Source organism: Pseudomonas sp. BTN1 (assembly GCF_001907715.1).
Classification (GTDB): domain Bacteria; phylum Pseudomonadota; class Gammaproteobacteria; order Pseudomonadales; family Pseudomonadaceae; genus Aquipseudomonas; species Aquipseudomonas paracarnis.
The window spans coordinates 1-57,671 of sequence record NZ_MPBM01000008.1; the positions used below are offsets into that span (position 1 = coordinate 1).

Here is a 57,671-nt window from a genome sequence, read left to right on the forward strand (position 1 = left end):
GTGTCAGTCTCCTTATCGGGAGCTGATACACCGCTATCGCAGGCAAGCCAGCTCCCACAGTGGGTCTTCATTGGTTTTGAGATCTTTATTTATGACCACCACCTTCGACTTCTCGCACCAGCGCATCCTCGTCACTGGTGCCAGCAGCGGCATCGGTCGCGAAATTGCCCAGCAACTGATCGCCAGCGGCGCTGAAGTCTTCGCTCTCGGTCGCGATGCCCAGGCGTTGGCTGCATTGGGGTGCCACACCCTGTGCGTAGATATCGCTGACAGCGTCGCCCTCGACAAAACCCTGCAAGATTTGCCGCCTCTGCACGGTCTGGTCAACTGCGCCGGTATCTCACGCCTGGAGCCTGCCGCGGCCATCAGCGCCAGCGCCTTCGACCAGGTGATGAGCGTCAACGCCCGCGCCGCTGCGCAAGTGGCCAGCCGGGTCGCGGCAAAGATGATCGAAGCGAACATGGCGGGCAGCATCGTCAACGTCTCCAGTCAGGCGTCGTTGGTGGCGCTGGACGATCACCTGAGCTACTGCGCCTCCAAGGCTGCACTGGATGCGATCACCCGCGTGCAATGCGCCGAGTGGGGCCGTTTTCGCATACGCGTCAACAGCGTCAACCCCACCGTGACCTTGACGCCGATGGCGGCCATGGCCTGGTCCGACCCGGCCAAGCGCGACCCGGCGCTGGCAGCGATTCCTTTGGGGCGTTTTGCGCAACCGGCGGAAGTGGCGCTACCGGTGCTGTTTTTGCTTAGCGACGCGGCGAGCATGATCAGTGGCGTCAGCCTGCCGGTGGACGGCGGCTACACCAGCCGCTAGCCGTTTTCCAACTGCCCGGCGATGACCACTTTGTCCCGTGGCTTGTGCGGGTCTTGCAGGCGGTCAAGTAGCAGGCGCACGGCACTGCTGCCGGCCAGGGATGCATCATGGGCTACGCAAGCGATGGGCACGCCGAAGATATCGGCGAAGGGCAGGCGGTCGATGCCACAGATGGTCAGGCTGTCATGGGCGATGTTGTGCATGCGCAAGGCGCGCAGGGCGCCCAGGGTGATCAACTGGTTGAAGCCCATGATCGCATCCGGCGCCGAGTGTGCGGCCAGGTAGTCGAGAGTATGTAAATAAGCCGGCATCAGCGTGTAGTCGCCCGCCTGCACCTCGACCTGAATGTCGGGGTGCTCGGCCAGCACTTCGCGCAGGCCCTTGAGGCGCTCCACGCTGATGCGCGAGTGCTCGGGGCCGGTCAGCACCAGCAGGCGCTTGAGGTTCGGGGTTTGGCGTAACAGGTAGTGCGCGGCTTGCAGCCCGCTGTGGTAGTTGTCGAGCACCACGCGGCTGAACGGGCTGTCGTGGATCGTGCGATCGAGCAGTACCACCGGGGTCTTGCCGTTGCCCAGGCGTTCGAGGTAGTCGGGCTGGTAGCTGGGCTCGTCGGAGACCGGCGACAGGATGATCCCCGCCACGCGGTAGCCCAGGAGGGTATCGACTGCCTTGCTTTCGAGTTCTTCAAGTTCATCGGTGTCTACCAGCATGATGGTGTAGCCGTGCTTTTTCGCCTCGCGGGAAATGGCCTTGATCATCTCGCTGTAGAACGGGTTGTCTACAGACGCGGTGATGACCCCGATGATCAGGCTTTCACTGCGCTTGAGCCCACGGGCGAAGGCGTTGGGCACGTAGTCGAGCTCGCGAGCCACTTCAAGAATGCGCGCCAGGGTGGCGGGTTTGACCAGGTCGGGTTTGCTCAGGGCCCGGGACACCGTAATGGTGGTCATGCCGACCCGTTTGGCAATGTCGCTGATGGTGACGGACTTTTTCTTGTTCATCGGTAAGGCTGCGAGAGGAAACACCAGCAGGCTAGCATGTGCGCAGATGTAGAGTGATTCAAATCAGCGGATCCCAGCGTTGCGACCAGTCGCCTTCGGCCTTCACCACCGCGCGTAGCAGTTCCAGGGCTTGCTGCAACACCGCCGAATCCCGCGCCCGCGAGTACACCAGGTAGGTCGGAAAGCTGAATTCCGGCGCCTTGGGCACGCGCTGCATCACGCCGCTGTCCAGGTAGCTTTGCACCACCCGTGTGCGGAAGTAGCCGGCACCGCCGTTTTCCAGAATGTACTGCAACGCCAGCGGCCCCAGGTTGAAACTCAGCGCGGCACGCGCACGGTCGGGCAGGGCGGCGTCGTGTTGCTGGCGAAAACCCTGGCCCCAGTCGATATACACGTAGGGCGAGGGTTTGCTCGCCAGTTGCACCAGAATCAGTTTTTCTTCCAGCACCTGCTCCACCTGCAAGCCCGGCCAGTATTGCGGCTGGAACACCAAGGCGGCGTCGAGCACACCCAACTCCAGTTGGCGCAGCAGGTACTCGCCTTCACGCACCTCGGTGCGCAGCGCGTGCCCCGGAATGTGCTCGCGCAGCGCCTTGGCCCAGCCGAGCATCAATGGGTTGCACAGGCTGACCTCTCCGCCGATATGCAGCACATTGCGATAGCCATCGGGCAACGGCAGGTCGCGTCGCGCCGCTTCCCAGGTCTGCAGCAACTGGTTGGCGTACACCACGAAGGCCTCGCCGTCGGCGGTCAGCCGCGCACCGGCACGGTTGCGCACAAACAGCGTGCAGCCGAGCTGGTTCTCAAGGTTTTTGACACGAGCGGTGATAGCGGTCTGGGTGACGTGCAGTTTCTCGGCCGCTGCGGCCAGGCTGCCGCAGCGGGTGATTTCGAGGAAGGTGCGTGCCAGTTCGATGTCCATGAAGCCCCCGGGGATGAATAGGGGCATTGTAGAGCGATGCAGGATTGGAATGCGATCCATGTGGGAGCTGGCTTGCCTGCGAAATCGCTGGTTCAGTTAGCCCATTGGCCTCTGACACACCGCTATCGCAGCATAGGTATCTACATAACTTTGGTACGACGCTGTATCTGTGGCGAGGGAGCTTGCTCCCGTGGCGGCCTGACAGCGACGCTTATCCACCTGACGCGCCGCAGTCCTATGTGGGAGCTGGCTTGCCTGCGAAGACGGCCTGACAGTCAACTGGGATGTTGGATCAGAGCGCGTACATATCCGTTATTTAGGTAACGGCCACTTAGGGTTCCGCCCTGACGGCGGCTCACTTTGCAAAAGCGGCAAGGCACCTAAGATCAAGATCAAAAGCAGATCAAGAGCGGCTCGCTTCGCATCGTGGTTACCGTTGGCTGCTACAACCTACAAAATTGTGTAGAAGCTGCGACGGCGGTGTGTCAGAGGTCAATGTGCTGATTGAACCAGCGCTATCGCAGGCAAGCCAGCTCCCACAGTTGTAGGTATTTCAGGTCGGGATTTTCGGTGTGTGCAAGTGCGCTGTGGGGAATGCCTGTGCATACGCGTGACACACCCTAAGTACCTGCTCATCGGCAAACCGCGCGCCCACCACATGCAAGCCCACTGGCAAGCCATTTGCCGCCAACCCGCAGGGCACTGACGCCGCCGGTTGCTGGGTGAGGTTGAACGGGTAGGTGAACGGCGTCCATTCCATCCACTCAGTCATTCCCGAACCCGGCGGTACGTTGTGCCCGGCTTCGAACGCGGTGATCGGCATCATCGGTGACACCAGCACATCGTAATGCTCATGGAAAGCCGCCATCCGTGCGACCAGCGCCGCCCGGGCTTCCAGGGCTGCGTTGAAATCATCCAGGCTCAAGCGCTCGCCCCGTTGTGCAATGCGTAGCAGCCCTGGGTCCAGAAGTTGCCTTTGCGCCTCGCTCATCGTGCCGGTCAGGCGTGCTGCGCCGGCAGCCCATAGGGTGCTGAACACCTCCAGTGGGTCGCTGAAACCGGGGTCGATCTGCTCGACATGGGCGCCCAGTTGCACCAGGCCCTGCACAGCCCGATCCACTACCTGGGCAACTTGCGGGTCGACTTTCACATAGCCGAACGTGGGGCTATAGGCGACACGCAACCCTTTCAAGTCCGTTCCTGGAATGAGCCAGGGCGTGGTTCGCGGCGCACCGATCAAGCCGTCCCGTGCATCCGGTCGCGCCACGGCTTGCAGCATCAGCACGCTGTCTTGCACGGTGCGCGTCATCGGCCCGAGGTGCGACAGAATCGTCATGGAACTGGCCGGCCATTGCGGTACATAGCCGAAAGTCGGCTTGATCCCGAAGGTGCCGGTAAACGCACAGGGAATGCGGATCGAGCCACCGGCGTCGCTGCCCTGGTGCAGCACGCCCAGGTTCAATGCCGCCGCCGCAGCGGCGCCCCCGGACGAACCACCGGCGGTGGTGCGCGTGTCCCACGGGTTGCGGGTGATGCCATACAGCGGGTTATCGGTGACGCCTTTCCAGCCGAATTCCGGGGTGGTGGTCTTGCCCAGCAGCACCGCGCCGGCCTTGCGCATGAAGGCCGAGAAGGGCGCGTCCACGTCCCACGGGCCCTCGGCACTGGAGGTGCGCGAGCCTTTGCGCGTGGGCATACCGACCGTCAGCGTTAGGTCTTTGATCGACGCCGGCACGCCATCCAGCGCCCCGCAGGGTTCGCCCTTGAGCCAGCGTTGTTCCGACGCCCGCGCAGCGTCCAAGGCGCCTTGCGGGTCGACATGGCAGTAGGCATTCACCACCGGGTTATAGCGCTCGATGCGCAGCAACGCGTCTTCGGTGACCTCCACGGGCGACAAGGTCTTGTCGCGAAAGTGCTGCAACAGTTGCACCGCTGTCAGTTGGCCAATCTCACTCATGCCACATCCCCCTGTGCCGCCTTGACCATGGCGCGCAGCAACACCGCGCAACCCGCCGCCAGGTCATCCGGCGCGGCGTTTTCGATTTCGTTATGGCTGATGCCGCCTTCGCACGGCACAAAGATCATCCCGGCCGGGCCCAGTTCAGCGACGAAGATCGCGTCATGCCCGGCACCGCTGACAATGTCCATATGGCTCAAGCCCAATGCCTGGGCAGCCTCGCGCACGGCATTGACACAGGTCGGGTGAAAGTCCAGCGGCGGGAAGTCGGCGGTGGGCGTCAGGTCAAACGTCAAGCCGTGGCGGGCGGCCGCGTCTTCGATCACTGCGCGCACTTCATCGACCATGGCTTGGAGCTTGTCGGCGTGCAGGTGACGCAGGTCGATGGTCATGTGCACCTGGCCGGGGATCACGTTGCGCGAGCCAGGGTGCAGGTTCAGGCAGCCGACGGTGCCGCAGGCGTGAGGCTGATGCTGATGGGCGATACGGTTGACCGCGCTGACCACCTCGGCAGCGCCCACCAGGGCATCCTTGCGCAGGTGCATGGGCGTAGGGCCCGCATGCGCCTCTACGCCGGTGAGAGTCAGGTCGAACCACTTCTGGCCCAGGCAGCCCATCACCACGCCCAGGGTAATGGCCTGGTCCTCCAGCACCGGGCCTTGCTCGATATGCGCTTCGAAATAAGCGCCCACCGGATGGCCCAGCACCGCACGCGAACCGGCATAGCCGATGCGCTGCAATTCGCTGCCTACCGACAGGCCTTGGTCGTCGCGCTTGTCGAGGGTGTCCTGCAGGTCGAACTTCCCGGCAAATACCCCGGAGCCCATCATGCACGGCGGGAAGCGCGAGCCTTCTTCGTTGGTCCACACCACCACTTCGATGGGCGCCTGGGTTTCGATCTGCAAGTCATTGAGCGTGCGGATCACTTCCAGCCCGGCCATTACCCCGTAGCAACCGTCGAACTTGCCGCCGGTGGGCTGGGTGTCGATATGGCTGCCGGTCATGACCGGGGGCAGGGTGGGGTTGCGGCCAGGACGGCGGGCGAAGATATTGCCGATGGCATCCACACTGATGCTGCACCCGGCGGCCTCGCACCACTGCACAAACAGGTCGCGGGCCTGGCGGTCCAGGTCGGTGAGGGCCAGGCGACACACGCCGCCCTTGGCCGTGGCGCCGAGCCGGGCCAGGTCCATCAGCGACTGCCACAAACGGTCGCGGTTGATCAGCGGGGCATTGCTCTGGAGCGGTTGCGCAAGACTATTCATCAGGAATCTCCACTCAGGCACTCAAGGCCAGGTAACGGTTTTTGATCGTCGGGTCGGCGCGGAAGTCAGCGGCGCTGCCTTCGTACACCACGCGGCCCTGTTCGAGCACGTAATGGCGGTCGGCGAGCTTGTCGCAGACCATCAGGTTCTGTTCCACCAGCAACACCGGCAGGCCCTCGTCCTTGACCTTGCGCAGGATCTTCACCAGCTCGTCAACGATCACCGGGGCCAGGCCTTCAGTGGGTTCGTCGAGGATCAGCAGCTTGGGGTCGTTCAGCAGGGCGCGGGCGATGGCGAGCATCTGCTGTTCGCCGCCGGACAATGCATGGCCGGCGTTTTTGCGCCGCTCCTTGAGGCGCGGGAACATGGCGTACACGTCTTCCAGTTGCCAGCGGCTGTGTTTGCGGGCGGCGATGCGCAGGTTTTCTTCCACCGTCAGCAGGCGGAAAATCCCGCGGTTTTCCGGCACCAGCGCCAAGCCCTGGCGCGCAATTTCGAAAATCTTCTGCCCCACCAACGCCTGGCCGTTGAAGTGGATCTGGCCCTGGCGCGGGCAGATGATGCCGAGGATGCTACGCAGGGTGGTGGTCTTGCCGGCACCGTTACGGCCCAGCAGGGTCACCAGTTCGCCAGGATTGACGCTCAGCGACACGCCCTCCAGCACATGGCTCTTGTCGTAGTAGGAATGGATATTCTCGACGATCAGCATCAGGCAGCCTCCCCAAGATAGGCAGTACGCACACGTTCATCGGCGCGCACGAACTCCGGCGTGCCTTCCACCAGAATCTGCCCATGGCTCATCACCGTGATGCGTTGGCTGATGGACATGACGATGCTCATGTTGTGTTCGATCAACAGCACCGTATGGTCGCGCCCAAGGTCGCTGATCAGTTGGGTCATGATCGGGATATCGTCGATGCCCATGCCCGAGGTGGGCTCGTCGAGCATCAACAGTTTGGGTTTGGAGCAGATCGACATGCCCACCTCCAGTACCCGTTGCTGGCCGTGGGACAACTCACCGGCCAGGGTGTCGGCGCGGGCCGTGAGTTGCAGGCGTTCCAGCACCTGGTCGGCCATCTCCAGGTGTTCGCGCTGGCTGTCCACCCGACGCCAGAAGTTCAAGGCACGCGAGCCATCGCGGCCCTGGGCGGCCAGGCGCAGGTTTTCGCGCACGCTGAGGTTCTGGAACAGGCTGGTGAGCTGGAACGAACGCGCCATGCCCAGGCCGACGCGGCCGTGGGCGGGCTTGCGCATCAGGTTCTTGCCGTCGAAATGGATCGCTCCGGCGGTGGCCTGGCGTTCGCCCGTCAGGCAATGAAACAGGCTAGTCTTGCCGGCGCCATTGGGGCCGATGATGGTGTGGATGGTGCCGGCTTCGACCTTGAGGTTGACGCCATTGACCGCATGGAACGCGCCGTAGGCCAGCTCCAGGTTCTGGGTTTCCAGCAAGATACTCATAGCCCGTCCTCCTTGGCGACGACTGCGGGTTTGCGCGTGCCGCGCAGCTTTTCGAACAGCGACGCCAAGCCGCCCCACAAACCGCCGCGCATGAAGATCACCACCAGGATCAGGATCACCCCCAGCAGCATCAGCCAGCGCGGCCACAGATCGGAGAGAAAGTCACCCAGCAGCACGATGGAACCGGCGCCCAGCAGTGAGCCGAACAGCGAGCCGGTGCCGCCGACGATGGTCATGATCAGGATGTTCTCGGACATCGCCAGGTCGATATTCGACAGCGGCACAAAGTGCAACAGCATGGCGTACAGCGCCCCGGCAATCCCGGTGACCGCGCCGGACAGCACGAACACCAGGATCTTGAAGTGGCGCGTGTCGTAGCCGATGGCCGAGGCGCGGGTTTCGTTCTCGCGGATCGCCATCAGCGTGCTGCCAAACGGCGAAGCGATCACCCGGCGTGCGCCGATGAAAATCAGCAGGAACAGCACCGCGACAAAACCGTAGAAGGCGCGGGCATCGGCCAGGGACAGCAGCACGGTGTCACCCACACGAATTTCCGGGCGTGGCACGCTGAGCAGGCCGTTGTCGCCGCCGGTCCAGTCGCTCAGGGTGTAGGCGACGAAGTAGGCCATCTGGCTGAACGCCAACGTGAGCATCACGAAGTAAATGCCCGTGCGCCGAATCGCCAGGGCACCCACCAGCAAAGCCAGCACGCCACCGGCCAGCGCCGCGCCCAGCAACGCCATGAACAGGCCCAGTTGCAGGTGGATCATCAACAGCGCCGCACAATAAGCTCCGGCACCAAAGAAGATGCCTTGGCCGAAGGACAGCAGCCCGGTATAGCCCAGCAGCAGGTTGCAGGCCAGGGCGGCCATGGCAAAGATCAGTATCTCGGTGGCCAGGGTCGCCGAGGGCAACACCAGCGGCAGGCCGATCAGCACGGCCAGCACCCACACCAACATGGCTCTGGATTGGGTCTTGGCAAACGGCAGGGGGTTTTTCTCGCTCATGTCAGGCTCTCCCGAACAGGCCGTAAGGGCGTACCAGAATCACCACGGCCATGGCGCCGTAGATCATCAGGCTCGCACCCTGGGGCCAGAGTGTGGTCATCAGGCTTTGCACCACGCCCACCAGCAAACCGCCGACCAGCGCACCGCTGAACGAGCCCATGCCGCCGATCACTACCACCACGAAGGCGATGCCGAGAATCTCCGGGCCGACGAAGGGCTGGGCGCCGCGCAAGGGCGCGAACAACACCCCGGCGACACCGGCCAGGGCGACGCCGAGGGCGAAGGTCATGGAGAACAGGCGGAAGATATTGGTGCCCAGTAGCGACACGGTTTCGGTGCTTTCACTGCCGGCGCGCACCAGGGCACCGAAGCGCGTGCGCTCCAGCAGCAGCCACAGGCCCAGGCCCACTAGCCCGGAAAACACGATGAGGAACAGGCGGTAGTAGGGATAGACAAAATCACCCACTACCAGCACGCCGCGCAACAGTTCCGGCACGGCGACGCTTTTGCCCACCGGGCCCCAGATCATTACGCTGGCTTCCTGGATGATCAGAGCGATCCCCAAGGTCACCAGAATCTGGAACATGTGCGGCAAGTGGTAGATACGCTGGATCAACAAGCGCTCAATCACCCAGGCCAACGCAGCCACCACCAACGGCGCGATCAGCAACGCCAGCCAGAAGCTGCCGGTGAGGCTTACCGCGGTGTAGCAGATGTAGGCGCCGAGCAGGAAGAACGCGCCGTGGGCGAAGTTGACGAAGTTGAGCAGGCCGAAAATGATCGTCAGCCCCACCGCGATCAGGAAGTAGATCATCCCTAACCCAAGGCCGTTGAGGATCTGGAACAGGTACAGATTAAGCATGCAGGCACCCTCCGCAGGTGGCCGCTTGCGCGGCCCTGCGCGACAAAAGTTAAGCGGTCAGCCGAGTGTGCAGCCCGTCGCCTCGACTGCGGGGAACGATTGGCCAGCGCTGAGCACTTTGGCCAGGTCGTCCTTGTCGGCCATGTCGCCGCTGGCCTTGCCGATCAGCAGGTAGTAATCCTTGATCACCTGGTGGTCGCCGGCGCGGATTGACTCCTTGCCGGTCGGGCCTTCGTAGCTCAAGCCTTGCAGGGCCTTGGCTACGGTCGGGCCGTCGAAACTGCCGGTGGCGATGATGGTGTCGAGCATGACTTTGGTGCTGATGTAGTCGGCGGCCAGCGGGTAGGTGGGGTTGATGCCGTAGGTGGCCTGGGTCAGCTTGACCAGCTCACGGTTGAGCGGGGTGTCGACCTGGTGCCAATACTGCGCGCCCAGGTACACGCCTTCGAGCACATCGCTGCCCAGTTCCTGGAACTGATCCAGGCCGGCAGACCACACCAGCAATACCTTCATGCGCTCCTTGATGCCGAAGTTCACGGCCTGGCGCAGGGTGTTGGACGATTGGCTGCCAAAGTTGAGCAGCACCAGCACATCGGGCTTGGTGGAAATGGCGTTGGTCAGGTAACCGGAAAACTCCTGTTCCTGCAGTGAGTGGTAGCTGTTGCCCACGTGTTCCAGGCTATGTTCCTTGAGCACGTTTTTGGCCCCTTCGAGCAAGGCTTCGCCGAACACGTATTGCGGGGTGATGGTGTACCAGCGCTTGGCGTCCGGCAGCAACTTGATCAGCGGCACCATGGTTTCGCGGATCGCACCGTAGGTGGGCACTGACCAGCGGAAGGTCGCCTTGTTGCAGTCCTTGCCTGTGACTTCATCGGCGCCCACCGGGGTCATGAACACGCCGCCGACCTTGTCCACTTCCTTGGCCACCGCCAGGGCGGAAGACGACAGCGTGCAGCCCTGGAAGAACCGTGCGCCGTCCTGCGCGATGGCCTCTTGCACCTTGCGCACCGCCTTGCCGGCGTTGCCTTCGGTATCGATGACCTTGTAGTTCAGCGGGCGGCCGAGCAAGTCGGGGTGTTGTTGCACCGCCAGGCGTGAACCCATATCGGCAAATTTGCCATAGCTGGCAAAGGCGCCAGACATGGACTTGAGGCCGTAAAAGGTAAAGGGCTCGGCGGCGAATGCCGAACGCACGCTCAGCGGAAGGCTGAGGGCGGCGGCGGCGGTGAGGCTGGCTTTCAATAACGTACGACGCTGCATGGGGTGACTCCCTGGTTTAGTTATTGGCAGGAGCGGCAAGGGCGATACGGTGGAGCAAGGGCCTGTGGGCAGGCTTGTTATTGGATAACTCGATTTCGCGGGGGAACGGGGTCAAATGTGGGAGCTGGCTTGCCTGCGATGGCATCTACTCGGTCCCTCTGTAACACCGAGGCGCCCGCATCGCAGGCAAGCCAGCTCCCACATTGAACGGGTTCCCACATTGAATGGTTGGTGTGTTTAAGAGTGGTCGAACTCCAAGAGGAAGTGCGGGCTCACCTGGCCTTCCAGCGCGGTCATGTGGTGTTCGGCATCGCACATGTGTTCATGCATCAAGCTGCGCACCGCGCTTTCATCCCTGGCGCGAAAGGCGATCAGCAGTTGCTTGTGATAGTCGAGGTTGGCCGCATCGAACTGCTTGCGCTTGGGCTTGTAGGCCTTTTTCAGCACCACCAGGTCGCGCAGCAAGTCATTGAGGAACTGCGCCATGAAACTCAGCAGCGGGTTGGGGCAGGCCCGGGCCAGCAGGTTGTGGAACTCCAGTTCCGCCAGGCGTTGTTCGCGCTGGCCGGCTTCGCTGTCTTCGGGGGCGCTGCAAAAATCCACGTTGGCTTGCAGGGCCAGGTAGTCGTCTTCGCTCAAACGCCCCAGCACCGACACCGCCAACTCCACTTCGATGACCTTGCGCAGTTGGTAGACCTGCTCGCCGTCCAGGTGCTGGAAATGCAGGTAATTGCGCAAGGCGCGGCTGGCCGGCTCGGTGCCGGCCTGGTTCAAGTACGCCCCGCCACTGGGGCCGGTGCGCGTGCTCACCAGGCCCTCCACTTCCAACGCCTTGAGCGCTTCGCGTGCCGAACCCTTGGAACACTGGAAGCTTTCCATCAGCTCGCGTTCGGTGGGCAGGCGATCGCCGGGCTTCAAGGCGTCGGTGACGATCGAGCGCTTGACCGACTCGACAATCACATCGGACAGCTTCTGGCGTTTGCGGCGTAACGGACGACTCAGCATGGCGGTGATTTATCGTATTAATGCGGATAAATAGCACTTAATAACGATTGGGCAGGTGCGTCAACGCAAGGGGTCGTTTTCGGTGAATAGGGGTCGTAAATGCGCAGGTTATTCCCAGGCGCCCAAATCCAGGCAGCGTGCGGTCGCCGGCGGCTGTTTGCCATAAGCGAGAAAATCCCCTAGCCAGCGGCTCACACAGCCGTCAGCGCCTGCGTGTGCCGACTCCTTGAGCAAGAGCTGCTCGACACCGGCGGCGAGCGCTTCGCCAGGCTCGGTATTGATCAGCACCATGCGCCCGACGCGCTCGGGAAAAAGCGTGCCATAGCGGCTGCCCAGGCGCGTGGCAGCGGCGTTGCCCAGGTAGTTGAGGCGCGCCTCGCCCAATTGCCCGCGCACGTACTCCATGTCCCGGGCGGCCTGTTCCACGGCATTGCCCTGGCGCAGGTCGCGGGTGCTCAGCTCGATCACGTCGTAGCGGTCGACCAGGGTGCGATAGGCGGTGGTGGCAAGCGATTCCCAGCGGCTGGCCAAGTGAAGGACGAAAGGTGCGCCTTTGACCCGCTGGGGGTCGCCGGCCTGGATGAACACCACGCCTTCACGGTTGAGCGGCTGCCGTGCGCCTACCCGTGTCACGCTCAGGCGAATGCGGCCGCGCTGGGGGGCGGCATGGTCGCGGGGCACGCTGACCAGGCCGCATTGGGTGCGGCCAACCACTTCGGGGTCCAGGCGCGCTGTTGCAGTGAGTGGGCAGTCCAGCAACCAGTCGATCGCGGTGGGGGCGATCAAGGGCTCGGCCAACGCCAGGTTTGGTATCAGCCAAAAGCCGATGCAGACCAGGCCGTTTACAAAAGCGCTGGGTTTCATCATGAGGTCCTGGGCATCCGTGTGATAACGGCTTTTTTACCAAGGACCTTGGGGTGGAAAATGTAAGGTGAAGAAACAACTCGTGTATGAAATATGAGTTTCGTTTATCAGATATCGGTGTTCCAGCCACCGCCCAATGCCTTGTACAGGGCGATGCTGGCTTGCAGGCGCGACAGGCGCAGTAGCACGTTCTGGTCTTGGGCGTCGTACAGGGTGCGCTGGGTTTGCAGTACCGTGAGCAGGTCTTCGGCGCCAGCTTCATAGCGGCTTTGGGCAATCTGGAAGGCGGCCTGCGCCTGTTGCAGCTCTTCGGTTTGCCACTGGCGTTGCTGGTCCAGGCGGGTGATGCTGCTGAGGGCTTTTTCCACATCGGCAAAGCCGTTGATGATCGCCCCACGGTAGGTTTGCAGCAGTTCATCCTGGCGTGCCCGAGCCTTGTCGCGCTCGGCGCTCAGCCGGCCATTATTGAAAATCGGCGCCATCAGGCCCGAAGTCAGGGTGTAGAAGGGGCTGCGCAGGATCTCTTCAGCCTTGGACGCGCCTGAGCCGAGCGTTGCGCCCAATGTCACCGTCGGCAGCATGGCCGCACGGGCCACCGTGACATCGGCGCTGGCCGCCGCCAACTGGGCCTCGGCCTGGGCGAGGTCGGGGCGCCGGCTCAATAACTGGCTGGGCACGCCAGGCCCGATACTTGGCCAGGTCAATGCCTGAAAGGGTTCTGTGCCTAGCTCCAGGGCCTGCACGGGCTGGCCGAGCAAGGCGGCGAGGGTGATCTGCGATTCTTCGGCCGATTGCTCGATCAGCGGCAGTTGCCGTTGCTGACCGGCCACCAGGCTTTTCTGTTGTGCCAGTTCCAGGGCCGTGGCGGAACCTGCGTCGTGGCGGGTCTGCACCAGGTTCAGCACATTGCGCGCATTCGCCAGGTTGAGCTCGGCAATCTGCAGGCGCTGGCGTGCGGCCAGGGTTTGCGCGTAGCGGTCGGCGACGTTGCTGAGCAGGGTCAGCTCCACGTTGGCCTGATCGAACTCACTGGCGTGCAAGCTGTGCACGGCGCTGTCGCGGGCAGCGGCGCGGCCACCCCAGAAGTCGATTTCGTAGCTGGCCGTGAGGTTGGCGTCATAGTTGTTGACAGTCCTGTTGCTCTCGGTGGCGTCCAGCTCCGAGTTGCCGCTGCCGCGCAACAGCCGTTGACGGCTGGCGCTGAGGTTGAACTTCAGTTCCGGCAACAATGGTGCACCGGCAATTACCGCCGTGGCCTGGGCCTGGCGGACACGCGCCATGGCCGCCGCCACGTCGAAGCTGTCACGGCGGGCCTGGTCGATCAGGCGGTTCAGCGCCGGGCTGCCAAACTGCGTCCACCAACGTTGGTTGATGGCTTGGGTCGCTTCGCGTTCGGCAAAATGCCAGGCGGCGGGCGCAGCAAGGCCGTTGTCGATGGCGGGCGGGTTAGTGCCGCAGGCCGTGAGCAACAGGCACACACTGAGCGCTGACAGTTGTGGAGTGAGAGATCGTTTATTCACTGGTCAACGCCTTAACCGGATCAAGCCGGGCAGCTTTACGGGCCGGCATGAAGCCGAATACGACGCCGGTGACCAGCGCACAGCCAAACGCGCCGAGCACCGCCACCAGGGAAAACTGTACCGCCACTTCAGCCAGCACCAGCACGCCGCCTACCAGCAATGCCAGGGCAATACCGAACAGGCCGCCGACCACCGAGAGCATCACCGCCTCGGTGAGAAACTGGCGCAGGATGTCGCGCTGGCGCGCCCCGGTGGCCATGCGGATGCCGATTTCACGGGTGCGTTCGCGCACGGTCATCAACATGATGTTCATCACGCCGATGCCGCCCACCAGCAGGGAAATCGCTGCAATCGAGCCGAGCATCAGCGACAGGGTGTTCTGGGTCCGTGCTTCGGCCTGGATCATCGCTGCGTCGTTGGTCAGGTGGAAGTCGCGTTTGCCGCCGTGCAGCTTTTGCATAAGCTGACTGATGGCTTGCTCGGCCTCTTGCACCTTGCGTGCATCGGCGGCGGCAATGACAACGTATTCGGGATTATAGGTGCCGAACAGGCGCACGCTGGCGGCGGTATAGGGAATGGCGACACGGTCGTCGCTGTCTTGCATCCCGGAGCTGGAGCCTTTTTCCGCCAACACGCCAATCACTTGGAAGGGCACGTTTTCGATCAGGATGTATTGGCCGATGGGGTCTAGCTGGCCTTTGAACAGCTTTTCGCGCACGCGATGGCCGATCACCGCCACCGTGGCCCCGGCGCGTTCGTCGGCTTCGGTAAAGTAGCTACCTTGGGCCACTGGCCAGTTGAAGATGTCCGGGAAGTTGGTGTCGTTGCCGCCCACATAGGCCATGTAGTCGACGTTGCCGAAGCGCACGCCGGCGTAGGTGCCGTTCACCGGCATGATGCGCTTGACCTGGGGCAATGTAGCCAATGCCGCCACATCATTGAGGGTCACGATACCTGCCGGTGTGCGCGGGTTAGGCGAAAAGCCGCTCAGATAGATGATGTTGGAGCCGAAGGCCGCCATCTGCGCCATGACCTGACGCTTGCTGCCTTCGCCCACCGCCAGCATCACTACCACCGACGCCACGCCGATGATGATCCCCAGCAGCGTCAGCGCGGTGCGGAAGCGGTTGATCCACATGACCCGCCAGGCTGCCTGCACCGCGTCCAGCAGCTCGGCTTTCCAGGCACCATTGTGTTCGGCACCGTCGGCCAGGCGCTGGCGCAGATCCACGGCTTGCAATGCGTCGCTGCCGGCCGTGACGGGCACGTGGGGGGTACTCAACGCCGAATCGCTGATGATCCGGCCGTCGCTGATCTCAATGATGCGGTTGGCATGCGCCGCGACTTCGCGGTCGTGGGTAATCAGGATAACCACATGGCCCTGGCTCGCCAATTCATCCAGCAGCACCATCACCTCGGCACCGCTGTGGCTGTCGAGGGCCCCGGTGGGTTCGTCGGCAAGGATTATATGCCCGCCGTTCATCAACGCCCGGGCAATCGAGACGCGCTGTTGCTGACCACCGGAGAGCTGGTGCGGGCGGTTGTTGGTGCGATCGGCCAGGCCCAGGCGGGTCAGCAGAGCCTTGGCACGGGCATGGCGTTCGGCAGCGCTGATACCCGCATAGATCGCCGGCATCTCAACGTTTTCCTGGGCCGAGCCGGACGGGATCAGGTGGTAGCCCTGGAACACGAAACCAAAGGCTTCGCGGCGCAGCCAGGCCAGTGCGTCGCTGTCCAGGTGCGCGACGTTTTCCCCTGCGAACAGGTAGTCGCCCACGGTGGGGCGGTCGAGGCAGCCGAGGATGTTCATCAGTGTGGATTTGCCGGAGCCGGAGGCGCCGACGATGGCAACGAACTCTCCTGCATGGATCGACAGGTCGATCCCACGCAATACGTCGACCTGCGGGCTGTCGCCGCCGCCGTAGGATTTGCGGATGTTCTTGAGTTCGATCAGTGGCGTGGTCACATCAACCCCCGCTGCCGCTGGCTGGGCCGATCAACAGGTGATCGCCTTCGTCCAGGCCATCCAACACTTCAACCCGCAGGCGGTCACTGATACCCAGCTGTACTTCTCGCTCCTTGATGGCGCCGTTTTTGGTCACGACCCGCGCGATCTGCTTGTCGGTGCCTTGGCTGCCGAGCAGCGCTGCGACCGGGATGGTGAGAGCGTCCCTGGCCTGGCTGGCGACGAAAAACACCTGGGTGGTCATTTCGGCCATTAACGCATTGTCAGCGTTGTCCACATCCAGCAGTACGGTGTATAGCACTACCCGGCCACTGCCGGTTTTGCTGTTACTGCTGGGGCTGCCACTGCCTTGGCTGGTTTCGTTCAGGGGCTTGGGCGGGATCGGCAGGATCTGGCGCACGGTGCTGGTCCAGCGCCGGGTGCCGCCGGCGAGGGTAGTGAAATAGGCGCTCATGCCCGGTTTGACGTGGCCGATATCGGCTTCGGACACTTCGGCCCATACGGTCATCGGCGACAGTTTGGCGATGCGCAGGATCAACGGCGTCTGTTGCTGGGCGTTGAGCGTCTGGCCGACTCGCGCATCTACCGCCACTACGGTGCCGCTCATCGGCGCGTAAATCCGCGTATAGCCCAGTTCGGCCTCGTCACTGCGCAGGCTGGCCTGGGCCTGGCGGATCTGGGCCTTGAACATGTCCACCCGCGCCTGGGTCGCACTCAGTTCGGCCTTGGCGGTTTGCACATCTTCTTCGCGGGTGGCATTCCCGGCGCTCAGGCGCTGCTGGCGCTGATACTTCTGGCGCGCCAGCTCGTGCTGGGCTTTTTGCTCCTGCAACTGGGCCTCGAGGTTTTCGATGGCGTAGCGGCTGGCGTCGAGTTTGGCCTGCTGCGTGGCAGGGTCGATCTCTACCAGTAGCTGGCCTTGCGTGACCTGGTCACCGGCCTCGACATGGATCTTGCGGATCTGTCCGGAGGCCTGGGCGCCGACGTCTACGTAGCGTCGCGGTTGCAGGGTGCCCAGGGCGGTGACACTGTTCTCAATGTCGCCGCGCACGACAGTGACCGTGGGCAAGCTATCTCGACCTGGCGGCAACAGCTGCCAGGCTGCCACTGCAAGGAGGGGGATCAGGCACACCACAGCAAGGAGGGCGAGGCGGGCGGGGCGAGGGCGTTTCATGCTTTGGTTCCAGCCAGGGAAAGGGGGCCGAGTGGCGAAGAGCTGACTGTTATACGAGAAAATTGCGCGAATATTTAGGCGTTTACATACGCAGTAACAGCTGCGTCGGCGAAAAAAACCATACGTGGGAGCAAGACTTCTTTAAAAGTAGATGAGAATTACTATAAATTGCACATACTCAAACTGCCATCATCGATGGCTGTCTGTTGGGAGCAAGTTCGCTCGCGAAAACGTCAACGATAACGCGTGCATCCAGATAAAACGATGTGCCCTCAGGTTCTTCGCGAGCAAGCACGCTCCTACAGGATCAACACCACCGGGAGGTGCTCAGGAGTCATGTTGGAAAACTACTATCGCGAGCTGGTGTGTTTCCTGAACGCCAAGCTGGGTAACCGCCAGGTGGCCGAAGATGTGGTGCATGACGCCTATGTGCGGGTGCTGGAGCGCGTAAGCGATACGCCAATCGAGCAGCCTCGCGCGTTTCTTTACCGCACGGCACTGAACCTGGTGATCGACGGCCATCGGCGTAATGCCTTGCGTCAGTCCGAGCCTCTTGAGGTGCTGGACAGCGAAGAGCGCTTCGCCGCCTGTTCCCCCCACACCAGCCACCACCAGGGCCAGCGCCTGGAGATGCTCGAGCGCGCCTTGGCCGAGTTGCCGGCGGCCTGTCGCGACAGTTTCCTGTTGCGCAAACTCGAAGGCCTGTCCCACGTGCAAATCGCCGAACGCCTGTGCATTTCCCGCAGCCTGGTGGAAAAACACATCGTCAATGCGATGAAGCACTGCCGGGTGCGCATGCGCGAGTGGGAAGCGCACTGATCGGCTGTTAGTTAAATTTTATTTCACTGTCCTCGTTTCCTATCAACACACGGCCTGTTGTTCAGGCCATGAAGGTATTCCCGCCCCACCGCCATGGGGCTTATCCAGAGGACACTGGAATGACACAGGCAATTGCTTCGCCCGCGGTTCATGACCTGATCGGGATCGGTTTCGGCCCTTCGAACCTGGCGCTGGCCATCGCCCTGCAGGAGCGTGAAAAGGCCCAGGGCAAGCTGGACGTGCTGTTTCTCGACAAACAAGCCGACTACCGCTGGCACGGCAATACCCTGGTGACCCAGAGCGAACTGCAGATTTCCTTCCTCAAGGACCTGGTGACCCTGCGCAACCCCACCAGCCCGTACTCCTTCGTCAACTACCTCAAGGCCCACGAACGCTTGGTGGACTTCATCAACCTGGGCACCTTCTATCCCTGCCGCATGGAGTACAACGATTACCTGCGCTGGGTGGCGGGGCAGTTCCAGGCCCAGGCCAACTACGGCGAGGAAGTGCTGGCCATCGAGCCGATCCTGCATCAGCAGCAGGTCGAGGCGTTGCGCGTGATCTCCCGTGATGCCCAGGGCGAGCAGCATGTGCGCACCACCCGTTCGGTGGTGGTCAGCGCCGGCGGCACACCGCGCATCCCCGAGGCATTCAAGGCGTTCAAGGGCGATAGCCGGGTGTTTCACCATTCCCAGTACCTGGAGCGCATGGCCAGCCAGCCGTGCGTAGATGGCAAGCCGATGCGCATCGCCGTGATCGGCGGTGGCCAGAGCGCGGCCGAAGCCTTTATCGACCTCAATGACAGCTTCCCGTCGGTGCAGGTCGACATGATCCTGCGCGGCTCGGCGCTCAAGCCGGCCGACGACAGCCCGTTCGTCAACGAAGTGTTCTCGCCGGCCTTTACTGACCTGGTGTTCCAGCAAGTCGGTGCCGAGCGTGAGCGTTTGGTCGCCGAGTACCAGAACACCAACTACTCGGTGGTGGACCTGGACCTGATCGAGCGCATCTACGGGATTTTCTACCGCCAGAAAGTCTCCGGCATCGCCCGCCAGGCGTTCCGCACCCTGACCATAGTGGAGAAGGCCACCGCCGGCCCGCTGGGCATCGAACTGGCCCTGCGCAATACCGCCACCGGCGAAACCAGCCTCAACCATTACGACGCGGTAATCCTGGCCACCGGCTACGAGCGCCAGATGCACCGTGAACTGCTGGCGCCGCTGCAAGCCTACATGGGCGACTTTGAAGTGGCCCGCGACTACCGCATCGTCACCGACGAGCGCTGCAAGGCTGGCATCTACATCCAGGGCTTCAGCCAGGCCAGCCATGGCTTGAGCGATACCTTGCTGTCGGTGTTGCCGATTCGGGCGGATGAGATTGCGGCGTCGTTGTATGAGCACGATCGAAACCGCGACAAGGGACGTTCGGTGCAGGACTTGCTCCTGGCTACTGCCAGCTGACCGATCCCCTGTAGGAGCGAGCTTGCTCGCGAAGAACGTCAACGATAACGCGCCTCATCTGAATGAACGTGGCGCTCTCGCCTTCTTCGCGAGCAAGCTCGCTCCTACAGACGGCACTTGTGACAAAGTGTGGCTATTGGTACTGTACAAAAAACCAGTATCGGTAGCCCTCCATGCAGTTGATCGAAAAACTCAGCATCCTCGCCGACGCCGCCAAGTACGACGCGTCCTGCGCCAGCAGTGGCGCGCCCAAGCGCAGTTCCGAGGGCAAGGCGGGGCTGGGTTCCACCAATGGCATGGGCATCTGCCACAGCTACACGCCCGATGGCCGTTGCGTGTCGTTGCTCAAGGTGTTGCTCACCAACTTCTGCCTCTACGACTGCCAATACTGCGTCAACCGCCGCTCCAGCGACGTGCCCCGTGCGCGCTTCAGCCCGGAGGAGGTGGTCACCCTGACCCTGGATTTCTACAAGCGCAATTGCGTCAGCGGGCTGTTCCTCAGCTCCGGCATCATCCGTTCGTCGGACTACACCATGGAGCAACTGGTGCGGGTCGCCAAACTGCTGCGCGAAGAGCATGACTTTCGCGGTTATATCCACCTCAAGACCATCCCCGATGCCGACCCGGCCCTGATCGCCGAGGCTGGCCGTTATGCCGATCGCCTCAGTGTGAATATCGAACTGCCCACCGACGCCAGCCTGCAGACCCTGGCGCCCGAGAAGCAGATCGGCTCGATCAAGCAGGCCATGCAGACCATCTACACCGGCGAACAGACGGTGCTCAACGAACCCCGCGCGCCACGTTTCGCCCCGGCCGGGCAGAGCACGCAGATGATCGTCGGCGCCGACGACACCGACGACAGCACCATCCTGCACGGTGCCGAGGCGTTGTACGGTAATTTCAAGCTGCGCCGCGTGTATTACTCGGCGTTCAGCCCCATCCCCAACAGCCCGAAAAGCGTACCCCTGGCCGCGCCGCCCTTGATGCGCGAGCACCGCTTGTACCAGGCTGATTTCCTGCTGCGCAGCTACGGTTTCAGCGCCAATGAGCTGTTCGCCGGCCCCGGTGACCTGGCACTGGATATCGACCCCAAGCTGGCGTGGGCCCTGGAGCATCGCGAGGTGTTCCCCCTGGACCTCAACCGCGCCGAGCCGACCCTGATCGCACGTATCCCCGGCATCGGCCTGCGCACCACCCAGCGCCTGGTCGACCTGCGCCGTGAGCGCAAGATCCGCTTCGAAGACCTGGCGCGCATGCGCTGCGTGCTGGCCAAGGCCAAGCCGTTTTTCATCACCAGCGACTACCACCCGCAACAGGCCGACAGCACCAGTGTGTTGTTGCGCGAACAATTGCGGGACCGCCCGCAGCCGCAACAGATGGGATTGTGGGGATGATCAGCCTGGAGTGCGACAACCTGTTCAGCACCTGGCGCGAACAGGCCCGCTGGTTGCTCAGCCATCAGGTCGACCCCAGCCAGGTCAGCTGGGGCGAGGTGCAGGCGGCGGACCTGTTCGCTACCGATGAACCTATCCCACCAGGGATGGGGCCGTTTCAGGCGCGCATCCCCAAGGCGCTGTTGCAATTGTTGGAGTCCGCTGCCTGTTATCAAGGTGATCAGCGCTGGAGCCTGTTGTATGAAGTGCTATGGCGGGTCAGCCACGGTGATCGCACGGCCATGCTGGCAGGTGACAAGCTTGGCAGCGAGTTGCAGCGGCGCATCAAGCAAGTCAGCCGGGAGGCCCACCACTTGCACGCGTTTGTGCGCTTCATCGCGCTGCCGGCCGAGGCAGGGCCGGAACTGCCGGAGTACGTGGCCTGGCATGAGCCGGCCCATGACATTCTCAAGAGCGCCAGCGAGCATTTTATCGGGCGCATGGGCCGCCATCGCTGGATGATCGCCACGCCCCTGGACGGGGTGTACTACGACGGCGAACAACTGATTCATCAGCGCCAGTGCCCCGAGGCCTGGCAGCAACTGGCACAGAATGTTGAAGATCCCCACAGCGCCATGTGGCTGACCTACTACAGCCACATCTTCAACCCGGCGCGGCTCAATCCCAAAGTGATGGAAGGGCATTTGCCCAGCCGCTTCTGGAAGAATTTGCCGGAGGGCAAGTTGATTCCGGGGCTGATCAGTGAAGCCCGCACGGGCAAGCAGAAAGATGGGCAGGCGAAGCTGGTGGGTGCCAAGCCAGGCAAAAGAATATTAAGTGGGCAGGGGTGAATGATCGTTCCCACGCTCTGCGTGGGAATGCCACCCTGGACGCTCCGCGTCTGCTCTTGAAGTTTTGTGACGCGGAGCGTCATTGGATGCATTCCCACGCAGAGCGTGGGAACGAGCTAGCTGGATCAGGCCAGGTCGGTTGATCGTTCCCACGCTCTGCGTGGGAATGCCACCCTGGACGCTCCGCGTCTGCTCTTGAAGTTGTGACGCGGAGCGTCATTGGATGCATTCCCACGCAGAGCGTGGGAACGAGCCAGCTGGATCAGGCCAGTTCGGTCGCGGTGTTCTTGACCACCGCCAACTCCGGATGCGCCACCAGCTTATCAATGTGCAACTCATCATTGTTCAACCAGGTCTCGGTCAGCACCCGGTAATGTTCCATATCCCGGCAGCGCATGCGCAGGCTGTAGTCGAATGGCCCGCTGATCAACTGGCATTCGAATACCTGCGGGCAGGCTTTTACGCAGGCTTCGAAGGCCTTTTGCGCCGAGCGCCCGCTTTGGTTGGACAAGGCCACCAGCACCAGCAGTGACAGCCCCGGTGAGACCATCTGCACATCGATGATCGCCCCATACCCACGGATCACCCCGCGTCGTTCCAGCTTGCGCACCCGTTCCAGGCAGGGCCTGGGGGTGAGGTGCACCAGCGACGAGAGCTTTTCGTAGGTAATACGCCCCTGATGCCTGAGTACGTCGATGATCGCTTCGTCGATGCGATCCAGCGTAGGGGAAGAATGGTGTCCGTGGGCCTTGGTATCCATGAGTTCACTTCAAACGGTTGGAAAGAAATTGCTGCAAGCGTTCGCTGGTGGGATGGTCGAGGATCTCGGCGCCGCCGTGTTCTTCGACTCGGCCCTGGTGCAGGAACAGCACTTGGCTGGACACCTGGCGGGCAAAGCCCATTTCGTGGGTGACCATCAGCATGGTACGACCTTCCTCGGCCAACGTCTGTATGACTTTGAGCACTTCTCCTACGAGTTCCGGGTCCAGGGCCGAGGTGGGTTCATCGAACAGGATAATCTCCGGTTCCATTGCCAGCGCGCGCGCAATGGCCACGCGCTGCTGCTGGCCACCGGACAGGAACGCCGGGTATTGGTCCGCCACGCGGCTCGGCAGGCCGACCTTGTCCAGGTACAACCGCGCACGTTTCTCGGCTTCGGCGGCGCTCACGTTCAGCACCCGGCGCGGGGCCATGGTGATGTTTTCCAGCACGGTCATGTGGCTCCACAGGTTGAAGTGCTGGAACACCATGGCCAGGCGCGTGCGCAGGTTTTGCAGTTGCGCCTGGTGCGGCGCACGGGTGCCGGCGCGGCCTGGTTGCATTTCGATGCTGATGCCGTCCAGGGTGATCACACCGGCGTCAGGCTGTTCCAGAAAGTTGATGCACCGCAGCATCGTGCTTTTGCCCGAGCCGCTGGCGCCGATCAGGCTGATCACATCGCCCTGGCGTGCGTTGAGGGACACGCCCTTGAGCACTTCGTGTTCGCCGTAGCGTTTATGGATACCTTCGACTTGCAGCTTGATGGCCGCCGTGGCGGTTTTGCCGACGGGTACATCCATTGGATAAGCGGCCAGGGCCTGCGCGGACTGATTCATGGGTTAGCCTCGGGTAGGAACAAGAAAGCGCATCCAGCGACGTTCGGCCAGCCTGAACAGGCCCACCAGTGCAAAGGACAGCAGCATGTAGAGCAGGGCGGCGATGCCGAAGGCCTGGAAGGTCAGGAACGTCTCGGCATTGGCATCGCGGGCGACCTTGAGGATGTCGGCGACGGTGGCGGTAAACGCCAGTGACGTGGCGTGCAGCATCAGGATCATTTCATTGCTGTAGGCCGGCAGGGCGCGACGCAATGCGGCGGGCACGATCACAAACAGGTTCAGCCGCCAGCCGTGCAGGCCATAGGCGCGTGCCGCTTCGATCTCGCCATGGGGAATGTTGCGGATTGCCCCGGCGAAGATTTCCACGGTGTAGGCGCAGGTGTTGAGCACAAACGCCAACAGTGTGCAGTTCAGCGCGTTGCGGAAAAACTGGTTGAGCAGGGCGTTGTCCTGCACCACTTCCAGGCTGTACAGCCCGGTGTAGCAAATCAGCAGTTGGATATACAGGGGCGTGCCACGGAACAGGTAGGTGTAAACCTCCACCGGCCAGCGCAGCCAGAAATGCTCTGAGACGCGTGCCAGCGCCAGGGGGATCGACAGGCCAAAGCCGAGCACCACCGAGATAATGAACAGCCACAAGGTCATGGCGACACCGGACAGGCCGCTGCCATCGCTGAACAGATAGGCCAGGCCGTATTGCTGGAACAGTTCGATCATCGCGCCATCCCCTTGATGCCCAGGTTATAGCGCCGTTCCAGGCGCTTGAAGATGCGGTTGGAGAGGGTGGTAATCACCAGGTACACCAGGCCCGCGAGGATCAGGAAGTACAGCGGCTCGCTGGTGGACTTGCCGGCGTTCTGCGCGGCCTTGACCAGGTCTGACAGGCCGATGATGGACACCAGCGCCGTGGACTTGAGCAGCACCAGCCAGTTATTGCCCAGGCCAGGCAGGGCAAAGCGCATCAGTTGCGGGAACAGCACCAGGTGAAAGCGCTGCCAGCGACTCAGGCCGTAGGCGGTGGCGGCTTCCAGTTGGCCCGCCGGCACACTGAGGATCGCACCCCGGAAGTTCTCGGTGAAATACGCACCGTAGATAAAGCCCAGGGTGATCACCCCGGCGGTAAACGGGTCGATTTCAACGTAGTCCCAGCCGAACGCTTCGGTCAGGTCGTTGAGCCACAGTTGCAGGCTGTAGAAGATCAGCAGGATCAGTACCAGGTCCGGCACGCTGCGGATCAACGTGGTGTAGAGCGTGGCCGGCACGCGCAGCCATTTGGCGCTGGAGAGTTTGGCGCCAGCGGCGACCAGGCCCAGGGTAAGGCTCAGGGCCAGGGCGAGGAACGCCAGCTTGAGCGTCATCCAGGCACCCTGGGCCAGCATGGGGCCGTAGCCTTGCAGGTTGAGGAGGTCGTTCATGGGGAAGATCTCGAAGGAGTGCACGGATTTACTGTGGGAGCTGGCTTGCCTGCGATAACGGTGGTGCAGTCACGGCGTGGGTGCCTGAAGCACCGCTATCGCGGGCAAGCCCGCTCCCACAGGGGCACGGGTTGCCGGTTACTCGTTGTAGATGTCCTGATCGCCAAAGTATTTCTTCTGGATCTGTGCGTAAGTGCCATCGGCCTGGACGGCGGCGATGCCCTTGTTGATCAGCTCACGCAATGCCTGGTCGTTCTTGCGCAGGCCCATGGCGATGTCCAGCGGCAGGGTCGGGTCCTTGAAGGCCGGGCCGGTCTTGAAGTCGGCGCCTTCGGGCTTGGACAGGAAGTTGAGCTGGGCTTCGAGCTTGTCCGTCAGGGTGGCGTCGAGGCGGCCGTTTTGCAGGTCGGCGTAGTTCTGTTCCTGGGACTGGTATGCCTTGATCTGTGCACCGAGCTTGGCCAGGTGTGCGCGGGCATAGGCTTCCTGCAACGAGCCTTGCAGCACGCCAACGTGCTTGCCGTTCAGCGACTCGGGGGTGTCACCGAAGGTGGCGTTTTTACGGGTGATCACCGAGGTGGGGCTGAGGAACAGGCGGTCGGTGAAGTCGATGACTTTCTCACGAGCCGGGGTCACGGCCATGGAGGACATGATCGCGTCGAACTTGCGCGCACGCAGGGCCGGGATCATGCCGTCGAATTCGTTGTGCACCCAGGTGCATTTCACTTCGAGCTTGGCGCAGATAGCGTTGCCCAGTTCGATATCGAACCCTTGCAGGCTGCCGTCGGCGGCGACAGATTCGAAGGGCGGGTATTCGGGGAACACGCCAAACCGGATTTCTTTCCAGTCCTGGGCGTGGGCAGCAGTGGCGCACAGTGGCAACAGCAACGCAGCGAAGAGTGATCGCAGAGGAGTCATGTGTCGGTCCCTATATTTTGTAATTGATGTCAGGGGCAGTGAATAACTGGGAGCAGAGAATGCTTCATGGTGGTGCGTTTTTTGTGTCGTTTACCCCCTGCGCAAAGCGCAAATTGCGCTGTTAAAACAAGCAATGCAGCGGAATCGGCTGTGGCACCGGCAAAATCGGCTTTTAACCCACTAGAATCTGGCCTGCCCTGGGCGCAAAGCGGCAGGCCAGAGCGGTTTCAGGCGCGCTTTTTATGCTGTACCACAGGTTGCTGGGCCAGGCGTGCGAACAGGTTTTTCGGGTCGGCCAGGTCCGGCACCAGCTCCAGCTCGCTGCCCACATCCAAGGCTTTGGCCACGTCCAATACATAGCGCAGGGCCGAGTAGTCTTCGATGGCAAAACCCACCGAGTCGAACAGGGTAATTTGGCGGTCATTTTCGCGGCCCGGCTGTTGGCCGTTGATCACTTGCCACAGCTCGGTGACCGGCGAATCTTCCGGCATATGCTGGATTTCACCTTCGATGCGGCTTTGCGGTTCGTACTCGACGATCACCCGGGCGCGCTCGACGATGCGGCGGTCCAGCTCGGTCTTGCCCGGGCAGTCACCGCCCACGGCATTGAGGTGCATGCCTGGCTCGATCATCTCGTCAGTCAGGATGGTGGCGTAGGCTTTGTCCGCAGTCACGGTGGTGACAATGTCCGCGCCTTTGACTGCCTCGGCGACGCTGGCGGCCAGGATCACCTTGATCGCCGGGAACGCCTTGAGGTTGGCGGCGAGCTTGGCGGTGGCCTGGGGGTCGATGTCGAACAGGCGGATTTCAGTAATACCGAGCATGGCGTGGAAGGCCAGGGCCTGGAATTCGCTTTGGCAGCCGTTGCCGATCAGCGCCATGCTGCGGCTGTTGGCGCGGGCCAGGTAGCGGGCGACCAGGGCCGAGGTGGCGGCGGTGCGGATCGCAGTGGTCAGGGTCATTTCCGCCAGCAGCACCGGTTTACCGGTGTCGACGTCGCCCAAGGCACCGAACGCCATCACGGTGAGCATGCCGGCCAGGGTGTTTTTCGGGTGGCCGTTAACGTACTTGAAGGCGTACAGCGAGGCGTCGGACACCGGCATCAGCTCGATCACCCCATCCGGTGAATGGTTGGCCAGGCGCGCGCATTTCTCGAAATCCTGCCAGCGCAGGTAGTCGGCGCGAATGTAGTCGGCCATTTCGGTGATGCAGGTTTGCAGGCCTTTTTGCGAAACCAGGTAGCTGAGGTCGTTGACGTCGATATAACGGGTCATGGCAAGACTCCTTATTGAAATGAGGGACGGGCCGGCAGATGCACTTCGGCCAGCATGCAGCGGGCACTGCCGCCGCCGATGCGTTCGATGTTGTCGATATTCACCACCACCGGCCGCGTATGGCGTTCCACATGCTGACGCTGCGCCGGATGCAGGGCGCCCCAGGCACTGGCGGACATCACCAGCAACGGCTGGCCGTCCCGGTCGTGGACCTCCAGCATGTTGCCGGCGAAGGCTTCCAGCTGGTCGAAGTCCAGGCTGAGGATGTCTTTGCCGGTATCACGCAGGGAGCGTTCCAGGGCCAGGCGTTCGCGGTCGTCGGGCAGGGCCTGCAGGCACACCACCGCGAGGTCGCGGCCAACGCTCATCATCACGTTGCTGTGGTAGATGGGTGCCTGGTGGCGGTCCAGGGCGTGGAACACGCAGAGTTGGTAGTCGAGGCGTTCGGCAAACTGGCGCAGGGCCGCGTGGTGGGTGCGCCCCGAATGGCAGGCGTAGCTGATGCGGTGCTGGCGGTCGAGTACCATGCTGCCGGTGCCTTCCAGGAAGATGTTCTGTTGTTCCAGGTGGCTGAGATCGATGGTGGTGTTGATCGCAAAGCGCTGCTCCAAAACTTGCAGCACGCCCTTGTTGCGCTCCAGTCGGCGGTTCTGGCCTTCCATGGGGTAGAGCACCAGGCTGCCGTCGGCATGGCTGCTCCACCAGTTGTTGGGGAAGATCGAGTCGGGCGTATGGGGCGCCGGCGTGTCCTGCACCACCAGCACCTCCACGCCGTGCTGGCGCAAGGTGTCGACATAACCGTCGAACTCCTCCAGCGCTTTGTGCTGTGCACTGAGCGGGTCCAGCGGCGGGCGTTGGAAACGGTTGTTGATCGCGGTATCCGGGTTGAAGGCAAAGCGCGCCGGGCGGATCATCAGGACGGTGTTGGTGGTTTGCATGGGGGCACGGGTCCGTTGGGGATCTTGTGCCGCTATTGTGTGCGTTGCGGGGAAAGGATCCCGGCTGAAACGGCGGGGTGGCTCAGCCAAGAAAGCTGAAAACGGGAGTGGCGCAGCCGAATCGGCTGCCAGATTGAAATACGATCAAACTGTGGGAGCTGGCTTGCCTGCGATAGCGGTGTGTCAGCCCCATTCATCTGGCTGGCCCACCGCTATCGCAGGCAAGCCAGCTCCCACATTGGTATTGTGGTGATTGTTATCGCTGTGTCAGCCAGGAGGAACCATGTCTACCGCTGTTCGCCTTGCCCAACCTTCCGATGCCGAAGGTATCAGCCACGTCATCCTGGCTGCGCTGCACAGCAGCAACGCACGTGATTACCCAGCAGATGTGATTGCGCGGGTTGCCAGCAACTTCACCCCCGACGCTGTGCTGGCATTGCTCCAGCGGCGGGTAGTGTTGGTGGCGACTCAGGCTCAACTGATCGTCGCTACGGCCGCACTGGATGGCAATGTGGTGCGCTCGGTGTTCGTCAACCCAGCACTGCAAGGGCAGGGCATTGGCCGATTGTTGATGATCGAGATCGAACTGCGCGCCCGTGAAGCCGGCGTGACGGTCTTGAGCGTGCCGTCCTCGCTGACGGCGCAAGCCTTCTACGCTAAGTTGGGTTTTCACAACGTGCGTGACGTGTACCACGGCAATGAGCGCACGTTGGTGATGGAAAAAACGCTGTTGTCCCGCCACCCCATAGGGCCTTATCGCGACCGTCAACACCGTGCCCAGGTGATTGAGCTATGGCAGCAGGCGTTTGGCTATGACACCGCGCATAACCTGCCGAGCCTGGCGATTGATAAGAAACTGGCGGTCAACGACGGGTTGTTCTTCGTTGCCACCGACAACAAAGCCGTGATCGGTACCATTCTCGCCGGCTATGACGGGCACCGTGGCTGGTTGTATTCGGTGGCGGTGCATACCGACTATCGGCGCCATGGCCTGGGATCGTCGCTGGTGCGCTATGCCGAACAGGCGTTGACGGCGCTGGGTTGCATGAAGATCAACCTGCAGATCACCGGCGGCAATGACGTGGTGGTGGGGTTTTATGAGGCGTTGGGGTACGGGGTGGAGCCGAGGATCAGTATGGGCAAGAAGATTGCCGAGAATATTGCGCCACGCTCTTGAAAGCGCAGAAACCAGTGTGGGAGCTGGCTTGCCTGCGATAGCGGTGGGCCCTTGATCGTTCCCACGCTCTGCGTGGGAATGCCGCCTGGGACGCTCCGCGTCCCGCCGGACAACAGGTGACGCGGAGCGTCAGGGGATGCATTGCATTCCCACGCGGAGCGTGGGAACGATCATATGCTGGCTGACAGATCGCTATCGCAGGCAAGCCAGCTCCCACAGGGGTTTTGTGGTGTCGCTGGCTTTCGTGGCTGTCAGACCTTGACGATCCAACCCGCCGGCGCTTCAACGTCACCGGTCTGCACACCGGTCAGCTCTTTGTAGAGCTTCTGGGTGATCGGGCCGACTTCGGTCTCGCTGTGGAACACGTGCAGCTTGCCGTTGTACTGGATGCCGCCGATAGGCGAGATCACCGCAGCGGTACCACAGGCGCCGGCTTCCTTGAATTGGTCCAGCTTGTCGATGAACACTTCGCCCTCGACCACTTCCAGGCCCAGGCGGGTCTGGGCCAGTTCGATCAGCGACAGGCGGGTGATGCCTGGCAATACCGAAGGCGACTTCGGCGTGATGAACTGGTTGTCGTGGGTGATCCCGAAGAAGTTGGCCGAGCCGACTTCTTCGATTTTCGAGTGGGTCATCGGGTCCAGGTAGATCGCGTCGGCGAAGCCGAATTTCTTCGCTTCCGAACCGGGCATCAGGCTGGCGGCGTAGTTGCCACCGACCTTGGCGGCACCGGTGCCTTGCGGCGCGGCGCGGTCGTAGCCGGAGATCTGGAAGTTGTGCGGCACCAGGCCGCCCTTGAAGTAGGCACCGACCGGGATGCAGAACACCGAGAAGATGAACTCCGGCGCGCTACGCACGCCAATGTTGTCTCCGGTGCCGATCACGAACGGGCGCAGGTACAGCGCGCCGCCACTGCCGTACGGCGGGATGAAGCGCTCGTTGGCCTTGACCACTTGTTTGCAGGCGTCGATGAACGCGTCGGTCGGCACTTGTGGCATCAGCAGGCGGCCACAGCTGCGCTGCATGCGGGCGGCGTTCTGGTCCGGGCGGAACAGGTTGATCGAACCGTCCTTGCAACGGTAGGCCTTCAGGCCCTCGAAGCATTGCTGGCCATAATGCAGGGCAGTGGAGCCCTCGCTGATGTGCAGCACATTGTCGTCGGTCAGGGTGCCAGCTTGCCATTCGCCGTTTTTCCAGACCTGGAGAAACCGCTTGTCGGTCTTGATGTAGTCAAAACCCAGCTTGTCCCAATTGATGCTCTCGTTACCCATGACACCCTCTATCTCTGGTCAAGTCGGATTTTTTTCTGGATGGCGCAACAATACTGCATTCTTGGCCGGTGTGGGAGCAGGGCGGCGGACCATTCAACCTCTGCATTGGCTGATCCACCGCTATCGCGGGCAAGCCCGGCTCCCACATTGGAATGCATTCCAAGTGTGGGAGCTGGCTTGCCTGCGATAGCCACGCCACGGTTTTACAGGTGCAACGCGTGCCCCAATGCCCGCAACGCCGCTTCCTGCACCGCTTCACCCAGAGTCGGGTGGGCATGGATGGTGCCGGCCACATCCTCCAGGCGCGCACCCATTTCCAGGCTCAGGCCAAACGCAGTGGACAGTTCCGAAACCCCAGCCCCCACCGCTTGCCAGCCAACAATCAAGTGATTGTCACGTCGCGCCACCACCCGCACGAAGCCGGCTTTGGACTCCAGCGTCATGGCCCGGCCATTGGCGGCGAAGGGGAAGCTCGACACAATGCAATCCAGGCCGGCAGCCTTGGCCTCGTCCGGGGTCTTGCCGACCACCACCAGTTCCGGGTCGGTAAAGCACACCGCCGGAATTGCCGCCGGGTTGAATTCGCGGGCCTTGCCGCTGATCAGTTCGGCAACCATTTCGCCCTGGGCCATGGCCCGGTGCGCCAGCATCGGCTCGCCACTGAGGTCGCCGATGGCATACACGTTGCGCATGCTGGTCTGGCAGCGGCTGTCGATCTTGATCGCCGCGCCGTTCATGTCCAGGTTCAGCGCTTCGAGGTTCCAACCCTGGGTGTTGGGTTTGCGCCCCACGGCGACCAGCACCTGGTCGGTGTCCAGCGCCAAGATGTCGCCGTTGGGGGCGCGCACCTGCAGTTTGCCGTCGGCAAAGCCGGTGACGCTGTGTTCCAGGTACAGCTTCACGCCAAGTTTCTTCAAGGATTCAGCCACCGGCAGGGTCAGCTCGGCGTCGTAGGCCGGCAGGATGTGCGCCTGGGCCTCGACCACACTGACGTCGGCACCCAGCTTGCGGTAGGCAATCCCCAGTTCCAGGCCGATATAACCACCGCCCACCACGATCAGGCGCCGGGGCACATGGGTCGGTGCCAGGGCTTCGGTGGAGGAGATAATCGGCCCGCCAATCGGCAGCATCGGCAGGTTGACGCTTGTCGAGCCGGTGGCCAGCAGCAGATGTTCGCACTGGATGCGCTGCTCGCCCACCTCGACAGTCTTGCCGTCGATGACTTTGGCCCAGCCATGGATCACCTGCACCTTGTGTTTTTTCAGCAGTGCGGCGACGCCGGTGGTCAGGCGGTCAACGATGCCGTCTTTCCATTCCACGCTCTTGCGGATGTCCAGGGTCGGTACATCCACTTCAATGCCCAGTTGCGAGCCCTGGCTATGGTGCACGGTTTGCTGGAACTGCTCGGCCACATGGATCAGCGCCTTGGAGGGAATGCAGCCGATGTTCAGGCAGGTGCCGCCCAGTGCCTGGCCTTCCACCAGGATGGTGGGGATGCCCAGTTGGCCTGCGCGAATCGCCGCCACATAACCGCCGGGGCCGCCGCCGATAATCAGCAGCGTGGTGTGCAATGTCTGAGTCATGCCCTTACTCCAGGAACAGGCTGGCGGGTTGTTCGAGCAGGCCGCGAATGGCCTGGATGAATTGCGCCGCGTCCATGCCATCGACCACGCGGTGATCGAAGGAGCTGGAGAGGTTCATCATCTTGCGCACCACGATCTGGCCCTTGATCACCATCGGCCGCTCAACGATGCGGTTGACGCCGACGATGGCCACTTCCGGCAGGTTCAGCACCGGCGTGCTGACAATGCCGCCCAAGGCGCCAAGGCTGGTCAGGGTGATGGTGGAACCGGACAGCTCATCGCGGCTGGCCTTGCCTGTGCGTGCGGCATTGGCCAAACGCGCGATTTCTTCGGCAGTGCCCCACAGGCTGCGGGCTTCGGCGTGACGTACCACCGGCACCATCAGGCCCACGTCGCTTTGGGTGGCGACGCCCACATGCACGGCACCAAGGCGCGTGATGACCTGGGCTTCGTCGTCGTAACGCGCATTGATCTGCGGGAAGTCGCGCAAGGCTACCACCATGGCCCGCACGATAAACGGCAGCAGGGTCAGCTTGCCGCGTGTCGCACCGTGCTTCTCGTTGAGATGCACGCGCAACTCGTCGAGGGCGGTGACGTCGATTTCTTCCACGTAGCTGAAATGCGCGGCGCGCCGGGTGGCGTCCTGCATGCGCTGGGCGATCTTGCGGCGCATGCCGATCACCGGGATTTGGTGTTCGTCGTTGCGCTCGGCGTAAGGGTTGGCGGCACTGGCGCCCGTTGCCGTGCCCTGGCGCAAGTAAGCCTCCAGGTCTTCATGCAGAATTCGGCCGGCAGGCCCTGTGCCCTGGACCAGGCGCAGTTGAATCCCGGCATCCAGCGCGTGTTTGCGCACGGCAGGCGAGGCCAATGGGCGTTCGCTGGCTTCACGGGCCACGGGCGCTTGCGGCGCTTTCACTGCTGCAGCGGGCTTGCTTTCTACCGGCGCCTGTACCGGTTTGGCTTCGGCCACAGGCGGCGCGGCCTTCGCCGGCTCGGCAACCACCGGGACATCCTTGGTATTGCCTGCGCCTTCTACTTCAATGCTGATCAAAATACTGCCCACTGCCATGACCTCACCCGGCTCGCCGCCGAGGGAAATGACTTTGCCGTGGACCGGCGAGGGAATATCCACCATCGCCTTGTCGGTCATCACATCCGCCAGCACCTGGTCTTCAACCACCAGGTCGCCGACCTTTACATGCCATACCGACAATTCAACTTCCGCGATGCCTTCGCCAATGTCCGGCATCTTGATAACGTGCGTGCCCATTCAGACCTCCATGACCCGTTTCAACGCCGCGCCCACTCGGGACGGCCCTGGGAAATACGCCCACTCCTGCGCGTGCGGGTAGGGAGTGTCCCAACCAGTGACGCGTTCGATCGGCGCTTCCAGGTGGTGGAAGCAATGCTCTTGCACCAGCGAGACCAACTCGGCACCAAAGCCGCAGGTGCGCGTGGCCTCATGCACCACCACGCAACGGCCGGTCTTTTTCACCGACTTGACGATGGTCTCCAGGTCCAGCGGCCACAGGCTGCGCAGGTCAATGACCTCGGCGTCGATGCCGGTTTCTTCAGCGGCGACTTGCGACACATACACGGTGGTGCCATAGGTCAGCACGGTCACGGCCGAGCCTGGGCGCACGACGGCGGCTACGTCCAGGGGCACGGTGTAGTAACCGTCCGGCACCTGGGCTTGGGGGTGTTTGGACCACGGCGTTACCGGGCGGTCGTGGTGACCGTCGAACGGGCCGTTGTACAGGCGCTTGGGCTCCAGGAAGATCACCGGGTCATCGTTTTCGATGGAGGCGATCAGCAGGCCCTTGGCGTCATAGGGGTTGGACGGCATCACCGTGCGCAGGCCGCAGACCTGGGTGAACACCGCTTCGATACTCTGGCTGTGGGTCTGGCCGCCATAGATGCCGCCACCGCAGGGCATGCGCATGGTCAAGGGCGCAGTGAACTGGCCGGCCGAGCGATAACGCAGGCGTGCCGCTTCGGAAATGATCTGGTCGGTGGCGGGGTAGACGTAGTCGGCGAACTGGATTTCCGCTACCGGGCGCAGGCCGTAAGCGCCCATGCCCACGGCCACGCCGACGATGCCGCTTTCCGAGATGGGGGCGTCAAACACCCGCGAGCTGCCGTACTTGGTCTGCAAGCCTTCGGTGCAACGGAACACGCCGCCGAAGTACCCGACGTCCTGGCCGAACACCACCACGTTGTCGTCACGCTCAAGCATCACATCCATGGCCGAGCGCAGGGCCTGGATCATGGTCATGGTGGTGGTGGTCATGGCGGTTTCCAGTTCGATACTGTTGTTGTGGTCGTTCATGTCACACCCCCAACTCTTGACGCTGGCGCTTCAAGTGCTCCGGCATCTCTTTATAGACATCCTCGAACATGGTCGCGGCGCTTGGAATCTGGCCACCGGCGAGGGTGCCGTACTGTTCGGCTTCCTTCTGCGCCTTGACCACTTCGGCTTCAAGTTCGGCACTGACCGCCGCGTGTTCCTCTTCGGACCACTGGCCAATTTTGATCAGGTGCTGCTTGAGGCGGGCAATCGGATCGCCCAGCGGGAAGTGGCTCCAGTCGTCGGCGGGACGGTACTTGGATGGGTCATCGGAGGTGGAGTGTGGGCCGGCGCGGTAGGTGACCCACTCGATCAGGGTGGGCCCCAGGTTGCGGCGCGCACGCTCGGCAGCCCAGGCCGAGGCGGCGTACACGGCGATAAAGTCGTTGCCGTCCACGCGCAGGGAAGCGATGCCGCAACCGACGCCGCGTCCGGCGAAGGTGGTGGCTTCACCGCCGGCGATGGCCTGGAAGGTGGAAATCGCCCACTGGTTGTTGACCACGTTGAGAATCACTGGCGCGCGGTACACGTGGGCGAAGGTGAGGGCGGTGTGGAAATCCGATTCAGCAGTGGCGCCGTCGCCAATCCAGGCCGAGGCGATCTTGGTATCGCCCTTGATCGCCGAGGCCATGCCCCAGCCCACGCCCTGCACGAATTGGGTGGCAAGGTTGCCGGAAATAGTGAAGAAGCCCGCCTCCTTGACCGAATACATGATCGGCAACTGACGGCCCTTGAGCGGGTCGCGCTCGTTGGACAGCAGTTGGCAGATCAGGTCCACCAGCGGCACCTCGCGGGCCATCAGGATGCTTTGCTGGCGATAGGTGGGGAAGCACATGTCGTCGATATTCAAGGCCAGGGCCTGGGCGCTGCCGATGGCTTCTTCGCCAAGGCTTTGCATGTAGAACGACATTTTTTTCTGACGCTGGGCGACCACCATGCGGTTGTCGAAAATGCGCGTCTTGAGCATGGCGCGCATGCCGCGGCGCATGATCTCGGTGGAGACACCTTCGGCCCACGGACCCAGGGCCTGGCCCTGATCGTCGAGCACACGGATCAGGCCCTTGGCCAGGTCGGCGGTGTCGGCCGGTTCTACGTCGATGGCGGGTTTGCGTACCAGGCCGGCGTCGGTCAAACGCAGGTAGGTAAAGTCGGTCTTGCAGCCTGGGCGGCCCGAGGGTTCGGGAACATGCAGGCGCAGCGGTGCATACGGCTGGGTCATGGCTTTCTACGCTCTATCTTGTGAATTTCTTGTAGTGGGCGCGCTAGCTGACAGTCAGTCTTCGGGTAGAAGAAATCTTGTCCTACAACAATCATAGGCGTGGCGTAGAAGAATATTTATCTGTGTTTCATTGCGCTCACGGTCATTTGCGGATAAAAAAACTGCATAAACATAATAAACAGGTGATTTTGTCTCATGCGCAAACTGGACCGTACCGATATCGGCATTCTCAACGCCCTGCAGGAGAATGCCCGGATCACCAATGCCGACCTGGCCCGCTCGGTCAACCTGTCGCCCACGCCGTGTTTCAACCGGGTCAAGGCGATGGAAGAACTGGGGCTGATTCGTGAGCAGGTCACGCTGCTGGATGCTGATTTGCTGGGGCTGCACGTCAATGTGTTCATCCATGTGAGCCTGGAAAAACAGAACGAGCTGGCGCTGCAGCAATTCGAAGGGGCGATCTCGGATCGGCCTGAGGTGATGGAGTGCTACCTGATGGCCGGCGACCCGGACTATTTGATCCGGGTGTTGGTGCCCACGATTCAGTCGCTGGAGCGTTTCATGATGGACTTTTTGACCAAGGTGCCGGGGGTGGCGAACATTCGCTCCAGCTTTGCCTTGAAGCAAGTGCGCTACAAAACCGCATTGCCATTGCCGGCCAATGGCATCAGCCTCGGTTCCTGATTCAACACGGGACAAAATGTAGGGCTTGCCTGGGATGACGGCCTGCCAGCCGACGCCAATCTACCTGACACCCAACGATCCAACTGTGGGAGCTGGCTTGCTCGCGATGGCGGCCTGACAGCCGACGATTACCTACCTGACACCCTAACGATCCAACTGTGGGAGCTGGCTTGCCTGCGAAGACGGCCTCACAGTCAACGTAGCTGGATTGTGTACATATCCATTCCTGCGGTAACGGCCACTTAGGGTTCCGCTTTTACAGCGGCTTACTTTTGAAAAGAGCCCAAAAGTAAAAACGCTCTTGCCCCACCACTCGCCAATTCCGGCCAGCGTGGTTTGATGGGGCGCCTAAGATCAAGATCAAAAGCAGATCAAGAGCAAGAGCGGCTCGCTTCGCATCGTAGTTACCGTTGAGCGCTACAGCGTTGTATCAAGACGCAACTGGCCCACCGCTATCGCAGGCAAGCCAGCTCCCACAGGGGGCCGGTGCTTCTAGAGTTGGTTGAGGGGGATCTTCAGGTAGGTCACGCCGTTTTCTTCCGCCGGCGGCATATTCCCCGCTCGCACATTCACCTGGATTGCCGGCAGCAACAACGTCGGCATGCCCAATCCAGCATCGCGTTGGGTGCGCATCTCTACAAACGCCGCTTCATCCACGCCGTCATGCACATGGATATTGCCCGCCCGCTGTTCCGCCACGGTGGTCTGGCATTTGGCTTCTCGACCCTCGGGCGGGTAGTCATGACACACGTACAGCTTGGTGTCTGAAGGGAACGCCAACAGCTTGCGCATCGACGCGTACAACTGCCGCGCATCGCCGCCGGGGAAGTCGCAACGGGCGGTGCCGACGTCGGGCATGAACAGGGTGTCGCCCACCAGGATCAAGCGGCCATCGATCAAATAGGCCATGTCGGCGGGGGTGTGTCCGGGCACATGCAACGCCTGGGCCTTCAAGTTGCCGATATGAAAGATTTCATCCGGCGCAAACAGGTGATCGAACTGCGAGCCGTCCACGCGAAATTCCGGCTCGAGGTTGAACAGGTTTTTGAACACGCCCTGCACCTTGCTGATCGACTCGCCTATCGCGATCTTGCCGCCCAAGGTGCGACGCAGGTAGGGCGCGGCGGACAGGTGGTCAGCGTGGGCGTGGGTTTCCAGCAGCCATTGCACGTGCAGGCCATGCTCGCGCACAAAGGCGATCACCTTGTCGGCTTGCGTCGTGTCGGTGCGCCCGGACGCCGGGTCGTAATTGAGCACCGAGTCGACGATGGCGCAAGGGCCGCCATCGGCTTCATAGACGATATAGGTGTAGGTCGACGATGCGTCATCCAGAAAGGCTTGAATCAACGCTGGCATGGCGGCTGTCTCTGCTGAAGAAAAAAGTGGTTACAATCAGTTTATGTTTACACATAATGTTTTGAGCTTAAGTGACTTAAAGGACCCGAGGCAAATGGAATCTACGTTGAGTGAGGGCGAGGTCGCCCAGCTGCGTGCATCGGCGTCCAAGGCCTGTGCCTTGCTCAAGGCCCTGGCCAATGAAGACCGCTTGTTGATCCTGTGCCAGTTGACCCAGGGCGAGCGCAACGTCGGCGAGCTGGAAGCCCTGACCGGGGTACGCCAGCCCACCCTGTCACAACAGTTGGGCATCTTGCGCGATGAAGGGTTGGTCGCCACCCGTCGGGAAGGCAAATACATTTTCTACGGGCTGGCCAGCCATGAAGTGATTCAAGTGATGAAGACCCTGTCCGGGCTGTATTGCGGCGCGGTCATAAAAAGCTGGGCGTGACGCCATCCGGCAGCGACCCTTGTGTGCATTGACTCAAAAAGGCAGTAGACAATGACCGAACAACACTGGGGACCCACCATCAGTGGCGATATCGTAGTCATCGGCGGCGGCTCGGCAGGCATCGGCCTGCTGGCCAGCCTGCTCAAGCGCGACCCGCAGCTGAACATCACCCTGATCGAACCCAACGACTACCACTGCTACCAGCCGGCCTGGACCCTGGTCGGCGGCGGCGCCTACGACCTGCAAAAGACCCGCCGGCCCCTGGCCGATGTGCTACCCAATGGCGTCAGCTGGGTGCAGGCCGCCGTCAGCGAAGTGCTGCCCGATGAAAACACCCTGGTGCTCGACAGCGGCCAGCGCGTCACCTGGAAGAACCTCATCGTCTGCCCCGGCCTGCGCCTGGCCTGGGAAAAAATCGAAGGCCTGCAAGACACCCTCGGCCAGCACGGTGTCACCTCCAACTACAGCTACGAGCACGCCGCGTACACCTGGCAGCTGGTGCAGCAACTCAAGGGTGGCAAGGCGTTGTTCACCCAGCCGGCGATGCCAATCAAATGTGCCGGCGCGCCGCAAAAAGCCATGTACCTGTCCTGCGACCACTGGCTCAAGCAGGGTGACCTCAAACACATCGACGTCGAATTCAACCTGGCCGGTGCCGCGTTGTTCGGTGTGCCAACCTTTGTGCCGCCGCTGATGAAGTACGTCGAAAAATACAACGCCCGCCTGGCGTTCAATTCCAACCTGGTAAAAGTCGACGGTCCGGCGCGCAAAGCCTGGTTTGAAGTCAAAGACGCCCAAGGCAACGCGACGGTCGAAGAGAAAACCTTCGATATGCTCCACGTCGTACCGCCGCAGTTGTCCCCGGACTTTATCCGCCAGAGCCCGCTGGCCGATGCCGCCGGCTGGTGCGAAGTGAACCCCCACAGCCTGCAACACCTGCGCTACCCACATATCTTCGGCCTTGGCGATGTGTGCGGCACCACCAACGCCAAGACTGCTGCGGCGGTGCGCAAGCAAATCGTGGTGGTGGCCGAAAACCTGCTGGCCCTGCGCAAACAGGCGCCATTGCCGCTCAAATACGACGGCTACGGTTCCTGCCCACTGACGGTGGAGAAGGGCAAGGTGGTGCTGGCCGAGTTTGGCTACGGCGGCAAGTTGCTGCCGACCTTTCCCCTCGATCCCACGCAGGCACGCCGTTCGATGTGGTTCCTCAAGGCCACGCTGCTGCCGTGGTTCTACTGGAACGGCATGCTCAAGGGCCGCGAGTGGCTGACCCGTCTGAGCAAGGTGGACTGAATGCTGCTGGCCAGTGTGTTGGGTGTATTGATGGGCCTGGTCATGGGGCTGACCGGCGCGGGCGGCGGCATCCTCGGGGTGCCGGCGCTGGTGCTGGGACTGGGCTTGACCATGACCCAGGCCGCGCCCGTGTCATTGCTCGCGGTGGGCGCGGCGGCAGCGGTGGGGGCCATTGATGGCTTGCGCCATGGCCTGGTGCGGTATCGCGCGGCGTTGCTGATCGCCTTGCTTGGCGCGCTGTTTTCGCCGTTGGGCGTGTTCGTCGCCCACCAACTCTCGGAACCGGTGCTGATGGGCCTGTTCAGCGCGCTGATGGTGCTGGTGGCCTGGCGCATGCTGCAACGGGAAAAGCGCGAGGCCGGGCCGAGTGACCATGGCGCGGCGTCGTGGGGCCAGAAAAACTGCATGCTCAACCAGCAGACCGGGCGCCTGGCCTGGACCGCTAAGTGCAGCGCCACCCTGGCCGCATTGGGTGCGGTGACCGGTGCTGTATCGGGCTTGCTGGGCGTGGGCGGCGGCTTCCTGATCGTGCCGGCGTTCAAGCAGCTCACCGATGTGCAGATGCGTGGCATCGTCGCCACGTCGTTGATGGTGGTCAGCCTGCTGTCGCTGATCGGCGTGGCCGGTGCGTTTCATGCGGGCGTGAGTATCGAGCCGGTGGGCTGGGCGTTTATTGGTGCGAGTGTCGTCGGCATGTTGGCGGGAAGGCGGTTGTGTTCGATGATCCCCGCGCGGGTGTTGCAAGTGGGGTTCGCCAGCCTGTGTGGGGTGGTGGCGATTGGCATGCTAACCAGCGCGTTGCTCTGACGCTGTACCCGTGCGCTGTCACGAAATCTTGTACTTGGTCAGGAACCTCCTCATTGAGCGCTGACACTCAGTGAACGGCCGCAAGCGCCGAAACGCGCTTTTGCCTGGATGATTCTTCGACTATGCACAGGCGCTTTATGACAATTACCGCAGCACATACGCATTTTTCGCTTCCCTTGCCAGACGCTGAAAAACGGCCATCGCCCGTGGCCGATGACCTTGAACCCTCGATGACGCCCCAGCGTCCCAGCCAGAATTTGCCATTACCCAACAGTCCTGTGTTCTCACTGGGCCCTTTGGGCGGGGCATTGTCCTGGCCAAATCCCTTGAGTGCAGACGAGCAGCGGCGCTTGCGTCTTGTGACGATGAATTACGCACACCCTCTGGGCGACCAGCCGCTGGTGCTGCAAACCAAGGGTGGCGTACTGGAGTTCCTGCGCTATCGCCAGCCGCTGCCGGCAGAGGCGGGGAACGACCCGGCCAAAATACTCGAAGCGCTGGTCAATTCCCCCCAAGGGCAACGGATGGGCAAAGCGCTGCAGCAAGCGATGCAAGGTATTGACAACGAAAGTAGCGCGAGAGACTACTTGCTGGCCGCCATCCTATTGCAGTTGGACCCTGAGTCGATCACCGCACCCGATCGCAACAAGGTCGCCGGGTTCGATCTGAGCAGTGACACCCATCAAGGGCACACCGCAGCCACGGTAGTGGCCAGCTTGGCCGAGCATTTGAGCAATACTGGCAAAAGCAGTGCTGCACTGGCGAGCGTCGGTGCGTACCTGTTGCTGGCCAAATCGGCGCCGCAGTTTCTGATCAAAGATATTCCTGCGACGGTGAAAGTCGGCAGCCAGGCATGGGCCAGCCTGGCGATTGCTGCGATGACGATTGAGGCGCAGACACCGGGCAAAGTCCCCGGCATGACGTTTGCCCAGGTCATGAGCGAGGCGCAAGAAGCGCAGCGGGTTGACCCGGCAGTCACCCAAGCGGCACAAACGGTGGCGTTACTGGACTGGGCCGTGGCCAGTGGCGTTCTCACAAAAAGACAGAATGGCGACTATCTGCCCGCGCAACTTGAATCGGCAAGAACCGCATTCAACGCGCAGATGGACACCCGGCTTGCTGCCTCCCAGGCACTGGACAATGCATTGCCCACGCGAAAAGAGATCGTAATAGCGACGCTCAAAGAGCGATTTGGCGACCTTGGCGCGTTTTTCGAAGAAAAAGTATTTGCTGTTGATCAACACTATGTGGCGATTGAAGGGGGAGGGCTTTCGCTTGTGGATATCGCCATGATCGACTGGCTGGAACCCCGGCCTTTCAAAGCGCATGAACCCAGCAGTTCACTCAAAGGCAATGACCTGCAAAGGGTCTTGAAGGCTTTGAACGCTAACCGGCAATTTGGCGTGCCGGCAGAATTCGAACGGCAGTTCAGCCGTGCGATCGAGGACAAAAAGGCCGCCGTCAATACAACGGTCCGGCACATGATCGCGCAGCTGCCGCTGGAGGATCGCCAGCGCCTGGAATTTGGAAAAATAAGCTTTTTCCAGGAAGGCTCATACGTCATGGATGGGCATTTCAATAATACGTATGGGCAAAATAAACCGGGACTGCTGGTCAAGACCGAACTGCACGGCACATCCCACGCCTACGTCATCGACTTCAATAAAGGCACGATTGAAAGGGCGAGCCTTCACGATGCGAGGATCAAGGAGTCCAGGGAGGGCAACAAAGTTGCGACGACCAAAGCGTTCACGCCCAGCCATGAAGCCGATGATCTGGGGCGTGAGCGACCGCTGAATAACTCACCATGGGATAGCTTTGCCAGCGCTCGATCCCATGCGATCGGCACGGCTTTCGTGGAACATCTTGAACTCGATGATCCGGCTATCAAGCAGCAAGCTCGCGGGCAGACCGCTCTGGACACGGCGAACGCGCAGTTGAGCGAGTTTTTGTTGAACCTGATCCCGTTCAGGTCCGCCATCGTCAACTTTCAGAATGGCCAGTACGGCACAGGCACATTCGATCTCTTGCTGGATGTTTTCGGCTTTCTTACCACTGGCGCCGCTACCGCCGGAAAACTCCTCAAGGTCGGCCGCTCTGCGCTTTCCACCGGCGCAAAAGCATTGCGGGCGGCCAAGGTCATCGGTGTGGCGGCCATTGATGTGCTCAACCCTGTGGGCGGGGTGGGTGATTTGCCCCGGTTGGTGGCCAGCGGTGGTCTTTATGTGCTGTCCAAAGGCGTCAAGGCCATCAACAAGCTAAGAGGCGCCACGGGCAGTTACGAGGTGTTGAAAACTATCAGCAAACAATATGAAGCCGCCGCAACAGGCACTGTGAAGGTGGCAGGCCAGACGGTGGAGGGAGCCGCGGTGCTCAAAGGCGGCAAGTGGTATGCATTCGATGCCGACGCGATGCGGCCTTATGGCGGCCCGCTCGATGAGTTCAAGGCCGCAACCCAGGCTGTCGACGGTGAGGTGGACACCGCGAGCTTCGATGGGCTAAGTGAGTTGAGCCATGAGCTGTTCGGGCACTTTAAAGTGCCTGAATCCCAGATCGCAGGGCTCACACGCAACAGCCAGGGCGTATATGTGGCAGCCGATGGGCACTCCTCGCACATACGCCATACTGACAGCAACGGTGACACAGCGGTGTATGAGGTGCGCCAGGTGTCTCGCACGGAAGACGGCACCGTGCAGGCCCGGGTTTATCACAACAACCGGCAGACCGAGTTGCTGGTCCAGCATATACAGGGTGACGAATGGCAACGCCTGGGCGCACCCGGTGGTGGGCAGATCACTGCTGAGCACTTGAAGGCCTGGGAGGCCTTGTCGCCGGATGAACAGGCCAGTCTTACCCGCAAGGGCTTTGCCAAAAAGAATCAACTTACCCAGAAAACCTTTGAGTTCTTTGTGAAGCCTGACGGTCAGTTGAGCGATAGCGGCGTGATCGTACGTGACCGCCCCGCCAACGCATTCTCCGATAAGGTGACCGAAACGCATGTGCGTGATTGGAAAAACATGACCCAAGCGCAGCGTGACGAAATGACCCAGGAAGGTTTTGCCGTTCTTCATAATCTTCGGCCGGGCACGTTCAAAACGTATGCGCGCAAGGACGGCACCCTGATGAGCCGCGGGGAAACGCTGATCAACTCCTCCATTCGCACCAAAAACAACCAGATTACCGATGAGCATTTACGTCAGTGGAATGAGCTTTTCGGGCAACCAGACAACACATTGACGTCAGCACAGTTCGTGAGCCAGTACGGGCTAAGCCAACGTAGCTGGGCGCAGTACGTCCACGCGGATGGTTCGTTGAAGGAGGCGGGCGCGCAGCGTCTGGAACGCGCACAGCAAAACGCAGCGCGGGCGTCCACCGTTCAGGCCCCGCCCCCCATGGCTGATCATTTGCGCGCTTGGCAGGCGTTATCATTGGAGCAGCAGCAAAGCCTTACCCCCGCAGGCTTTGCCCGGCAGCAACATATCCACCCAAAAGTGTTCAAGCGCTATGTAAAACCAGATGGCCAGTTGACCGCTACCGGCGTGGCGCTACGCGACCGTGCACCCAATACGCCATTTTATGCCGTGACTGAAACCCATATCCGTGATTGGCAAGACATGCCCCAGACGGCGCGTGACGAAATGACTATCGAGGGGTTTGCCGAGCTTTATCACGTTAATCCAGGCTCATTCAAAACCCATGTGCGGCGAGACGGTACATTGGGGCCGGTCGGTAGAGAACTGATGGACAGGGTGGCCGGTGTGGCCCCTAACAAGATTACCGATGACCACCTTCGCCAGTGGAAAACCTATTTCGAGGACCCGAATAACACGGTCACCCAAGCGCAGTTCACGAGCGAGAACGGGCTCCATCCAGCCACTTGGAGAGACTGGGTCAACGTTGATGGTTCCTTGAAAAAGACCGCCAGCGAACGTCTTGAGCGCGCCGCACTGGGCCCGATCGCCCATGTTCCGAGGGCGCCCATGGAGTTGATCACGGCTGGGCATTTGCGCGAGTGGGAGGCGTTGCCGCCCGCGCAGCGACGAAGCCTTACACGCAGGGGCTTTGCTCGCCAGAAACACATATCTGCGAGAACCTTTGAGTATTACGTGCAGCCTGACGGCAAACTGAGCCCTGCCGGCGTGACGGTGCGCGACCGCTCTGCCAACATGGCGGCGGGTAGGGTGACCGAAACGCATATCGATATGTGGCAAAAGCTGACACAGCAGGAGCGTGACGCCATGACCATGGAGGGGTTCGCCGTTCAGCATAACCTGAATGTGCATTCGTTCAGAGCGCATGTCCGCACTGATGGTGGCCTGTCGGCGGCCGGCGAAGCCCTGATGAAGAATGTAACCGATGGCGCCTATCGCAGGATTACCGCTGACCTTTTACGCCAGTGGCAAGCGCTTGCCGAGAGCCCAGGCAACTCCGTCACGCAGGCGCAGTTTGTGCAACAGCACAGACTCAGTCCAGACCTATGGGGTAAGTACGTTAAAGTGGATGGCTCATTTACAGCGATCGCCTCGCAACGTCTCGGACGGTTACAGCAAGGCACTGGGCCGTTTCCCGTTCCAGAGCAACCGGCTGCAGATACTTCACGAAAACGCCCCGCATCAGAGCCCTTGGACCCGCCGCAATCAAAGGTCGGTGCCGGCACAACGCAAGGCCTGGAGGCCCCAGCCCCCTCTTCGGCAGCCCAGCCCGTGGTGATCAAGGTTGAACCCAGCGACTTCCCGACATTACCTCATCATCAAATCGACAACACGCTGCCGATTCTGCAGGACCCGGTGAACCCCAGAATCAGCTTGACCCAATCACTTGAAGGCCCGATCGATGACATCCGCATCTCCTACTGGAATGGCGTGCTCGACGGCCTTGATAGCCCGACTAAAGCGAGGGTTTCAGCACAGATCAAGGCATCGATCAAAGACTGGCTGCGCACCGAAGGTCAGCATCAGGCCCGATTTGATGATGCCCTGGAAGTGGTCACGCCGTTGGACGATGGTGGGCCGGCTCGCGGCGCTTCGGTATGGGCGCGGCGCGATATCCCCCAATATGAAGTGCTTGGCCCTTATGCAGGCAAATACCATGCAGACGAAGCGTCACTGTTCGAGGAGCAGCGCAAGCAGGGTTCGCGGGCTGTAATGACTTACCTGTTCGGTACGCGCTCGGGTACCCGGACGGTGAGCGGCCTGCACACTGGCAACACCCTGAGCCTGATCAATACCTCGCAACTGGGCGAGGGGCCTGTGTGGATGTCCAACAATGTCGTGTCCATCGCGGTCGGGAAAAACCTGACGTTCTATGTGGCGCTCAAGGACATCAAGAGAGGCGAGGAGCTACTGCTGGACTATGGACCGTTCTATAAGCCGGTGCCTGATATAGCGATCAAGCCGGACCCTGATCGCTGAGTTCAAGCGCTGGGCATGTAGCCCGAACGAAGGGGCAAGACAAATGATCCCAGGCAGTGGACCCCATTTGACTGTGCCCCATTGACGATCAATTGCGTCCTCAAGATGGCAACATGAACGCCTCTCAGGTTACTGTTCCTCTGTATAACGGATTCACCGGCCTTGCACCCCGGCTTACCAAGGTCACCGAATGGATAAATACACACCCCACACCTGGCAACCCCACGAGCGGCCGAGCCTGCCTGGCTCGCCGTCGACGCCGCTGCACCCTACGCATAAGCGCTGGCTCTTCGCGCTGGTCGGCGTGCTGGTGGCAATCACCGGCGGCTTGGGTAACGCCCTGGTCATCGCCAACCTGCAATACCTGCAAGGCGCCCTGGGCGCGACCACCGCGGAAATGGCCTGGCTGCCCGCCGCCTATGTGATGACCAACGTGTGCATGAACCTGCTGCTGGTGAAGTTTCGCCAGCAGTTCGGCCTGCGTGCGTTTACCGAGGTGTTCCTGGTGCTCTACGCGCTGGTGACCTTCGGCCACTTATTCGTCAATGACCTCAGTTCGGCAATTGCGGTACGGGCCGCCCATGGCATGGTGGGTGCGGCGCTCAGTTCGTTGGGCTTGTACTACATGATCCAGGCATTCCCGGCCAAGTGGCGGCTGAAAGCGCTGGTACTGGGGCTGGGCACCGCGCAGTTGGCGTTACCGCTGGCGCGGCTGTTTTCCGAAGACTTGCTGCAGATCGCTGAATGGCGCGGGCTGTATTTGTTCGAACTGGGCCTGGCGCTGATCTGCCTGGGCTGCGTGTTCCTGCTCAAGCTGCCGCCGGGTGATCGCTTCAAGACCTTTGAAAAACTCGATTTTCTAACCTTTGCCATCCTCGCCAGCGGCGTAGCCTTGCTCTGCGCTGTGCTGTCCCTGGGGCGTATTGACTGGTGGCTGGAAGCGCCGTGGATCGGCGTGGCCTCCGCCTGTTCCCTGGTGCTGATCATGGCGGGGCTCGCCATCGAGCATAACCGCAGCAACCCGATGCTGATGACGCGCTGGCTGGGCAGCGGCGTGATGATCCGCCTGGCGTTGGCGGTGGTGCTGATTCGCATGGTGCTGTCCGAGCAATCCACCGGTGCGGTGGGGTTCATGCAGATGTTGAACATGAGCTACCAGCAGATGCACACCCTGTACGTGGTGATGCTGGCCGGGGCGATTGCCGGGCTGGTGGTCAGCGCGTTGACGATCAACCCGGCGCATTTGCTGATGCCGCTGATCATCTCCCTGGCGCTGATGGCGACCGGTTCGGTGATGGACAGTTTTTCCAGCAACCTGACCCGTCCGCAGAACCTCTATATCAGCCAGTTCCTGCTAGGCTTCGGCGGTACATTCTTCCTGGGGCCGACCATGGTGCTGGGCACCAAAAACGTACTGACCAACCCGCGCAACCTGGTGAGCTTCTCGGTGATGTTCGGGATCTGCCAGAACCTTGGCGGCCTGATCGGCGCGGCGTTGCTGGGCACCTTCCAGATCGTGCGCGAGAAGTACCATTCGAGCATGATCGTCGAGCACCTGACCCTGATCGATCCGCTTGTGGCGGCGCGGGTGCAGAGTGGTGGGACGGCCTATGGCAAGATCGTCGCTGACCCGGAACTGCGCAACCTCATGGGCATCCGCAGCCTGGCCACGGCGGCCACCCGTGAGGCGAACGTCATGGCTTACAACGATGTCTTCATGCTGATCGCGATTATCGCGATCCTGACCATGCTGTGGATCTTCACCCGCAGCCTGTGGCTGATGAGCACTACCAAGGCAACTCCTCCTGTTCAACCCAGCGGCGCGACTTCATGACTGAACCTTCAACCACCACCACGACTGCCATTGCCGCCACGCCGGAAGGCAGCACGCCACCGGGCGCGGTGCCCACCCAATTGCGGCCCTTGCGCGTGCGGATCATCTCGTCCCTGGGCTTTGCCGCCATCGCCATCATCGGTGTGCTGATCGTGTTGTACGCCTGGCAACTGCCGCCGTTCAGCAGCGCGGTGGAAACCACCGAAAACGCCCTGGTGCGTGGGCAGGTGACGATTATCGGCCCGCAACTCAGTGGCTATGTGTTCGAAGTGCCGGTGCAGGACTTCCAGTACGTCAAGACCGGCGACCTGCTGGTGCGCCTGGATGACCGTATCTACAAGCAACGCCTCGACCAGGCCCTGGCACAACTGGCGGTGCAGAAGGCCTCGTTGGCCAACGTGGTGCAGCAACGTAACAGCGCCGAAGCGACCATCAAGCTGCGCCAGGCCGCGTTGGTCGACAGTCAGGCTCAGGCACGCAAGAGCACTGCGGATTTGCGCCGCAATGAAGAACTGATCAGCGATGGTTCGGTGTCCAAACGCGAACTGGACGTGACCCGTGCCGCCAATGCGCAGACCATCGCCGCCGTGGCCCAGGCCCAGGCCAGCCTGGAAATTGCGCGCCAGGATTTGCAGACGGTGATCGTCAACCGCGGCTCCCTGGAGGCAGCTGTCGCGAGTGCCGAGGCGGCAGTGGAACTGGCGCGCATCGACCTGTCCAATACCCGCATCACGGCGCCACGGGATGGTCAGCTGGGGCAGATTGGCGTGCGCCTGGGCGCTTATGTCAATTCCGGCGCGCAACTGATGGCCCTGGTGCCCAAGCAGTTGTGGGTGATTGCCAATATGAAAGAAACCCAGATGGACAATGTGCAGGTCGGCCAGCCGGTGACGTTCACCGTGGATGCGCTGAACCACCGCAAATTCCATGGCACGGTGCAGCATATTTCCCCGGCCACCGGTTCCGAGTTCAGCCTGTTGCAGGCGGACAACGCCACCGGCAACTTCGTCAAGATCGCCCAGCGGGTGCCCGTGCGCATCACCGTGGATCCGGATCAAGCCGAGAGTGAGCGCTTGCGGCCGGGGTTGTCGGTGGTGGTGAGTATCGACACGGCAGGGCGTCTCAAAAATTCACCGCCCTGACACTGGCACGCTTGGCGTGTATTTCAGGTTGAAATTGAGGTGGGTTGACTGGCCTTGCTCCAACAGCTTCAGGCCAGGCTTGCCCGCCAGGTGATGGGCATTCACTGGATGGCTCACCGGCTCGATGCAGAAAAACTCCAACCCCGGCGGGCAGTACAACAGGAAATAATCGGCGCCGCTGGCCTGGCATTCGAGACGGTAGCCAAGCTCCGGTTGTTCGATCAGGCAGTGCCCATCCCAGCCGCAAAAGCCGTTGTCCACCAGCCCCTTTGGCAATCCTTTGAGTTGTCGGAAATCCCAGGCTTCGGGAACCGGTGCCAACTCGGTGGGCAGCTTGGCTGTATCACTCATCCACACTTGCCCAGCCTTGGCCAGCAGCCGCGTACCCGGCCAGCGCGGTAAGTACGGATGCAAGCCCAGCCCATGCCACGCGGGTTGCTCGGCCAAGTGAGTCACGCACAAATCGATATTCAACTCACCGTTGTTCAAGCGTACCCGCTGGCGGGCGTGATAGGCGAAGGGTGTGGCGCATTCCAATTCCAGCACCACTTCATGCGTGGTATGGCTCACCACCTGCCATGCCTGCTGCCAGGCCGAGCCGTGAATCGGTAAAGGATCAGTGAGGCTATTAGCTGCCAGTGCCAGCCAACCACCGGGGTTGTCGAACCCGCCTTGGGCGATTCGGTTGGACCAGGGTGCCAAGGGATAGCAACCCAGCTTGCCCGGCAGCCCGGTATTGATCGCCTGTGCATCGCTGTGCCGTAACAGCGGCTGCCCGGTGGCGCGCACCGTCCAATTGACGAGGCTGCCGCCGATGGCGGGGGCGAGCACCAGATGGGTGAATTGATCCGAAAGCTCAATCACGATTGACCTGCTTAGTGAAGTCAAAACAAACACTGAGAATGCAAGTGTGGGAGCTGGCTTGCCTGCGATAGCGACCTGTCAGTCAATGCATCCGTGACTGATACACCGCTATCGCAGGCAAGCCAGCTCCCACAGTTGCTCACTTTTGTTTCTGAAAGAAGGTTTACAGCACCAAATGGGGCAACCACAGCGACAACGCCGGGATGTAGGTCACCGCAATCAGCACCAAGAACAACACCGCATAAAACGGCAGCAGTGCCTTCACGGTTTTCTCGATACTGGTCTTGCCCACCGCCGCACCAACGAACAGCACCGCGCCCACCGGCGGGGTAATCAGGCCGATGCCCAGGTTCACCAGCATGATCATGCCAAAGTGCACCGGGTCGACGCCGATGCCCAGGATCACCGGCATCAGGATCGGCGTGAGGATCAGAATCAGCGGCGCCATGTCCATCACCGTGCCCAGCAACAACAGCATGACGTTGATGCACATCAGGATCACGTAGCGGTTGTCCGACAGGGTCAGGAACAGCGTGGTGATCTTCGCCGGGATCTGCATCAGGGTCATGATGTAGCCGAAGCTGGCGGCGAAGGCGATCAGAATCATCACGATGGAAATGGTGCGCACCGTGCGGTGCATCAGCTTGGGCAGCTCGCGCCATTTGTAGTCGCGGTAGATGAACATGGTCACGAAGAATGCCCACAACACCGCAATCGCCGCCGACTCGGTGGCGGTGAAGATGCCCGAGAGGATGCCGCCGAGGATGATCACCATGGCCATCAGGCCCCAGAGCGCATCGGCGGCGATCTTCAGCGCCTGCTTCAAGGGGATGACTTCGCCTTTGGGGTAGTCGCGCTTTTTCGCGAAGATCAGGCAGAGCACCATCAGGCACGCGCTCATCAACAAGCCCGGCACCACACCGGCCATGAACAGCGAGGCGATGGAGACCGTGCCGCCCGCCGCCAGTGAGTACAACACCGAGTTATGGCTGGGCGGCGTCAGCAGCGCCTGCACCGAACCGCTGACGGTCACGGCGGTGGCGAATTCGCGCGGATAACCCCGCCGTTCCATTTCCGGAATCAGCACCGAGCCGACCGACGCGGTATCGGCCACGGATGAGCCGGAAATCGCGCCAAAAAACGTCGAAGCCATGATATTGACCAGGGACAATCCGCCACGCACAAAGCCCACCAGCACCCCGGCAAAGGCCACCAGGCGCCGCGACATGCCGCCCTCGGCCATGATCGCCCCGGCCAGCACGAAGAACGGAATCGCCATCAGCGAAAACTTGTTCACCCCACCGGCAATCTGAATCATCAGGGCCTGGAACGGGATGTCGATCCACCACGCGCCAATCAGCGCCGACAGCCCCAACGCGTAGGCCACCGGCATGCCGATCAGAATCAATACAACAAAGCTGCCCAACAGAATCAATGCGTCCATATCAGGCGGCCCCTTCGTTTTCTTCAACCAGATCGAAACGCACCACCTTGCGGTTGCTCTGATCACCGAGCAGCAGCTTTTCGACCACGAACACCAGGGTCAGCACGCCGCCAATCGGGATCGGCATGTAGGTGATGCCCACGCGCAGGGTAGGGATGGCGCTCATGAATTGGTTCCAGGTGGACAGGCACAGCTTGGTGCCCCAAATCGTCATGAACACGCAGATGGTGCCCATCAGCAGTTGCGAGAGGATGCCGACGAGGCGGCGTTGGACAGGCGGCAAGCGGTCAGTGATCATCGCCACCGACATGTGCGCGCCGGCACGGTAACTGGCAGCGGCGCCGATAAAGGTGAACACCAGCATCAGCAGGATGGCGGTGGGCTCCGGCCAGCTGGAACCGGTGCCGAGGGCGTAGCGGGCGAAGATACCCCAGGGAATGATCAAGGCCACCCCCAGGACCGAAAGGCCGGCGACCCAGATGCAGGTCATGTAGAGGCGGTCGTTGAAGCGCAGCAGTAAAGTCTTCATGGCGTTCACCGTGACCGGGCGCGTCGATGCCGACCGCGCCGGGCCTTATGCAGGGGCAGGGGAGGTTATTGAACCGCGTCGATGCGCTTGATCATGTCCGCATACGGCGCACCGTACTTGGCACGCACCTGGGCGGTGGCCTCATAGAAGGGCTTTTTATCGACGGTGATGAACTCCACGCCGGCCTTCTTGAGTTTCTCTTCACTGCTGGCGGACTTGGCGTCCCAGAGCACGCGCTCATCAGCCTGGGCGGCCTTGGCAGCGGCCTTGACCATGTCCTGCTGGGCGGGGTCGAGCTTGTTCCAGGTGATTTTCGACATCACGATAGGTTCAGGCAGGATCAGGTGTTCGGTGAGGGTGTAGTACTTGGCGTTCTGGAAGTGGTTGTGTTCCAGCAAGGTCGGCGGGTTGTTTTCCGCGCCGTCGATGACCCCGGTCTGCAGGGCGCTGAAGATCTCGCCGGTGTCCATGGCAATGCCGTTTGCGCCCATGGCGTTGAAGGCTTCGATGAAAATCGGGTTGCCTTGCACGCGGATCTTCATGCCCTTGAGGTCTTCGATCTTGCGCACCGGTTTCTTGGTATAGAGGTTGCGCGTGCCGCCATCCATCCAGGCCAGGGCCACCAGGCCGAACTCGGAGTTGGTGATCTTGGCGAGGATCTCGTCGCCGATCTCGCCATCGATGACCTTGCGCATATGGGCCTGGTCGCGGAACACGAACGGCAGGTTGAACACGTTCACGTCCGGCACCACCGGGCCGACGATGCCGAGACTGACGCGGGTCATTTGCACTGCGCCGACCTGGGCCTGTTCGACCACTTCCTTCTCGGAGCCCAGCACACCGCCGGGGAAGTACTTGAAGGTCAGCTCGCCGTTGCTCGCCTTGGTCAGGGCCTTGCCCATGTTCTCTTCGGCGACCACGGTGGGGTAGCCAGCGGGGTGGATGTCGGCGAACTTGATTTCCAGCGCGTGGGCGGCGCTGCTGAGGGTGAAGATTGCAGCGGCGAGCAAGGTGCGTTTGAAGTCCATGGAAGTCACTCCTGTCTTGTTATTGTTGTATTCAAGGCACAGCGATTAAACGATGAAGCGGGGTTCGGGCAGCCCTTGGACGCCGGGGTTGAGGGCGAACACGCCACCAGACAGCGACTGCTCACTCGGGTCGTCACGGATGGAAGTGACGTACAAGGTGTCCAGGCGGCTGCCACCGAAGGCGCACATGGTGGGTTTTTTCACGGGCACGCTCAGGGAGCGGTCCAGGCGACCGTCCGGGGTGAAACGGTGAACCAACCCGGCGTCGTTGGCGCAGATCCAGTAGCCGCCCTCGGCGTCCACGGCTGCACCGTCGGGCCGCCCGGGGAAGTCGTTCATATCAACGAACAGGCGGCGATTGGACGGTGTGCCGGTCTCGATGTCGTAGTCGAACGCCCAGACCTTTTGCACCTTCGGGTGCGAATCGGAAGCGTACATCGTGCGGCCATCGGGGCTGAAGGCCAGGCCGTTGAGGGTGATGAACCCGTCCAGTTGCGCGTGGGGCGCAGCCCCGGACCCATAGCGATAAAGGACGCCTTCGGCGGCGTTCAAGCCCATGTCCAGCACCATGCTGCCGGCCCAGAAACGGCCCTGGCGATCGCAGCGGCCATCGTTCAAACGCATGTCCTTGCGCGAATGCTCGAGGCTGGCCAGCGGCACGGTGTCGAGGCTGCCGTCGTTGTGGGGTGTGAGTTGGAAGAAGCCGGTTTGCATGCCGGCGACCCAATTGCCTGCCTGGGTGCGCGCAATACAGGCGAGCATCTCTGGGGCTTTCCACGCTGCCAGATGGCCGGTGGCGGCGTTCCAGCGTTGCAAGCCACCGTTGGGGATATCCACCCAATACAGCGCGTTTTCTTCAGGCACCCACACCGGGCATTCGCCCACGGCATTGCGGGCATCGACAATCAATTCAGCAGGCATAGTCATTCCCTTGGGTTGCTGGGCACTCAGTCACCGAACGGCCCCGCCGCGCAGAACGCACCGCCCTGGTAGACCTTGGCCGGGTCATCGGCGGCCACGGGCGGTTGGGCTTCGACCTGGGCGCGGAACACTTCGGAGCTGTCCTTGGGGGCAAAGCCCAGGTGCGCGGCGTAGCGGTTGTCCCACCAGGTGTCGAGGTTGGCCGACATGCCGTACACCACGGTATGGCCGACGTTGGGCGTGTACAGCGCCCGTTCGAGCAGTTGGGTCAGGTCGTCGAAGCTGAGCCAGGTGTGCATCATCCTTCGGTTCTGCGGTTGCGGGAACGAGGAGCCGATACGGATGCTCACGGTCTCGATGCCATAACGGTCGAAGTAGAAACTGGCCATGTCTTCGCCGTAGGACTTGGACAGGCCGTAGTAACTGTCCGGGCGGCGCGGGGAATGGGCGTCAAGTTGCTCGCCCTGTTTGTAGAAACCGATCACGTGATTGGAACTGGCGAAGATCACCCGCTTGACCCCGTGGCGGCGGGCGGCTTCGTAGATATGGAACACGCCACTGATATTCGCGCCCAGTACTTCTTCGAACGAGCGCTCCACCGAAACGCCGCCAAAGTGCAGGATGGCGTCGACGCCCTCTACCAACTGATGCACGGCGTGTTTGTCGGCCAGGTCGCAGGTGTGTACCTCTTCGCGAGCATCGGTGGCGGGGGCCATTTCAGCGATATCCGAAAGGCGCAGCACCTGGGCATAAGGACGCATGCGTTCACGCAGGACTTTGCCCAGGCCGCCGGCGGCACCAGTGAGCAACAGACGATTGAAGGGAGCGGGGGTGGTGGTGGTCATGGGCCTTCCAGATTTTTGTTGTAGGTTGTCGTATGACTATGGGGAAATAGTGTTAGGGATTCCTGGTGTTGTCAACGTCCTTCCAGGCACATGAGATCAAAGGTGGGAGCTGGCTTGCCTGCGATAGCGGTGAGTCTGAAAAGGATGTGGTAACTGACCCACCGCTATCGCAGGCAAGCCAGCTCCCACATGGATAGGTGGCACCTTAGAGATCGGATTTGCCTTTGGAGCTACAACAACGAAATCGGATAGCTGATAAAAATCCGGTTCTCATCGAACTCGTTATTGCTGAAATCCCGACGCATGGTCGAGTTGCGCCACTTCACATTGAGGTTCTTCAGCGCACCGCTCTGCACCGTGTAGGCCAACTCCGACTCACGTCCCCACTCCTTGCCGTCGGTGATCGCTCCGGTGTGTACATTGCTGCCGCTGATATAGCGGTTCATCAGGGTCAGCCCCGGAACGCCGAGCACCACAAAGTTGAAGTCGTGGCGCACCTGCCAGGACTTTTCCTTGGCGTTGTCGTAGCTGGCGTTGTAGCTGTCGTTGGCCAGGGTGCCGCCACTGGTGCCGTTGATGCGCATCCAGGCGCTGTCGCCGCTGAGTTTTTGCAGGCCAACGTAGAAGGTGTGGCCGTTGTATTTGGCCGAGAGCAGAGCGAACAGGGTCTTGTTATCGAGGTCGCCGGCCAGGGCGCTGCCGTCTTCCTTGCCGTTGAAGAACCCGAGGTTGGCGCCCAGAGTCCAGTCGCCCAGCGGCTGGCTGTGGGTGAGGTTGAGGTACTGCTGTTGGTAGATATCAGTCAGTTCGGCGTACCACAGGCCGACCTGGGTACGTTTGTCGTTGAAGGTGTATTCGCCGCCGCCGAAGTTGAAACGGTCCGAAGTGAACGCGGCTTTGCCGTTCATGAACATGTCTTCCATGCTCGCGTCGTTGCGTGGGCTGTTGCCGCGGAACTGGCCACCGTAGAGCGTCAGGCCGGCGATTTCATTGGAAGTGATTTGGCCGCCACGAAAGGTCTGGGGCAGGGAGCGGCCATCATCGGAACGCAGGATCGGCAGCACCGGCATCCATTCGCCAACCTTCAACTCGGTCTTCGACAGCCTGGTTTTCAGCGCGACACCCAGACGCCCGAAATTGTCGGCGGGGCGGCCATCGTCATGCACCGGCAACAGTTGGGTGCCGGCGGTGCCTTTGCCGCCATCAAGCTTTTGCGAATACAGGCCCAGCACGTCAATCCCGAAACCGACCGTGCCCTGGGTAAAGCCGGACTTGGCATCAAGGATAAAATTCTGCGTCCACTCTTCGGCCTTGCCCTGGGGGTTGGTCGGGTTGGTGAAGTTGCGATTGAAGTAGGCATTACGCAGGTTGAGCGTGGCCTTGGCGTCGTCGATAAAACCTTCGGCGTTGACGTCCAGCGGCAGGGTGACGGCCAGGCTGCCGAGACCGAGAAGGCCCAGGCGCGTGCAAGAATGACGGGCGGATTGACTCACAGTGAGGCTCCCTTTGTTTTGTTGTTTTTATTATTTGTTATACGTTGTCGTACAACATTGAGCGCGATATTTGCGAGGTTTTGAGGGCGTGTCAAGCAGAAGTTATACGATGACCTGGGTGAAACGATTCAACTGATGGGGGCACGGTCAGTGTGGGAGCTGGCTTGCCTGCGATGGCGGCGAATCAGACAGTATGCAGTCACTGATCCACCGCCATCGCAGGCAAGCCAGCTCCCACATTGATTGCATTGCACAAGACTTTTCAGCCAGCCATGACCATCGGCGGCAGGGTGCCAAGCAGGGAAACCGCCGCCACGGCTGCAAGGCCCAGCAGCCACTCCATCATCACACTGGCTCTCAATCTGCCCAGGCGCTGTTCGCAGCGCTTGATACGCAACCGATTCAACAGCGCCAACCCGAGCATGCCCAGCACCAGCCCCACCTTGATCAGCAAAATCAAGGCAAACCCTTGGAACAGCGGCGTGGGCCACAGTTGCCCAGTGAGCACCCGCACGTTGATCAAGCCAGTCACCAACAGGCCGGCGACCAGGCCATATCCCACACCACTGAAGCGGCGCAAAATCGGCTTTAGGCGATGGTCTTGCGCATGCCTGAGGATCAGCACCAACACCAGCAACCCCCCGAGCCAGGCCCCCACGCACAGCAGGTGCACCACCTGGTTAAGGATCAGCAACCGCCCACTCAGCCCGTCGAGCATGGCGCCGTGGCCTACGGGGGCCAGGGTCGCCAGCAGCAGGGCGAGCAGCGGCAAGCGCAAGGCCGGCCAGGGCTTGATCAGCACGATCACCAGCAGCAGGTTAAGCAGCAGATGCCAGGTCCATACCTGGCCAAAAAAGGTTTTGCCCAGCACCAACTGCACCGTGGCCGGTTGCAGCGCCGAGTCCCAACTGCCAGCCATGCTGGCGGTGATCAACAGCAACCACACAACCCCGGTGAACAGCCCCAAGCCGGCCAGGCCACGGGTGATGCGCAGCAATTGCCGGTCCAGTGTCGGCTGCACGACGTGAGCGCCGAGCAGCCAGGGCCTGAACACCCAGGCCCCGAACATCAGCAACACGACGCAAAAGTGCAGGAAGCGGCACAGCACCAGCAGGGTTGCCATGGGTTATTGGCCGACCTTGAAGCTGTAAGTGCCTTCGCTTTTGTGAGTGTCGACGGACACCGCATGCCATTCGACCTTATACGTGCCGCTTGCCAGCGGAGCGGCAGGCGTGACCACCAGGGTTTTCTTGTCGGCGTCCGGGGTTTCCAGGCCCTTGATGGCAATTTCGGTGCCGTCCTTGCTCAGGGAGACCTTGGTAAAGGTGGCTTCGACGCCTTCGCTGAAGGTCAGGCGCAGGTCTGTGGGGGCGGCGACGCGGCTGTCAGCCGCAGGCTGCGCGCTCTTGAGGTGGGCGTGGGCAAACGCGGCAGAAGCGCCCAGCAGGGCAGTGAACAGGACAGCAGCGGTCAGGGACTTCTTGAGCAACATTGTTCAACACCGATCAGAGGATAGGAGCCGGCAGTGTACGAAGTTTCGGCTTGGCCTGTCGCCCCGATCTAGAGCCGGTGGTAGTCTTTAGGCCGTGTTGTTGTCAGGGAGCCCTTATGGGCAATCACAAGATCGGAATTCGTCGGGTCAACGTCGAGAAAATCCTGCTGGCGGCGGAGAAGGTCTTCGCCAACAAAGGCTATGGCAGCACCGCCATGGCCGACATCGCCGAAGAAGCGCAACTGCCGCGCTCCAACCTGCATTACTACTTCACCACCAAGAGCGAGCTGTACAGCGCGGTGCTGTTCGACCTGCTGGAATTGTGGAAGCAGGACGCCCTGAGCTTTGAAACCTTTGATGACCCCCGTGTGGTGCTCAGCAGCTACATCCGCGCCAAGATGCAGCGCTCGCGCACGCGTCCGTATGGCTCCAAGGTCTGGGCCAATGAAATCATCCACGGCGCGCCCACACTCGGCGAGGCCCTGGATGAAAGCCTGTGCGACTGGGCCAAGATGAAGGAAGCGAAGATTCGCCAATGGGTGCAAGACAAACGCATCCTGCCGGTGGAGCCCTCGAGCCTGCTGTACATGATCTGGGCCTCGACCCAGCACTATGCCGACTTTGACCACCAAGTGAAGATTTTGAATGATCACCAGCCGTTGTCGGACAGGCAGTTCGAGAAGGCCATTCAGACAGTGACCGGTGTGATTTTGCGCGGGATTGGCTTGGAACCCTGAGCTGATCGTTCCCACGCTCCGCGTGGGAATGCCGCCCTGGACG

The 57,671-nt window shown here is 61.6% G+C and carries 50 protein-coding genes and 1 pseudogene; 15 read left to right on the forward strand and 36 right to left on the reverse strand.

Annotation, left to right across the window (positions count from 1 at the left end):
• Nucleotides 1-91 precede the first annotated feature (91 nt).
• Complete coding sequence (locus BMH52_RS03400) at nt 92-817, forward strand: SDR family oxidoreductase (RefSeq protein WP_014719044.1); 726 nt, start codon at nt 92-94, stop codon at nt 815-817.
• Here the strand turns inward: BMH52_RS03400 and BMH52_RS03405 are convergent.
• The 14 genes from BMH52_RS03405 to BMH52_RS03470 form a co-directional block, all read right to left on the reverse strand.
• Nucleotides 814-1,818: a LacI family DNA-binding transcriptional regulator gene (locus BMH52_RS03405; RefSeq protein ID WP_054897430.1), complete on the reverse strand. Its 1,005-nt coding sequence runs from the start codon at nt 1,816-1,818 to the stop codon at nt 814-816. The genes BMH52_RS03400 and BMH52_RS03405 overlap by 4 nt on opposite strands.
• A gap of 58 nt (nt 1,819-1,876) precedes the next feature.
• The gene (locus BMH52_RS03410) at nt 1,877-2,740 is read right to left on the reverse strand and encodes a LysR family transcriptional regulator (protein WP_014719042.1); all 864 of its coding nucleotides are present in this window, start codon (nt 2,738-2,740) and stop codon (nt 1,877-1,879) included.
• Nucleotides 2,741-3,293: 553 nt separating this feature from the next.
• The gene (locus tag BMH52_RS03415) at nt 3,294-4,697 is read right to left on the reverse strand and encodes an amidase (RefSeq protein WP_073842908.1); all 1,404 of its coding nucleotides are present in this window, start codon (nt 4,695-4,697) and stop codon (nt 3,294-3,296) included.
• Complete coding sequence (locus BMH52_RS03420; protein ID WP_073842910.1) at nt 4,694-5,962, reverse strand: Zn-dependent hydrolase; 1,269 nt, start codon at nt 5,960-5,962, stop codon at nt 4,694-4,696. The genes BMH52_RS03415 and BMH52_RS03420 overlap by 4 nt, the downstream gene beginning before the upstream one ends.
• A 13-nt stretch (nt 5,963-5,975) precedes the next feature.
• Nucleotides 5,976-6,671, reverse strand: coding sequence for an ABC transporter ATP-binding protein (locus BMH52_RS03425; RefSeq protein ID WP_003192343.1), 696 nt, complete (start codon nt 6,669-6,671; stop codon nt 5,976-5,978).
• Nucleotides 6,671-7,420 carry an ABC transporter ATP-binding protein gene (locus BMH52_RS03430; RefSeq protein WP_014719039.1) on the reverse strand — a complete coding sequence of 250 codons (750 nt, stop codon included), beginning with the start codon at nt 7,418-7,420 and terminating at the stop codon, nt 6,671-6,673. The genes BMH52_RS03425 and BMH52_RS03430 overlap by 1 nt, the downstream gene beginning before the upstream one ends.
• Entirely contained in the window at nt 7,417-8,427 is a 1,011-nt protein-coding gene (locus BMH52_RS03435; protein WP_073842912.1) for a branched-chain amino acid ABC transporter permease, read from the reverse strand. Before BMH52_RS03435 ends, BMH52_RS03430 begins: the two co-directional genes overlap by 4 nt.
• 1 nt (nt 8,428) lies before the next feature.
• Nucleotides 8,429-9,289 (reverse strand): branched-chain amino acid ABC transporter permease, encoded by an 861-nt coding sequence (locus BMH52_RS03440; RefSeq protein WP_020301305.1) that lies wholly within the window; start codon nt 9,287-9,289, stop codon nt 8,429-8,431.
• Nucleotides 9,290-9,346: 57 nt separating this feature from the next.
• Nucleotides 9,347-10,549, reverse strand: coding sequence for an ABC transporter substrate-binding protein (locus tag BMH52_RS03445; protein WP_038450627.1), 1,203 nt, complete (start codon nt 10,547-10,549; stop codon nt 9,347-9,349).
• 237 nt (nt 10,550-10,786) lie between these two features.
• The gene (locus BMH52_RS03450) at nt 10,787-11,554 is read right to left on the reverse strand and encodes a FadR/GntR family transcriptional regulator (protein ID WP_060767049.1); all 768 of its coding nucleotides are present in this window, start codon (nt 11,552-11,554) and stop codon (nt 10,787-10,789) included.
• Between the two features lie 108 nt (nt 11,555-11,662).
• Nucleotides 11,663-12,418, reverse strand: a complete 756-nt coding sequence (locus BMH52_RS03455) for an alpha/beta fold hydrolase (protein ID WP_058410698.1) — start codon at nt 12,416-12,418, stop codon at nt 11,663-11,665.
• Nucleotides 12,419-12,525: 107 nt separating this feature from the next.
• Nucleotides 12,526-13,938, reverse strand: coding sequence for an efflux transporter outer membrane subunit (locus BMH52_RS03460; protein WP_038450623.1), 1,413 nt, complete (start codon nt 13,936-13,938; stop codon nt 12,526-12,528).
• A complete protein-coding gene (locus tag BMH52_RS03465) occupies nt 13,931-15,904 on the reverse strand; it encodes a MacB family efflux pump subunit (protein ID WP_058410696.1) in 1,974 nt (657 codons plus the stop codon). Before BMH52_RS03465 ends, BMH52_RS03460 begins: the two co-directional genes overlap by 8 nt.
• A 1-nt stretch (nt 15,905) precedes the next feature.
• The gene (locus BMH52_RS03470) at nt 15,906-17,078 is read right to left on the reverse strand and encodes an efflux RND transporter periplasmic adaptor subunit (RefSeq protein WP_073842914.1); all 1,173 of its coding nucleotides are present in this window, start codon (nt 17,076-17,078) and stop codon (nt 15,906-15,908) included.
• Nucleotides 17,079-17,414: 336 nt separating this feature from the next.
• On the opposite strand from BMH52_RS03470, the gene BMH52_RS03475 reads away from it, so the two are divergent.
• From BMH52_RS03475 to BMH52_RS03490, 5 genes and pseudogenes are all read left to right on the forward strand, one after another.
• On the forward strand, nt 17,415-17,897 hold the full coding sequence (locus BMH52_RS03475) for a sigma-70 family RNA polymerase sigma factor (protein ID WP_014719030.1): 483 nt from the start codon (nt 17,415-17,417) through the stop codon (nt 17,895-17,897).
• Nucleotides 17,898-18,016: 119 nt separating this feature from the next.
• Nucleotides 18,017-19,354, forward strand: coding sequence for a lysine N(6)-hydroxylase/L-ornithine N(5)-oxygenase family protein (locus BMH52_RS03480; RefSeq protein WP_073842916.1), 1,338 nt, complete (start codon nt 18,017-18,019; stop codon nt 19,352-19,354).
• Nucleotides 19,344-19,463, forward strand: a pseudogene (locus tag BMH52_RS29480) (outer membrane lipoprotein carrier protein LolA); the annotation flags it as partial. The gene BMH52_RS03480 and the pseudogene BMH52_RS29480, both read left to right, overlap by 11 nt.
• A gap of 64 nt (nt 19,464-19,527) precedes the next feature.
• A complete protein-coding gene (locus tag BMH52_RS03485; protein ID WP_014719028.1) occupies nt 19,528-20,748 on the forward strand; it encodes a putative DNA modification/repair radical SAM protein in 1,221 nt (406 codons plus the stop codon).
• Nucleotides 20,745-21,578, forward strand: coding sequence for a TIGR03915 family putative DNA repair protein (locus BMH52_RS03490; protein ID WP_058410694.1), 834 nt, complete (start codon nt 20,745-20,747; stop codon nt 21,576-21,578). The genes BMH52_RS03485 and BMH52_RS03490 overlap by 4 nt, the downstream gene beginning before the upstream one ends.
• Nucleotides 21,579-21,840: 262 nt before the next feature.
• Here the strand turns inward: BMH52_RS03490 and BMH52_RS03495 are convergent, their stop codons facing one another.
• The 7 genes from BMH52_RS03495 to ctlX all read right to left on the reverse strand — a co-directional run bounded on the left by BMH52_RS03495 (nt 21,841) and on the right by ctlX (nt 27,718).
• On the reverse strand, nt 21,841-22,338 hold the full coding sequence (locus BMH52_RS03495; RefSeq protein ID WP_073842918.1) for an Lrp/AsnC family transcriptional regulator: 498 nt from the start codon (nt 22,336-22,338) through the stop codon (nt 21,841-21,843).
• Between the two features lie 4 nt (nt 22,339-22,342).
• Nucleotides 22,343-23,173 carry an ABC transporter ATP-binding protein gene (locus BMH52_RS03500; protein ID WP_014719025.1) on the reverse strand — a complete coding sequence of 277 codons (831 nt, stop codon included), beginning with the start codon at nt 23,171-23,173 and terminating at the stop codon, nt 22,343-22,345.
• Nucleotides 23,174-23,176: 3 nt separating this feature from the next.
• On the reverse strand, nt 23,177-23,890 hold the full coding sequence (locus BMH52_RS03505) for an ABC transporter permease (protein WP_014719024.1): 714 nt from the start codon (nt 23,888-23,890) through the stop codon (nt 23,177-23,179).
• Complete coding sequence (locus BMH52_RS03510) at nt 23,887-24,588, reverse strand: ABC transporter permease (protein WP_014719023.1); 702 nt, start codon at nt 24,586-24,588, stop codon at nt 23,887-23,889. The genes BMH52_RS03505 and BMH52_RS03510 overlap by 4 nt, the downstream gene beginning before the upstream one ends.
• Nucleotides 24,589-24,726: 138 nt before the next feature.
• Complete coding sequence (locus BMH52_RS03515; protein WP_014719022.1) at nt 24,727-25,506, reverse strand: ABC transporter substrate-binding protein; 780 nt, start codon at nt 25,504-25,506, stop codon at nt 24,727-24,729.
• A 227-nt stretch (nt 25,507-25,733) separates the two neighbouring features.
• Nucleotides 25,734-26,780, reverse strand: coding sequence for an ornithine cyclodeaminase (locus BMH52_RS03520; protein WP_020301301.1), 1,047 nt, complete (start codon nt 26,778-26,780; stop codon nt 25,734-25,736).
• Between the two features lie 11 nt (nt 26,781-26,791).
• On the reverse strand, nt 26,792-27,718 hold the full coding sequence (gene ctlX, locus BMH52_RS03525) for a citrulline utilization hydrolase CtlX (protein ID WP_014719020.1): 927 nt from the start codon (nt 27,716-27,718) through the stop codon (nt 26,792-26,794).
• A 283-nt stretch (nt 27,719-28,001) separates the two neighbouring features.
• On the opposite strand from ctlX, the gene BMH52_RS03530 reads away from it, so the two are divergent.
• Nucleotides 28,002-28,895, forward strand: a complete 894-nt coding sequence (locus BMH52_RS03530; protein WP_073842920.1) for a GNAT family acetyltransferase — start codon at nt 28,002-28,004, stop codon at nt 28,893-28,895.
• A 251-nt stretch (nt 28,896-29,146) separates the two neighbouring features.
• On the opposite strand, the gene BMH52_RS03535 is transcribed toward BMH52_RS03530, so the two are convergent.
• From BMH52_RS03535 to BMH52_RS03555, 5 genes are all read right to left on the reverse strand, one after another.
• Nucleotides 29,147-30,166, reverse strand: a complete 1,020-nt coding sequence (locus BMH52_RS03535) for a branched-chain amino acid aminotransferase (RefSeq protein WP_014719018.1) — start codon at nt 30,164-30,166, stop codon at nt 29,147-29,149.
• A 203-nt stretch (nt 30,167-30,369) separates the two neighbouring features.
• A complete protein-coding gene (lpdA, locus tag BMH52_RS03540; RefSeq protein ID WP_038450611.1) occupies nt 30,370-31,749 on the reverse strand; it encodes a dihydrolipoyl dehydrogenase in 1,380 nt (459 codons plus the stop codon).
• 4 nt (nt 31,750-31,753) lie between these two features.
• Complete coding sequence (locus BMH52_RS03545) at nt 31,754-33,019, reverse strand: dihydrolipoamide acetyltransferase family protein (RefSeq protein WP_014719016.1); 1,266 nt, start codon at nt 33,017-33,019, stop codon at nt 31,754-31,756.
• Entirely contained in the window at nt 33,020-34,078 is a 1,059-nt protein-coding gene (locus BMH52_RS03550) for an alpha-ketoacid dehydrogenase subunit beta (RefSeq protein WP_073842922.1), read from the reverse strand.
• Nucleotide 34,079: 1 nt separating this feature from the next.
• Nucleotides 34,080-35,315, reverse strand: coding sequence for a 3-methyl-2-oxobutanoate dehydrogenase (2-methylpropanoyl-transferring) subunit alpha (locus tag BMH52_RS03555; protein ID WP_014719015.1), 1,236 nt, complete (start codon nt 35,313-35,315; stop codon nt 34,080-34,082).
• A gap of 195 nt (nt 35,316-35,510) precedes the next feature.
• On the opposite strand from BMH52_RS03555, the gene bkdR reads away from it, so the two are divergent.
• The gene (gene bkdR, locus BMH52_RS03560) at nt 35,511-35,999 is read left to right on the forward strand and encodes a Bkd operon transcriptional regulator BkdR (protein ID WP_003174877.1); all 489 of its coding nucleotides are present in this window, start codon (nt 35,511-35,513) and stop codon (nt 35,997-35,999) included.
• Between the two features lie 492 nt (nt 36,000-36,491).
• On the opposite strand, the gene BMH52_RS03565 is transcribed toward bkdR, so the two are convergent.
• Nucleotides 36,492-37,355, reverse strand: a complete 864-nt coding sequence (locus tag BMH52_RS03565; RefSeq protein ID WP_073842924.1) for an MBL fold metallo-hydrolase — start codon at nt 37,353-37,355, stop codon at nt 36,492-36,494.
• 94 nt (nt 37,356-37,449) lie between these two features.
• Between BMH52_RS03565 and BMH52_RS03570 the strand changes: the two genes are divergently transcribed.
• From BMH52_RS03570 to BMH52_RS03595, 6 genes are all read left to right on the forward strand, one after another.
• Nucleotides 37,450-37,785 (forward strand): helix-turn-helix transcriptional regulator, encoded by a 336-nt coding sequence (locus BMH52_RS03570; protein ID WP_003174875.1) that lies wholly within the window; start codon nt 37,450-37,452, stop codon nt 37,783-37,785.
• Nucleotides 37,786-37,836: 51 nt separating this feature from the next.
• Nucleotides 37,837-39,081: an FAD/NAD(P)-binding oxidoreductase gene (locus BMH52_RS03575; RefSeq protein WP_072433860.1), complete on the forward strand. Its 1,245-nt coding sequence runs from the start codon at nt 37,837-37,839 to the stop codon at nt 39,079-39,081.
• Nucleotides 39,082-39,888: a sulfite exporter TauE/SafE family protein gene (locus BMH52_RS03580; protein ID WP_073842926.1), complete on the forward strand. Its 807-nt coding sequence runs from the start codon at nt 39,082-39,084 to the stop codon at nt 39,886-39,888.
• Nucleotides 39,889-40,025: 137 nt separating this feature from the next.
• A complete protein-coding gene (locus BMH52_RS03585) occupies nt 40,026-45,299 on the forward strand; it encodes an SET domain-containing protein-lysine N-methyltransferase (RefSeq protein ID WP_073842928.1) in 5,274 nt (1,757 codons plus the stop codon).
• A 190-nt stretch (nt 45,300-45,489) separates the two neighbouring features.
• Entirely contained in the window at nt 45,490-47,133 is a 1,644-nt protein-coding gene (locus BMH52_RS03590; RefSeq protein WP_073842930.1) for an MFS transporter, read from the forward strand.
• The gene (locus tag BMH52_RS03595; protein ID WP_003192298.1) at nt 47,130-48,275 is read left to right on the forward strand and encodes an HlyD family secretion protein; all 1,146 of its coding nucleotides are present in this window, start codon (nt 47,130-47,132) and stop codon (nt 48,273-48,275) included. Before BMH52_RS03590 ends, BMH52_RS03595 begins: the two co-directional genes overlap by 4 nt.
• Here BMH52_RS03595 and BMH52_RS03600 read toward each other — a convergent pair.
• From BMH52_RS03600 to copC, 9 genes are all read right to left on the reverse strand, one after another.
• Nucleotides 48,264-49,139, reverse strand: a complete 876-nt coding sequence (locus BMH52_RS03600) for an aldose 1-epimerase (RefSeq protein WP_073842932.1) — start codon at nt 49,137-49,139, stop codon at nt 48,264-48,266. The two genes, BMH52_RS03595 and BMH52_RS03600, sit on opposite strands and share 12 nt — an antisense overlap.
• Before the next feature lie 163 nt (nt 49,140-49,302).
• Nucleotides 49,303-50,583, reverse strand: a complete 1,281-nt coding sequence (locus BMH52_RS03605) for a TRAP transporter large permease (protein WP_014719008.1) — start codon at nt 50,581-50,583, stop codon at nt 49,303-49,305.
• Nucleotide 50,584: 1 nt separating this feature from the next.
• Entirely contained in the window at nt 50,585-51,112 is a 528-nt protein-coding gene (locus BMH52_RS03610) for a TRAP transporter small permease (protein WP_073842934.1), read from the reverse strand.
• Nucleotides 51,113-51,177: 65 nt separating this feature from the next.
• A complete protein-coding gene (locus BMH52_RS03615) occupies nt 51,178-52,140 on the reverse strand; it encodes a TRAP transporter substrate-binding protein (RefSeq protein WP_014719006.1) in 963 nt (320 codons plus the stop codon).
• A gap of 45 nt (nt 52,141-52,185) precedes the next feature.
• On the reverse strand, nt 52,186-53,061 hold the full coding sequence (locus BMH52_RS03620; protein WP_073842936.1) for an SMP-30/gluconolactonase/LRE family protein: 876 nt from the start codon (nt 53,059-53,061) through the stop codon (nt 52,186-52,188).
• 26 nt (nt 53,062-53,087) lie between these two features.
• Complete coding sequence (locus tag BMH52_RS03625) at nt 53,088-53,906, reverse strand: NAD(P)-dependent oxidoreductase (protein ID WP_032903439.1); 819 nt, start codon at nt 53,904-53,906, stop codon at nt 53,088-53,090.
• A gap of 230 nt (nt 53,907-54,136) precedes the next feature.
• The gene (locus BMH52_RS03630) at nt 54,137-55,399 is read right to left on the reverse strand and encodes an OprD family porin (protein WP_073842938.1); all 1,263 of its coding nucleotides are present in this window, start codon (nt 55,397-55,399) and stop codon (nt 54,137-54,139) included.
• Nucleotides 55,400-55,661: 262 nt separating this feature from the next.
• Nucleotides 55,662-56,522 carry a copper homeostasis membrane protein CopD gene (gene copD / locus BMH52_RS03635; RefSeq protein ID WP_073842940.1) on the reverse strand — a complete coding sequence of 287 codons (861 nt, stop codon included), beginning with the start codon at nt 56,520-56,522 and terminating at the stop codon, nt 55,662-55,664.
• A 3-nt stretch (nt 56,523-56,525) separates the two neighbouring features.
• Nucleotides 56,526-56,891: a copper homeostasis periplasmic binding protein CopC gene (gene copC / locus BMH52_RS03640; RefSeq protein WP_014719001.1), complete on the reverse strand. Its 366-nt coding sequence runs from the start codon at nt 56,889-56,891 to the stop codon at nt 56,526-56,528.
• 116 nt (nt 56,892-57,007) lie between these two features.
• Here copC and BMH52_RS03645 point away from each other — a divergent pair, with 116 nt between their 5' ends.
• Nucleotides 57,008-57,628, forward strand: coding sequence for a TetR/AcrR family transcriptional regulator (locus BMH52_RS03645; protein WP_073842942.1), 621 nt, complete (start codon nt 57,008-57,010; stop codon nt 57,626-57,628).
• Nucleotides 57,629-57,671 lie beyond the last annotated feature (43 nt).

Coding starts and splice junctions, on each gene's coding strand:
- BMH52_RS03400 (WP_014719044.1), top strand. CDS start 92: ATGACCACCACCTTCGACTTCTCGCACCAGCGCATCCTCGTCACTGGT.
- BMH52_RS03405 (WP_054897430.1), bottom strand. CDS start 1,818: ATGAACAAGAAAAAGTCCGTCACCATCAGCGACATTGCCAAACGGGTC.
- BMH52_RS03410 (WP_014719042.1), bottom strand. CDS start 2,740: ATGGACATCGAACTGGCACGCACCTTCCTCGAAATCACCCGCTGCGGC.
- BMH52_RS03415 (WP_073842908.1), bottom strand. CDS start 4,697: ATGAGTGAGATTGGCCAACTGACAGCGGTGCAACTGTTGCAGCACTTT.
- BMH52_RS03420 (WP_073842910.1), bottom strand. CDS start 5,962: ATGAATAGTCTTGCGCAACCGCTCCAGAGCAATGCCCCGCTGATCAAC.
- BMH52_RS03425 (WP_003192343.1), bottom strand. CDS start 6,671: ATGCTGATCGTCGAGAATATCCATTCCTACTACGACAAGAGCCATGTG.
- BMH52_RS03430 (WP_014719039.1), bottom strand. CDS start 7,420: ATGAGTATCTTGCTGGAAACCCAGAACCTGGAGCTGGCCTACGGCGCG.
- BMH52_RS03435 (WP_073842912.1), bottom strand. CDS start 8,427: ATGAGCGAGAAAAACCCCCTGCCGTTTGCCAAGACCCAATCCAGAGCC.
- BMH52_RS03440 (WP_020301305.1), bottom strand. CDS start 9,289: ATGCTTAATCTGTACCTGTTCCAGATCCTCAACGGCCTTGGGTTAGGG.
- BMH52_RS03445 (WP_038450627.1), bottom strand. CDS start 10,549: ATGCAGCGTCGTACGTTATTGAAAGCCAGCCTCACCGCCGCCGCCGCC.
- BMH52_RS03450 (WP_060767049.1), bottom strand. CDS start 11,554: ATGCTGAGTCGTCCGTTACGCCGCAAACGCCAGAAGCTGTCCGATGTG.
- BMH52_RS03455 (WP_058410698.1), bottom strand. CDS start 12,418: ATGAAACCCAGCGCTTTTGTAAACGGCCTGGTCTGCATCGGCTTTTGG.
- BMH52_RS03470 (WP_073842914.1), bottom strand. CDS start 17,078: ATGAAACGCCCTCGCCCCGCCCGCCTCGCCCTCCTTGCTGTGGTGTGC.
- BMH52_RS03475 (WP_014719030.1), top strand. CDS start 17,415: ATGTTGGAAAACTACTATCGCGAGCTGGTGTGTTTCCTGAACGCCAAG.
- BMH52_RS03480 (WP_073842916.1), top strand. CDS start 18,017: ATGACACAGGCAATTGCTTCGCCCGCGGTTCATGACCTGATCGGGATC.
- BMH52_RS03485 (WP_014719028.1), top strand. CDS start 19,528: ATGCAGTTGATCGAAAAACTCAGCATCCTCGCCGACGCCGCCAAGTAC.
- BMH52_RS03490 (WP_058410694.1), top strand. CDS start 20,745: ATGATCAGCCTGGAGTGCGACAACCTGTTCAGCACCTGGCGCGAACAG.
- BMH52_RS03495 (WP_073842918.1), bottom strand. CDS start 22,338: ATGGATACCAAGGCCCACGGACACCATTCTTCCCCTACGCTGGATCGC.
- BMH52_RS03500 (WP_014719025.1), bottom strand. CDS start 23,173: ATGAATCAGTCCGCGCAGGCCCTGGCCGCTTATCCAATGGATGTACCC.
- BMH52_RS03505 (WP_014719024.1), bottom strand. CDS start 23,890: ATGATCGAACTGTTCCAGCAATACGGCCTGGCCTATCTGTTCAGCGAT.
- BMH52_RS03510 (WP_014719023.1), bottom strand. CDS start 24,588: ATGAACGACCTCCTCAACCTGCAAGGCTACGGCCCCATGCTGGCCCAG.
- BMH52_RS03515 (WP_014719022.1), bottom strand. CDS start 25,506: ATGACTCCTCTGCGATCACTCTTCGCTGCGTTGCTGTTGCCACTGTGC.
- BMH52_RS03520 (WP_020301301.1), bottom strand. CDS start 26,780: ATGACCCGTTATATCGACGTCAACGACCTCAGCTACCTGGTTTCGCAA.
- ctlX (WP_014719020.1), bottom strand. CDS start 27,718: ATGCAAACCACCAACACCGTCCTGATGATCCGCCCGGCGCGCTTTGCC.
- BMH52_RS03530 (WP_073842920.1), top strand. CDS start 28,002: ATGTCTACCGCTGTTCGCCTTGCCCAACCTTCCGATGCCGAAGGTATC.
- BMH52_RS03535 (WP_014719018.1), bottom strand. CDS start 30,166: ATGGGTAACGAGAGCATCAATTGGGACAAGCTGGGTTTTGACTACATC.
- lpdA (WP_038450611.1), bottom strand. CDS start 31,749: ATGACTCAGACATTGCACACCACGCTGCTGATTATCGGCGGCGGCCCC.
- BMH52_RS03545 (WP_014719016.1), bottom strand. CDS start 33,019: ATGGGCACGCACGTTATCAAGATGCCGGACATTGGCGAAGGCATCGCG.
- BMH52_RS03550 (WP_073842922.1), bottom strand. CDS start 34,078: ATGAACGACCACAACAACAGTATCGAACTGGAAACCGCCATGACCACC.
- BMH52_RS03555 (WP_014719015.1), bottom strand. CDS start 35,315: ATGACCCAGCCGTATGCACCGCTGCGCCTGCATGTTCCCGAACCCTCG.
- bkdR (WP_003174877.1), top strand. CDS start 35,511: ATGCGCAAACTGGACCGTACCGATATCGGCATTCTCAACGCCCTGCAG.
- BMH52_RS03565 (WP_073842924.1), bottom strand. CDS start 37,355: ATGCCAGCGTTGATTCAAGCCTTTCTGGATGACGCATCGTCGACCTAC.
- BMH52_RS03570 (WP_003174875.1), top strand. CDS start 37,450: ATGGAATCTACGTTGAGTGAGGGCGAGGTCGCCCAGCTGCGTGCATCG.
- BMH52_RS03575 (WP_072433860.1), top strand. CDS start 37,837: ATGACCGAACAACACTGGGGACCCACCATCAGTGGCGATATCGTAGTC.
- BMH52_RS03580 (WP_073842926.1), top strand. CDS start 39,082: ATGCTGCTGGCCAGTGTGTTGGGTGTATTGATGGGCCTGGTCATGGGG.
- BMH52_RS03585 (WP_073842928.1), top strand. CDS start 40,026: ATGACAATTACCGCAGCACATACGCATTTTTCGCTTCCCTTGCCAGAC.
- BMH52_RS03590 (WP_073842930.1), top strand. CDS start 45,490: ATGGATAAATACACACCCCACACCTGGCAACCCCACGAGCGGCCGAGC.
- BMH52_RS03595 (WP_003192298.1), top strand. CDS start 47,130: ATGACTGAACCTTCAACCACCACCACGACTGCCATTGCCGCCACGCCG.
- BMH52_RS03605 (WP_014719008.1), bottom strand. CDS start 50,583: ATGGACGCATTGATTCTGTTGGGCAGCTTTGTTGTATTGATTCTGATC.
- BMH52_RS03610 (WP_073842934.1), bottom strand. CDS start 51,112: ATGAAGACTTTACTGCTGCGCTTCAACGACCGCCTCTACATGACCTGC.
- BMH52_RS03615 (WP_014719006.1), bottom strand. CDS start 52,140: ATGGACTTCAAACGCACCTTGCTCGCCGCTGCAATCTTCACCCTCAGC.
- BMH52_RS03620 (WP_073842936.1), bottom strand. CDS start 53,061: ATGCCTGCTGAATTGATTGTCGATGCCCGCAATGCCGTGGGCGAATGC.
- BMH52_RS03625 (WP_032903439.1), bottom strand. CDS start 53,906: ATGACCACCACCACCCCCGCTCCCTTCAATCGTCTGTTGCTCACTGGT.
- copD (WP_073842940.1), bottom strand. CDS start 56,522: ATGGCAACCCTGCTGGTGCTGTGCCGCTTCCTGCACTTTTGCGTCGTG.
- copC (WP_014719001.1), bottom strand. CDS start 56,891: ATGTTGCTCAAGAAGTCCCTGACCGCTGCTGTCCTGTTCACTGCCCTG.
- BMH52_RS03645 (WP_073842942.1), top strand. CDS start 57,008: ATGGGCAATCACAAGATCGGAATTCGTCGGGTCAACGTCGAGAAAATC.